The sequence below is a fragment of the Cohnella rhizoplanae genome (assembly GCF_948329515.1).
In the GTDB taxonomy this organism is placed as follows: domain Bacteria; phylum Bacillota; class Bacilli; order Paenibacillales; family Paenibacillaceae; genus Cohnella; species Cohnella rhizoplanae.
The window spans coordinates 879,349-937,019 of sequence record NZ_CAOJCN010000001.1; the positions used below are offsets into that span (position 1 = coordinate 879,349).

Here is a 57,671-nt window from a genome sequence, read left to right on the forward strand (position 1 = left end):
ACGCCGATCTATGATAGCTATAGAATCGAACGCGGCAGCGACGGCAGCCTCAAGGCCGGTCGCGGCGTCATCGAAGGCGGTCATCTCGAACCGGGAGGCGGTAAAATGAAAATGCGCAACGGGGCGATCTTGGCCCTGCTTGTCATGACGGTATTAAGCGGATGCAAAAACGGCGGGGAAAACCTGACGCCGGAGCCGACGCCCGAACCTACGGCGGAGGACGCGATCGCCGCCTACCTGGCGGAGTGGCGGCAGCTCGATTATGCGGGCATGTACGCGATGCTGACGCCCGACGCCAGGAGCAAGCTGACAGCCGAGCAGTTCGCCGAACGCTACGGGAAAATTTACGAGGGCATCAAGGCGGACAAGCTCGAGGTCGAGAACGTATCTCCGGCGCTCGCGAGCTCGCCTGCCGATGCGACGGGAACCGCTGGGCCGGTCGTGCAGAAATTCCAGTATGAGGTCGATATGGATACGGTTGCCGGACCGCTCGCGTTCAAGCACGAAGGTACGGCCAGGAAAATACAGGACGGAGAGACGCAGCAGTGGCGGATCGACTGGGACCCGTCGATGATCTTCCCCGATATGGAGGAAGGGGACAAGGTACGCGTACAGACGCTGGCCTCCGAACGGGGCGAGATCGTCGACCGCACGGGCGAAGGGCTGGCGGTCAACGGCACGGCGCCGCAGCTCGGCATCGTCCCCGGACAGCTCGGCGAGGAACCCGCGGCCGTCAAGGCCCAGGTGGCCAACAAGCTGGGCATCACCGTGGCGGACGTCGACCGCAAGCTCGGCGCGTCGTGGGTGAAGCCGGAGCTGTTCGTCCCGATCGGCATCGTGGACGAAGCCGACATGGATGCGTTTCAGAACGCGCCGGGCGTCGTCTTCCAGCAGAAGAAGCTGCGCGTCTACCCGCTCGGGGAAGCCGCGGCGCATCTGACCGGCTACGTCGGGGAGATCAATGCGGAGCAGCTCGAGCGACTCAAGGACAAGGGCTACAAGACCGGAGACATGATCGGTAAAGCCGGGCTGGAGCAGGTGCTCGAGGATAAGCTCAGAGGAACGGACGGGGTCGTCGTGGCCATCGAGGATTCGGGCGGCCAGCGCAAGGCGGTTCTGGCGGAGAGACCGGCGGTGCCGGGCACGTCATACCAGCTTACAATAGACGCAGGGTTGCAGAAGACGATCTATGAGGAGATTAAGGCCGACGCCTCCTCGGCGGCCGCGATCGAGCCCAAGACAGGCGAGGTGCTGGCGCTGCTCAGCAGTCCGTCCTACGACCCCAACGCCTTCGCGCGCGGACTGTCGAACAAGCAGTATGCGGCCTGGAACGACGATCCGCGGCATCCGTTCCTGAACCGGTTCTCCAAAGGCTACGCCCCGGGCTCCTCCTTCAAGATCGTCACGGCCGCGATCGGCGCGGACGCGGGCACCCTGCATCCGGAGGAGGCGGTGGCCATCTCGGGTTTGAAGTGGACCAAGGACGGCTCATGGGGCAGCTACTACGTGAAGCGGGTCCATGCGGTGAATCCAGTCGATCTGTCCAAGGCGCTCGTCTATTCGGACAATATCTACTTCGCCCAGGCGGCGCTCGCGCTGGGTAAGGAGAAGTTCGCCGAGGCGGCCGCGAAGTTCGGCATCGGCGAAGCGATCCCGATCGCCTACCCGCTCGCCGAGTCGCAGCTGTCGAACAAGGGCATTAAGAGCGAGATCCAGCTCGCGGATTCGGGCTACGGGCAAGGCGAGGTGAGCATGACATCGCTCCATGTGGCGCTGGCGTTCTCCGCGATCGTGAACGGCGGCGATATCGCCTATCCGCGGTTGACGCTGGAGGCAGACCCGCAGACGCCTCCGGCTTGGAAGGAAGCCGCGATGACGCCGGAGACCGCGGAGCTGCTGAAGAAGGATCTCGTGCAGGCGGTCGCAAGTCCCGAAGGCGTCGGTCACGGCGCATATATCCAGGGCGCGGCCATCGCAGGCAAGACGGGGACGGCCGAGCTCAAGGCGAGCAAGGGCGCCGAGGGCGAAGAGAACGGCTGGTTCGTCGGTTTCGACGCGAACGATCCCCGGCTGCTTTTGTCCGTCATGATCGAGAACGTCCGGGGACGCGGAGGCAGCGGGTATGTCGCGCCGAAGGTCAAACGTATTTTTCAGCAAGCGATGAGAGGCTAAGCACGAACCCTTCGCCGCGCACGTTTTCGATGGAGAGGACGGGATCCGTATTTTTGCGGATGCGGTACATAAGGGGGCCAGGTTGTGAATCGCTCAAGAATCGGGGGATACGGAAATGAAAATCATCGTGCTGGACGGTTATACGCTTAATCCGGGCGATCTGTCCTGGAGCGGATTCGAACGTCTCGGTCAGGTAGAGGTCTACGATCGGACAAAGCCCGAGCTGGCGGAGGAAAGGGCGCGCGACGCGCGCATCGTACTCACCAACAAGACGCCGGTCCGCGCGGAGCTGCTGTCAAAGCTGCCGGCGCTGGAATATATCGGGGTGCTCGCGACGGGATACGACGTGGTCGACGTGCGAGCCGCAGACGAGCGAGGCATCGCGGTCACGAACGTGCCCGGCTACGGAACCGACTCCGTCGCGCAGTCCGTGTTCGCGCTGCTGCTCGAGCTGTGCCAGCATGCCGGACTCCACGATCGTTCCGTCAAGTCCGGGGACTGGGCCAAGGGGCCGGACTTCAGCTACTGGAAAACGCCGCTGACGGAGCTGAGCGGCAAGACGATGGGCATCGTCGGCTACGGCCGGATCGGGGAAGCGGTGGCGCGCATCGCGCATGCCTTCGGCATGAAGGTCGCCGCCTACAAGCGGCATCCGGACGGGCCGCCTCCCTTCGCGGGCTTCGAATGGACGGCGCTGCCCGTGCTGCTGGAAAAGTCGGACGTCGTAAGCCTGCACTGCCCGCTCACGGAGGATACCGTGGAGCTGATTAACCAAGACAGTCTCGCGCGTATGAAGCGGTCCGCCTTCTTGATCAATACGGCGCGCGGCCGCCTCATCGCGGAGCAGGACCTCGCGGATCGCCTGAATGCCGGCGGCATCGCGGGAGCCGGGTTGGACGTACTCTCCGCTGAGCCGCCGCCCGCCGACCATCCGCTCCTGACGGCCGCCAACTGCATCATTACGCCGCATCAGGCATGGGCGACGCAAGAGGCGAGGGAGCGGCTGATGGCCGCAGCGGTCGCTAATCTGGAGGCGTACCTGGCGGGGCAAGCGATCAATCGCGTTGTTTAAAAGATACTCTAGTGCAGCCTCGGCGGATCAACATCGCGGGTACGGCTTCGATCTAGGCGACGGACGGCTTCACCGGCCTCCGTACGGCGGTAAGGGATGGGGCATCCGCCCAAGATCTGGCCGGGATACGTATAGACCGATACCGCCGCCTCGGTCCCATGTCAGCAATCGAGAAGAAACGCCGTCTTGCTCATCATGGTAGACTGAGAACGTCCGCAATGGAAACCATGAACGGAGGAAACGGTTTGAAGCTATCGCATGTACGTCTGCTGGCGCCGAATATCCATGAATGCTTTTTGTTTTACCGCGACACCCTCGGACTCGAGGTCCGATACGGGGATGAAACGACGCCGTTCGCCGAGTTCGCGACCGGCGACGTGAGCTTCGCGCTCGAGCCGCCGATGGCTGGCGACCCGGCGGAGAAGAGGCAGCAGGCGCAGCCCTTCAGCGGCCGCGATCAGGTAGCGCTGGTTTTCCGCGTGGAGGACGTCGACGCCGTCTACGAAGATCTGCGCGCGAAGGGCGTTCCGTTCGTTCAACAGCCGCGCGATACGCCGGAATGGGGACATCGGGTCGCCTATCTCCGCGATCCCGCCGGCAACGTGATCGAGCTGAACCAGGGGATTTAAATTTAATGTGGTTAATCGTAAACGAGCATGCGGACGGCTACAGCGTCCTGCATGCTCTTTTTCTTGCGCCGTCCTACAATCCTCACTTGACCAACCCGATAAAGGCATGCGCCGCGCTGGACAGCGGCATATTTCGCATCGTTAATAATCCGACATGCGAGGGAGGAAGCGGGACTTCCAGCTTCACCTCGAACAGGGATCCCTCCTCGAGCTCCTTGGACACGAACTCCCGCGTTACATAAGAGATGCCGAGACCGCGCCGCGCGAACTCGATGAGCAGGTCGACGCTGCCGACCTCGATCTCCGGCTTGATCGAATAACCGTAGCTCTGGAAGAGCTCGGCGATCGTCATCCGCGCGCGGCTGTTGCGCGAGAACAGAATGATCGGATACTGAAGGAGCGCTTCGAGAGAGAGCACCTCGTGCTTCAGCGCCGCATACCTGGCGCCGGCGACGAAGCAGTCCTGCAGCTGGAAGCTCTCCGTCACCTGGAGCTGCGGATCGACGATCGGCATGCGCACGACGCCCAGATCGATCCTGCCTTCCTTCAGAAAGGTAATGACCTCCGGCGTCGTACCGTGGTTCAGATGCAGCTTCACGCCGGGATGGCGCTCATGGAACTGCTCCAGATACGGAAGCACGTAATGCTTGAACAGGGAATCGCTGCCGCCGATCCGCAGCTCTCCGCTGTCCAGATTTTTAAGCGCGGCCATTTTCTCCTCCGCGAGCGAGATTAGAATCTGCGATTGCTCGATGTAGGAATAGAGTACAGAGCCTTCGGGCGTGAGCTCGACGCCCTTGGAGTTGCGGTAGAAAAGCGCGACGCCGAAGTTCTCCTCCAGCTGCTTGATCGCGTGACTCACGCTCGGCTGCGTTAGATACAGCGTTTTGGCCGCCTGCGTCAGACTCCCCGTTTTCGCCGCCCAATAGAACACCTTGTACAGCTCATAATTGTTACCCATAGACATGGTCTATATCTCCTGTGAAATATATTAATTACTTGTATGGCTTCATTTCGTATTATAGTGAAATTACAAAAAAGAAACCAGAGCGGATCCTCGCTCTCTGGAAGGAGAAGGAAGATGGAGCCGACTACCTTTGTATTGTTCGGGGCGACCGGAGATTTGGCCAAGCGCAAAATCTACCCCGCCTTGTATAACTTGTTCGTCCGCGGCAAGCTGCCGCAAGCCTTCTCCGTCGTAGGTCTGGGCCGAAGGGAATGGACCGACGAAGTATTCCAGGCCGCCGTCGAACGGTCGCTATACCAATTTTCCAGAACCGAGCCGGCCGACGAAGCGCAGCTGAATGCGTTTTTGGAGGCGTTCCGGTACAGCGTGCTCGATATCGGCAAGGAGGAGGACTACCGGAAGCTGCTGGCGCTCGTCGAATCGCGCGAAAAAGCGCTCGACATGCCGCCGAACAGGTTGTTCTACCTGTCCGTCGGTCCCGAGCACTTCGAGCCGATCGCCGACAACATCCGCAATAGCGGATTGGGTTCGGCCAACGGCTGGAAACGCCTCGTCATCGAAAAGCCGTTCGGACACGATCTGAAATCGGCACGCGCGCTGAACGCCAAGCTTTCCGAATCGTTCGCAGAAGAAGAGATCTTCCGCATCGACCACTACCTCGGCAAGCCGGTCGTGCAGCGCCTCGAATCGCTGCAGCAGGCCAACCCGGTCATTCAGGCGCTATGGACCAACCGCTACATCGCGAACGTGCAGATCACGGCGAGCGAATCGGTCGGCGTCGAGGAGCGGGCGGGCTATTACGATCACGTAGGCGCGATCCGCGACATGTTCCAGAACCACCTGCTGCAGCTGCTCATGATGGCTGCGATCCATCTGCCGTTCGACAGCACCTCCGAGAAGGTCCGGTTCAAGAAGAAAAAGATCATGGAGGCGCTCGTCCCCGTGCAAAGGGACGAAGTAAGCGCGCACCTGGTCCGCGGACAGTACGCTGCAGGCAGCATGGGCGGGAAGCCCGTCGCCGGTTACAAGGAGGAACCGGGCATCGCGCCTGACTCCAGGAACGATACCTTCATCGCCGCCCGATTGCGAATCGACAACGGCGACTGGCGCGGGGTTCCGTTCTACATCCGCACCGGCAAGCGCATGAACAAGAAGTCGACCCGCATCGTCGTCGAATTCAAGGAACCGCTGAAGCAGGCGTGGTCGCAGTCCGAGGACGGCGTAGCGCCGAACCTGCTCGTCATCGAGATCGGTCCCGGCGAGAGCATCACGCTGCGACTGAACAACAAAGAGCCCGGCGCGCACGGCGGCTTCAAGCCGATCCATATCGATCTCCATTCGACGCCTTCCGACTCGCCGGAAGCTTACGAGAACTTGATCGGCGACGCGCTGAAGGGCGATCCGACGTTCTTCGCGCATTGGGACGAGGTCGAGCTGTCCTGGGAATGGGTGCAGCCGGTGCTGGACGCCTTCGAGGCAGACGAGGTGCCGCTGCGCGAATACGCGGCGGGCAGCCGCGGACCCGCCGAGTCGGACGCCCTGCTGGCGGAGGACGGCTATCACTGGTGGTTCGACGACGAGAACGACGCTACGCCTAATTCCGAAGGAAAAGAAGGAGCAGATTATGCCTACAACGCAAACGCAAACCATTGAACAGCTGTCCGTCGATACGATCCGCACGCTGTCCATCGACGCTATCAACGCGGCCAACTCGGGTCACCCCGGCCTGCCGATGGGAGCGGCCCCGATGGCTTACGCCCTCTGGTCCGAACACCTGAACCACAACCCCGCGAACGCCAAATGGTTCAACCGCGACCGCTTTGTGCTGTCGGCAGGCCATGGCTCCGCCTTGCTGTACAGCCTGCTGCACCTGTTCGGTTACGGCGTGTCCATCGAGGACCTCAAGCAGTTCCGCAAGCTGAACAGCCTGACGCCGGGGCATCCCGAATACGGTCATACCGACGGCGTGGACGCGACGACCGGGCCGCTCGGACAGGGCGTGGCGATGGCGGTCGGCATGGCGATGGCCGAAGCGCATCTCGCCGCCAAGTTCAATCAGGCGGGCTTCCCGGTGGTCGACCATCATACGTACGCGCTCGTCGGAGACGGCTGCCTGATGGAAGGCATCTCGTACGAAGCGATGTCGATGGCCGGACACATGAAGCTGGGCAAGCTAATCGTGCTGTACGATTCCAACGACATCTCGCTGGACGGCGCGCTTAACCTGAGTTTCGGCGAGAACGTGCAAAAGCGGGCGGAATCCGCGAACTGGCAGTACCTGCGCGTCGAGGACGGCAACGACCTGGCAGCGATCTCCGCGGCCATCGCGGAGGCGAAGCGGCATGACGATCGGCCGACGCTGATCGAGATTCGCACGATCATCGGCTACGGCAGCAAGGCGGCCGGCACCAACAAGGTTCATGGCAATCCGCTCGGGCTGGAGGAAGCCAAAGCGACGAAGCAAGTCTACGGCTGGCATTACGAGGAAGAATTCACCGTGCCGGACGAGGTCCGCTCGCACTTCGAGCTGCTGAAGCGGCAGGGAGCGGCAAAGGAATCCGTTTGGCAGAATCTGCTGGACGCTTACGGCGAAGCGCATCCGGCGCTGGGCGCCGAGCTCGGACGCGCGATCCGTGGAGAAGCGGCGATCGAGGACGCGGACATCCTCACGTTCGAGGCGGGCAAGTCGATCTCGACGCGCGTCGCGAGCGGCGAGGCGATCAACCACTTCGTCCAAAAAGTACCTTCGATTTTCGGCGGCAGCGCGGATCTGTCCCACTCGACGATGACCGACATCAAGGGCGAGGCGACCTTCGCGATCGATTCGTATGCAGGCCGCAACGTATACTTCGGCGTCCGCGAGCATGCGATGGGCGCGGCGGGCAACGGCATGGCGCTGCATGGCGGCGTGCACGCCTTCGTCAGCACGTTCTTCGTATTCAGCGACTACCTGCGTCCGTCGATCCGGCTCGCGGCGCTGCAGAAGCTGCCTCTCGTCTACGTCTTCACGCATGACTCGATCGCGGTCGGCGAGGACGGCCCGACGCACGAGCCGGTCGAGCACCTGGCCGCGCTGCGCACGATTCCGGGTCTCACCGTCATCCGTCCTTCCGACGCCAACGAGACGGCGAGCGCCTGGGCTTACGCCTTGTCGCAGCAGGAAGGACCCGTCGCGCTCATCTTGAGCAGGCAGAACCTGCCCGTATACGAACAGACGAGCGCGAACCGCGCGCAGATCGCGAAGGGCGCCTACGTCCTGACCGAGACGAACGCGCAGCCGGACCTCGTCCTGATCGCGACCGGCTCCGAAGTATCGCTGGCCGTCGGCGCGAAGGCGGAGCTCGAGAAGGAAAACGTCTCGGTACGCGTCGTCGCGATGCCGAGCAGAGAGCTGTTCGACCGTCAACCGGAAGCCTACAAGCAATCCGTGTTGCCGGACGCGGCGTCGAAGCGAGTGACGATCGAAGCCGGCATCTCGCTTGGCTGGGACCGCTATGCCGGCCGCGACGGCAAGGTAATGGCCATTGACACGTTCGGCGCATCCGGCGCGGGCGGAGCGGTCATGGAACACTTCGGATTCTCCGTCGCGAATGTCGTGCGCGTCGCTAAGGAATTGCTCAATTAACCTAAATTCGTGAATCAATCAAAATCACCTTATGGGGGCTGAAACCATGAAATTTTTCATCGATACCGCGAACCTGTCCGACATCAGAAAAGCGTACCAGGTCGGCGTCCTGTCCGGCGTCACGACGAACCCTTCGCTAGTCGCCAAAGAAGGCGTTAAATTCGAGGACCGCATCGAGGAAATCCTGAAGGAAGTGCCGGAGGTCGAATCGGTATCCGCCGAGGTAACCCCCGACGCGCTGACGGCCGAAGAGATGATCGCCCAGGCGAACGAACTGATCAAGATCAACAATTACGACAAAAACATCACGATTAAGCTGCCGATGACGCTCGCGGGCCTCGAAGCCTGCCGCTACCTGACCAAGAAGGGCGTCAAGACGAACGTCACGCTGATCTTCACGGTCAACCAGGCGCTGCTCGCCGCCCGCGCCGGCGCGACTTACGTATCTCCGTTCCTCGGCCGCCTGGACGATATCTCCGAAGACGGCGTCCTGCTCGTATCGAAGATCGCGGAGCTGTTCCGCATTCATAACCTTGATTCTCAGATCATCGCGGCTTCCGTGCGCCATCCGGATCATGTGACCCGCGTCGCGATGGCCGGCGCGCATATCGCCACGATTCCTTTCTCCGTCATCGAACAGCTCGCCAAGCACCCGCTCACCGAGCAAGGGATGGAGAAGTTCGCTGCCGACTGGAAAAAAGCGGTCCAATAAATAGAGAGAGCATGACATTCGGGAGGATGGGGAACGATGAACAAACAACAAATCGGCGTAGTGGGCCTGGCCGTCATGGGCAAAAACCTCGCGCTGAATATCGAAAGCAAGGGCTTCTCGGTCGCGGTGTACAACCGTTCGCCGGAGAAAACGAAGGAACTGCTCGAGGAAGCGAAGGGTAAGAACTTCGTCGGCGCGTACAGCGTCGAAGAGTTCGTGCAATCGCTGGAGACGCCCCGCAAGATTCTGATCATGGTCAAGGCCGGCAAGCCGACCGACGATACGATCGAACAGCTGCTGCCTTACCTCGATCAGGGCGATATCCTGATCGACGGCGGCAATGCCTACTTCCCGGACACGCAGCGCAGGAATAAGGAGCTGCAGCAGAAGGGCTTCCGCTTCATCGGCGCCGGCGTATCGGGCGGCGAAGAGGGCGCGCTGCATGGTCCGGCGATCATGCCGGGCGGCCAGAAGGATGCGTACGCGCTCGTCGAGCCGATCCTGACCGCGATCTCCGCCAAGGTGAACGGAGATCCATGCTCCACGTACATCGGCGCGGACGGCGCGGGACACTACGTCAAGATGGTGCACAACGGCATCGAATATGGCGACATGCAGCTGATCGGGGAAGCTTACCACTTGCTCAAGGACGTGCTCGGACTTGGCGCCGGCGAGCTGCACGAGATTTTCACCGAGTGGAATCAAGGCGAGCTGGACAGCTATCTGATCGAGATCACGGCCGATATCTTCTCCAAGACCGATCCGGAGACGGGCAAGCCGATGGTGGACGTCATCCTCGACTCGGCGGGCCAGAAGGGCACGGGCAAGTGGACGAGCCAGAGCTCGCTCGACCTGGGCGTGCCGCTGTCGATCATCACCGAATCCGTCTTCGCCCGGTTCCTCTCGGCGATGAAGGAAGAGCGCGCAGTCGCCAGCCGCAAGCTGACCGGCCCGGAGGCACAGCGCTACGAAGGCGATCCTCGCGAGTTCATCGAGGCCGTCCGCCAGGCGCTCTTCGCCAGCAAGATCGCTTCTTACGCGCAAGGCTTCGCGCAGATGCGGGCCGCATCCGACGCGTACGGCTGGGATCTGAACTACGGCGGCATCGCGATGATCTTCCGCGGCGGCTGCATCATCCGCGCCGGGTTCTTGCAGAACATCAAGGACGCATACGACCGCGATCCGGCCCTGCAGAACCTGCTGCTGGACGAATACTTCGGCGGCGTCGTGCGCGACTATCAAGGCGCATGGAGAAAAGTCGTAGCGACCGCGGTGACGCGGGGTATACCTGTACCGGCCTTCGCTTCCGCGCTGGCCTACTACGACAGCTACCGAACGGAACGCCTCCCGGCGAACCTGCTGCAAGCGCAGCGCGATTACTTCGGCGCGCATACGTTCGAGCGGCTCGACCGCGAAGGCAGCTTCCACTTCCAGTGGATCGGCGGCCAGCAACAATAAACGAACAGCAAAAGGCCCGTTCCCGGTTGAAACGCCGGGAACGGGCTTTTTTGCCTTTATCCGGACAGAAGACGTTTATTCTTCGATTCCCTCGATCAGCACAAGATACTCGTTCGACCGCGCCTCGCCCGTATGCGCCCGCCCGTTCAGCTCGAACGCATAACGGGCCGTCATGTAACCTTCGAGCGACTCTTCTGCCGTATTCTCCGGCACGACCACGCGGTAGGCGACTGCGCAGCTCGCGCCAGGCGCAATGATACCGAGCGCCACCGATCCGTCCAGCACGAGCGCCGTCGGCCATCCGTCGACCCGGATACCGTAGCCCGAGAGCCTGACGCCGGCCGGGAGCAGCCCTTCCAGAATGACGGATGCCGCGGCATTGCCCGCGTTGCGCACCTCCGCACGGAAGATCACTTCGTCGCCGGGGTAGACCTCGGGAGGATCGGCTGCCACCTTGACGGCGAACAGGGGAGAGACGATGCGGGTCGCGACCGTATTCGAGGCGACCGTCGCCCGTACCGCTCGACCGTCGTTCAGGCGGAATGCGTAGGTCAGCTGCGCCTCGTTCGTATACGTCGGCAGCGACTCTCCCAATCGTGCCGGGATTAGCGCCTGTAAGACGATCAGCGCCCGGCCCTCGGGCGCGACGGTGCCCAGCGGAATGCCGGCTTCGGGCGACGCGTCCGCGATGCGGATCCCGTTCACGCTCGCGCTGCCCGGGACGAAGCGCAGGCCGGCAGGCAGAAGATCCAGCAGCGTTCCCTCGATGGCGATGCGAGAGGCGTTATAGACGATCGCCGTGTACGTGATCGTATCGCCCGGCGCCGCCTGTCCCGGGTTGGCCGACATCGACAGCGATACCGCCGGCCTGACGACCACGACGTCCGCCTCGTTCGTCGTGACGACGCCTGGCGTTCCCGCTGCCGCGTATCGGACGATCGCCTCGAGGGGCAGTACGGTGCCGTTCGGCAGGTCGCCGACCTGACCGGCGAACGCGACGACGGCGGACCCGCCGGCTGCGAGCGACCCGACCGCGATACCCGACGCGGGAGAGGCGGCGGGCGACCGCACTTCGTCGACCGTGACGCTCCCCGCCAGAAAGGTCAGCCCCTGCGGCAGCGCCGCGGAGACGGTGACGCCAGTGATCGGCTCGGAGCCTTCGTTCGTCACGACGACGTCGTAATAGACGATATCGCCCGCGAACGTCTGGCTCCATCGGGTACGGATCGCCGCCGATACCTTTACGCCGATGACCGGGATGGTCACCTCGTTGGATATCGTTTCGCCGCGGGAGATTCTCCCTTCAGGCGTCGCGAAGGCGAATGCGGCACGCGCCGAGTTCGAGATCTCGCGCGATTCGGGAATCGCGGTCACGATGAGCTGAAAGGACACCCGCGCTTCTCCGCCGGGCGCGATATCGCCGAGCGGGATCCCGGAAGGGGGATCCGCGCCCGGGAGCGGCATGCCGTCGCGCAGGACGGAGTTGGAGACGATCGACGTGCCGGCCGGCAGCGCATCGTACAAGGTCACGTCGGCGGCCGCATTGCCTGCGTTCGACACGATCAAGCGATAGACGATCGTCGAGCCGAGTTCGGCCTGCCTCGCGTCCGTCTCTTTGCGCACGGAGATTGCCGGACCGTACAGCGGTATCGATACGATGTTGGAGTAAGCGGCGGACGGATTGCGACCCGACGTGAACCGGACATGCGATTGGTTGCGCAGATACGGATCCGGCAGGAGCGGCGTCATATCGTCACGACCCTCACCTGGAAGGTAACGGTTACGGCCGCGCCGGCCGCGATCGAGCCGACCGCGATGCCCGTGTTCGGGTTAGCCCCGGGCCTCGGGCTGCCGTCGACGGTGACGGTGCCGTCCACGAATACCGTGCCGAGCGGGACGGGGTCGACGATCACGACGTTGCTCACGGTGGCGATCCCGTTGTTGGCGACTACGATCGTGTAAGTAATTACGTCGCCTACGATGGCATCGACGGCATCCGTGCTCTTCGATACGCTAACGTCGGGCGAGGAAACGGGGATGACCAGCGTATTGGATACGGCGCTTCCCGTAAGCACGCGGCCGTCCGGCGGCGAATACGTGTAAGTCGCGGAGGCCTGGTTCGACAGCTGCTGCGGCGACGGGAGCGCGTCGACGGTCACTTGGAGGGTGACGGTCACGTTGACGCTGGCGCCCGGAGCCACCAGGCCGACGGCGATGCCCCCTGCGGGATTCGCGCCAGGCTGCGGCACGCCGTTGACCAGGACGCTGTTCGGTACGAACGCGGTGCCGGCGGGGATCGTATCCGTGAGCGTCAGATCGGCTGCCAGATTGCCCGTATTGGTGATATTGATACTATAGAGAACCGTATCGCCGACGGTCGCGTTCGTCGTATCCGCGGACTTCAGCATGACGATGATCGGCTGATAGACCGGCGTGACGACGGTGTTGGAGAACGTCGTCGCGGAGAACGCGCCGGAAGTGAAGCTGACGGAAGCGCGATTGCTGAGCGAATCGGGCACCGGCAGCGAAATGACGTTGACCGTGTACGAGACGATCACCGAAGCCCCTGGCGCGATCGAACCCAGCGAGATGCCGGCTTCGGGATTGGCGGCAGGACGCGGCACGCCGTCGACGACGACGGTGCCTGCGACGAAGGTTGACCCGGCCGGCGTCGGATCGTTCAGCAGCACGTTGTTCACCGTCTCGATGCCGTTATTCTGGATCGCGACGGTATAGACGAGGTTGTCGCCCACGACGACATCGGCCGCGGATGCGATCTTCGCAACGCCGACGTTCGGCGAACTGACCGGCACGGCCAATTGGTTGGATACGAAGGAACCGCCGAAGGTCCGACCGTCGGGCAGCGTATAGACGTAGGTGGCCGATGCCTGGTTCGACAACAATTGACCGGGCGGGAGCGTGCCGATGACGACGGAAAAGACGACCGTAGCCGACGTGGCAACGCCAGGGACGAGTACGCCGGCGGAAGGATCGGCGCCCGCGACGGGTTGACCGTTGACCAGCACGCTGTTCGGCACGAGCGACGTTCCGGCGGGAATGTTGTCCGTTACCGTGATATCGGCCGGATAGTTGCCCGTATTGGAGATCGCGATCGTATAGGCGACGGTGTCGCCTACCGTGGCGTTCGCGGTGCTCGCGCTCTTGGCCGCCGACAGGATCGGGATAAATACGGGCGTCGTGACGGTGTTCGAGAAGGTGACGCCGGAGAACGCGCCGGACGTAAACGATACCGTCGATTGATTGACGAGGGTCTGTGACGACGGCAGCGAAGTTACGATCACGTCGAACGCCACCGTTGCGGTCGTGCCTGGCGCGATCGTCGCGATGCTGACGCCGGTCGCCGGATTCGCGGCGGGACGGGGGACGCCATCAACTGTCAGCGAACCGGGAACGAACGCCGTGCCGGCCGGGAAGGGATCGGTGAAAATGACGTTGCTAACGCCGGCGATGCCGTTGTTCGCGATGACGGTCGTGTACGTCACCGTATCGCCGAGCGAGGTCGTCGTCGTCGGCGTGCTCTTGAACACGGCGATATTCGGCGCGGATACCGGTATCGTCACGACGTTGGACACGACGGACCCGGTCAGCGTGCGCGTATCGGGGAGCGTGAACGAATAGGCCGCGGTCCCTTGATTGACGAGCTGCTGCGGCGACGGAAGCGTGTCGACGACGACGGAGAACGTGACCGTGCGGGTTCCGCCGGCCTCGATCGGGCCGAGCGCGATGCCGGTCCCCGGGTCGGTCCCCGGGATCGGGAAGCCGTCCACGATGACGCTGTTCGGCACGAAGACGGTACCCGCGGGCAGGGTGTCCGTCAAGGTCGTCGTCGCCGGATAGTTACCGGCGTTGGATACGGCCAGCGTATACGTCACCGTATCGCCCAGCGTTGCGTTCGCCGTGCTGGCCGACTTCGCCGCCGAGATGACAGGCTGGAAGACGGGCGTGAGGACGAGGTTGGAAAATGTCACGGCCGAGAAAGCGCCTGAGGTGAAGCTGACTGTAGCCTGGTTGCCGATCTGGGCGGGGCTCGGCACCGAGACGACGGTCACGCTGAACGCGACCGTCGCCGTGCCGCCCGGCGCGAGCGATCCGAGCTGGATGCCGCCGGACGGAGACGCGGCGGGAACGGGCACGCCGTTCACGAGGACGCTGCCCGTCACGAACGCCGTGCCGGCCGGAATCGCATCGGTAAAGAGAACGCTGGTGACCGGCGCGATGCCGCTGTTTAACACGGTCACGGTATACGCGATCGTGTCTCCGATCGCGACGGATACAGATGGCGTAGCCTTCGAGACGGCTACGTTCGGCGAGGATACGGGAAAGGTAACGGTATTCGACGTCACGTTCTCGATGATCGTGCGACCGTCCGGCGGCACATAAGTTAGGACGGCCGATGCCGTATTGGAGATCTGCTGCGGAGACGGGAGGGAGGTTACGACGACGGCGAAGGTGACGACGACGGTCTGCCCGGGCACGACGATGCCGATCGGTATCGGCGTGCTCGGGGAAGCGCCAGGCTGCGGGACGCCGTCGACGATGACGCTGTTCGGCGAGAACGTCGTGCCTGCGGGGATCGTATCTGCGACGGTCACGCTTGCGCCGAAGTTTCCCGAATTCGTTACGTTTACCGTATAGATGATCGTGTCGCCGACGGTCGCGTTGCTCGTGCTCGCGCTTTTGACGAGCGCGATCTGCGGCTGATAGACGGGCGTGACGGTCGTGTTCGAGGCCGACGTGCCCGAGAAGACGCCGGAGGTGAAGCTGACCGTCGATTGGTTCGTGATCTGAGACGGTATCGCCATCGTGATTATCACCTCGAATGTGACGGTAGCCGAGGCGCCGGGGGCCAAGGCTCCGATTGAAATGCCTGCGGACGGATTGGCCGACAGCCTCGCGGCGCCGTCCACGCGCACGCTGCCGTTCACGAATGAGACGTTGGGCGGCAAGGCGTCGCTGAATACGATATTGTTTACTGTCGCGATCCCGTTGTTCGCGACCACCGCGCCGAACGTTAGGGTGTCACCGGCGATGGCCGTGGCCGGCGCGACTGATTTGACTACGGTTACGTTAGGCGCCGAGACCGGAACGGACAGCGAATTGGACGCTGCCGAACCCGCGATCTGCCTGCCGTCCGGCAGCGCATACGTGAACGATGCGGACGCTTGATTGTCCAGTCGTTGAGTCGGCGGCAGCGCGTTGATCGTCACGACGAAGCTGACGACGACCGTCTGCCCGGGACCGACGGTCAATGGAATACCCGTGGAGGGACCGACGCCTGGCGTCGGCGTATCGTCGATCAAGACGCTGTTGGTCTGAAACGCTAGATAGGGTGGGAGAGGGTCTGTAAGGGTCGTTTGCGCCGCCGCGTTGCCGGTATTGGTCACAGTCACGAAATAAGTGAACGAGTCCCCGACGATCGTCTGCGACGCGCTCGCGCTCTTGACCAGCGTGAGCGCGGCTTGGTACACGGCGGTGACGAACGGCGGGGATGCCGACGTGCCTTGAAAAGCGCCGGACGTGAAGCCGGCGGTCGCCTGGTTGGCTAGCTGGGCCGAATTCGGCAGCGAAACCACCGTCGCTTGAAAGACCACGGTCGCCGAAGCGCCCGGGTTCAACGTGCCCAAAGGGACGCCGGCGAACGGATTGGCGGAGGGCGAGGACACGCCGCCGATCGTCAGGCTGCCCGGGACGAACGCCGCGCCGGCCGGAACCGAATCGGTGAGAACTACGTTCGTTACGGGAGAGATACCGTCATTGGCTACGACGATCGTATAGACGATCGGATCGCCGACCGCCGCGTTCGAGAGATTCGCGGACTTCGACACGGTGACGTTCGGCGCGGAAGCCCCGATCGCGACTGTATTCGAGATCGCTGCGCCGGCAAGCGAGCGCCCGCTCGGCAGCTGGTACGTATAGCTCAATGCACCTTGGTCCACCAGCGTGGGCGGAGACGGGAGCGAGCCGAGCAGCGTCTGGAAGGTAACGGTCACGGTTGCGCCGGTCGCGATCGCGCCGAGCGGGATACCCGTCTGCGGAGAGGCCGACGGCTGCGCCGCGCCGCCTACCGTGACGCTCCCGGGGACGAAGCTCGATCCTGCCGGAATATTGTCGGTCAACGTCGCCTGGGCGGCCGAAATGTTGCCTGTATTGGAGACGTTCAGCGTGTAGAGGATCGTGTCGCCGACCGTCGCGTTCGTCCGGTCCGCGCTCTTCGCGACGGTCACGATCGGCTGGTAGACCGGCGTCGTCGCCGTGTTGGACAGCGATTGTCCGTTGAATGTGCCAGAACTGTAGGACACCGAGGACTGGTTGCTTAACTGCGCCGGGTTCGGCAGCGAGACGACCTGCACCTGGAAGGTCACGGACACCTGGGCACCGGCCGCGATCGTGCCGATCGCGATGCCGCTGGCAGGCGCCGCGGTCGGTCGGGATTGCCCGGCGACGGCGACGCTGCCCGTCACGAACGTGGTCCCGGCAGGAATCGCGTCGGAGAGAATCGCGTTCGTGACCGCCTCGGTGCCGTTGTTGGTCACGACTGACGTGTAGGTCATCGTCTCGCCTACCGCGACATCCGCCAGACTCGCGCTCTTGACGACGGCGACGTTCGGCAGCGCGACGGGAACGGTGACCGTGTTGGACGCCGCGGAGCCGGATACGGTTCGCAGATCGGGCGGCTGGAACGTGTAGTTCGCCGTCGCTTGATTGACGAGCTGCGATTGGGCAGTCAGCGCGTTGACCCGTACTTGGAAGGTTACCGTGGCCGTAGCCCCGGCCGCGATCGTGCCGATCGCGACGCCCGCTGCGGGATTCGCCCCGGGGACGACGGCGCCGTTCAGACGGAAGGTGCCCGCTTCGTACGCCGTGCCCGCCGGGATATTGTCGAAGAACGTCGTCGTCGCGCCCGTATTGCCCGTATTCGAGACCGAAACCGCGTAGGTCACGAGACTGCCGACCGTCGCGTTCGCCGAGCTCGCGGACTTGGTCATCGTCAACACGGGCGAATAGACGGGAATCGTGTAAGTACTGGATGGAATGACGCCCGTAATGACCGGTCCTCCCGCTACGCTCTGGAACGTAAATGCCGCGTTCGCGATATTAGACAGCTGCTGCGGGCTCGGCAGCGACGTGACTCTTGCCTGGTAAGTTGTCGTAACCGAAGTGCCTAGCGCCAGCGAACCGAGCGATACGCCGGTCGTGATGTTTAGGGTCGGCCGCGCGACGCCGGCCACGACCACGCTGCCCGCGACGAAGGTCGCGCCGGGGGACAGGGCATCGGTCAGCACGACGCTGGCCGCGTTGGCGGTGCCGGTATTGCTGACGGTTACGGTGTACGTGACGATGTCGCCGACGATCGGTCCCGTGACGTTCGAACTCTTGGATACAGAGATCGTAGGCGCGTTGATGTTGACCTGTATGGCATTTCCGTTCACGACGTAGGCGTCGCCGGACGTCGTCAGGCTGAGCACGGCGGACGATTGGTTGTTCACGAGACGCGCCGATATATCGACGTTGGTGATATCCCAGCCTTGCCTCCCGCCGACGATATTTGTGCCCGGCGCGCCGTTAGTCTGGTTGCGGGAGCCGAACGTGCCCGTCGTGTTCAACTGTCCAAGGTCGTTGTTGATCTGCGAGGCGAAGAAGTTCGCCGCGAAGTTATTCGGTCCCGACAGCGCGACGAGCGTAGCGGCGGTCGGACCGAACAGGGCTTGGTCGCCCGTCCGGTTCGCGTCGCCTTCCTGCGCGCTGAACAGCGCCCGGCCGCCGAGCGCGCCGGTGATCGGCGTCGCGAAGCCGGTCAGCGTCGTATTCACCGGGCCCGAAGCGGCCTGGACGAGCACGGCCCCGGCGCGGAGCGACATATTGCGGAACGGAAGGTTCGGGTTCTGGTATATAACGCCGAGCGTCCATCCCGCATGGTTGGCCGTGCCGTCGCCAGGGATGACGATCGTGCCCACGACGCCTCCGGTCGCATAAGTGCCGGCACCCCCGGCCTGAACAAGCGAGGTGACGTTGTTCGACCGTACATAGGCGAACGCGCCGCTGCCCAGGTCGACGGAATTGCTCGTGGCCGCGTCGGGCGATACGCTGAACGTGCCGGCAGGCGTCGTAAAGCTGACGGGGTTATTAATGGCAGCGCTCAGATTGACGTTGCCGTTGATATAGCTGCCTGCCCAGATCAGCTCCGCATACAGCACGGAACTCCCGGCCGGCAGGACGAGGACGGCGGCTGAGCTGTTATTCAGATAATTGCTCGTCGTTCCTACCGGGTAGGTGCCGAATTGCGATGCGGCATTGGTCGAAGTAAAAGCGCCGATACTGTCCTGCGTACCCGGCACGCCCGCCGTATCGGACCGGCTTAGACCGAGCGTATTGCCGGTGAACGTGATGGCGCCCGTCGCATTGAAGGTCGCCCGGACGATAAGCGGAATCGGTAACACCTCCTCCTTGCCGTCATTCGCGCGGCACCGCTCCGCGATATGAGGCGTCGAGTTCGCATGATCTCAACTATATGAGGGAGGCGAGGAAGAATTGTTCGTCCTGCGATAATTTTATCGCTTTCCGCCGGAGGAGACGACGTAGTCGATGAACCGCTTGGCCGCGGGAGAGAGATAGGGGTCTTTTCGCCATTTCAGTCCGATCTCCCACTGCCAGTCCGAATCTTCGATCGTACGTAAATTCCGCGATCGAATTCGCGGGCAAAAAAGTATTGCACGGGCGGTACGAAGGGGATGGGACTGGCGATCGCGCAAAGGCTCAAGGCTGCTGGCGCGGACATGATGACGACGGCGCGGACGGTTCCGGACGAGCGGGACGGTTCCCACGATATAAGAGGGCATAGAGAACGGGCGGCTGCAGCTAGCGCCACCTTAGGGATGGCCTGCAGCGAATACTTGTTGGAGATAACGGACGGATGCTGTCTCCGCTTCGCTCCGCAGCACGATCTCCGGATAGAACCCGCGCAGACGCCGGTAGATGCGTATACTTGCCATAAGCGCCAGATAACAGCTCCGAGCATCATATTCAGGCACGGTCTGTATCAATTCCTCCGATTCCGCATTCGCCGCAAATTCGATCTTCCTCACGCCCCTGGGCGGGTACCCGCTCGCTTTTAGAATCAGGGGACCCAGCACGGCGCCTCTCAAAAAAGTAATCGTATCGATGGTCTCGTAGAGCTCTCCCCGACCTAGCTTAGCGGCACTGTAGTGAATCCATACCCAGAAGCGGTCCTCGATCCACTGTATATCCGCTTCGGGGCGAACGGGTGCGGTTCCGGTTAATATTTGGGATATTTCCTCTTCCCTTTCCCATAGCACGATCGGATCTTCGATCCGGTCCTCCAACTCGGACGGCATTAAGAACTTCAAGTCTACATGCAGCAGCGGATCGTCGTACAAGCAGATGACGAGTCGGGGCTCTCCGACATGTTCTCCCGTAAATCCGGATAATAGATGGCCGAGCCCGGAGGCGATATGGATTCGTCCGGTCATGACGTCGTCCCGATAGTCAGGATCGTAAACCAAGATCAGATCCAGGTCGCTGTATTCGTCCATGGTGCCGTCCAGCATCGATCCTCCAGACAGCAGCCCGAGCATGCGTTTGTCTCCCGATAATGTCTTTATCACGCCATCGATGAATGGATCGTATACGGAAATCCCCATCCTATTCGCCCCTTCCGGAATCGCCTCATAAAAATGGGCATTACGCCAAGATATCACTTCTTTACATCAAATTCAACGATTGATTCAATCTCCGCGAAAGTGAATATAGCTGAATTTCCCGATTTTCGATTATAATCGAGTAGTTATGACAATATTTGCATACGGTCCAGGAAATAAGTCCCGGTCGCGTCGCGTATATCAAAGGAGTGGGACCATGTTTCGCAAGTGGGGAATATTCGCGCTTGTATTTTTTCTGATCGCGGTGCCGGTATCGGCATCGTTCGGCGGCATCGCGAACGCGGCCGTATCGTCGCGCATCGCCGTCATTAAGGTGCTGAGCGGCGACGTTAACGTTCAGAAGGCGGGCGGCGCCAAGACGTTCAAGGCGTTCGCGAAATTAAGCCTGAACCAGGGGGATAAGCTCATGACCGGGAGCGACGGGACCGCCGAGCTCCAGTTCGCCAACGGTACGTCGGAGGATGACCTGTTCAGCGTGGGGAACAACGCGACGCTCGCCTTTTCCAAGCTATCGGACAAGAAGGGGACGGTCACGCGGGTCAGCATGCTTAAGGGAACGGCCTGGGTGGACGTAAAGTCGATCAAGAGCAAGGAGGACGACTTCCGCCTGGAGACGCCGACCGCGATCATGGGCGTACGCGGTACGGCTTTTTATGCCGCGGTCAACCCGGCGTCCGGCTCGACTACGACGGCCGTCCTGTCGGGCGTCGTTCAATTCGCCAAGACCGGAAATGCTGCCTTCGGCGGAACGCCGCTGAATCTGTATCCCACGCAGGAGATCACGGCGCAGCAAGACGGCATGCCGGTCTCGTCCGAGCAGGTACGGCTGGTGAACATCGGCGAGCTCGTGCAAGGGATGCAGCCCGAGGTCGTCGCTTCGCTGCTCCGAAGCAAGCAGAAGATCGACAGCGAGAACCGGGAGATGCTGGCGCGCTACGAGCGGGACAAGCTGCCGTCGTCGCTCGGCGCAACCGCGGATGACTTGGCCCGGTTCAGGCGCAATACGAGCGATCTCGTCGGCGTCTTCGCGAAGCAGGCCGTGGCGCAGAATAAGCTCGATCTCGATCGGCTCAAGCAGATCGAGATCGAGCTTCAGGCGGCATTCAATCTGGACAAGGCCGAGCTGCAACTGACCGAAGCGGACAAGCTGAAGCAGGAAGCGGCCAAGCAGCGGGAGTCCGAGGCGGTTCAGAAACAAACCGACGATCATGCGGCTAGGCTGAAGGCGCTGCAGGACATGCTGCCCGATCAGCTGAGGGCGATCGAGGCCGCGAAGCAGGCGCAGTTGGACGCCAATCAAAAGGCGGCGGCGGAAGCCCGGGCGAAGGCGGAAGCCGAGCTGCTGTCGCAGCTGAACGAAGCGCAGAAGGCGCAGTTCCAGGCAGACAAAACGGCGAATGCAACGCCGACCTCGACACCTGCGCCGGCAACGACCATGCCGTCTTCGTCCGAGAGCAGGCTGGCGGCGCTCGAGTTGTCAGGCGCGACGCTGAGTCCGGCTTTCTCGCGGGATCGGCTCGCTTATACGGCGTCCGTCGGCAGCGGCACCGCCCGCGTCGAGGTCCGGCCGGTGCAGCTCGAAGCGGGCGCGACGCTCGCCGTGAACGGGGAGGCGCTCGCGGACGGCAAAAAAATGGTGGCGTTGGAATATGGCGCAAACAGCATCGACATCCAAATCGTCCCGCCGGACCGGTCGCTCATCCGCCATTATATCGTCTCGATCACGCGCGAACTGCTCGGCGTCGCCGACATCGGCATAGGCGCAAGCAGCTTGCAGCTAGATTTCGCTAGCGGCAACCCGGCGACGCCGATCGACGTACCCGCCGATGTCCAGGCGCTGGATCTGAAGCTGAATGCGCCCGAGGCGCCGGAGATCAAGGTCAACGGCACGGACGTCCCCGCTATGCCATCGATCGCCGGTTCGCAGACGACGGATGCTGCGGACACGGCCTGGCATTTCAGCATACCGCTCCAGACCGGCACGAACGCGATAAATATCAAGGCGAAGGCCGGAGGCAAGACCAAAACCTATACGCTGTACGCACACCGGTTGTCGCTCAATACCGGCCTGTCCAGTCTGATGATTAAAAGCGCCGACGGCCAGCGCAAGTTCTGGGCGAGCCCCGTTCAGAACGAGATCGGCAAGTTCAAGGTGATCGTACCCGCCGCGATGACGGAGGGTCTGCTCGACTTCTGGCCCGGAGACAGCCGCTCCACGCTCGAGTTGAACGGGAATGCCTATCGTTTCGGACAGTCCGCGCCGGTATCGCTGACATCCGACGTCAGCCAGCTGACCCTGTCCATCCGCTCCGAGAGCGGAACGACGGCCACGTATGAGCTGGTGCTGGATCGGATCCCGTTGGGCAGCGGCGGCAGCGCGGCGCTTGGCGGCGTCCGGTTGATGGAGAACGGTTCGACCGGCGCGCTCCTGACGCCCGATCCCAATCTGCGGATGTTCTCGGACGCACCCGTCACGCAGACCGGCGTCACCTTCACGATTTCGTTCCCGGACAACGATCCTTACTGGCGGTACTTGTCGGTGCATCGCATGGACACGGACGAGGATGTCTATCCCAACCCGAGCAACGGCTGGTATACAATACCGCTGAGCGCAACGGGCGATACGACGATCGAATTCCGGCTCCGATCAGCCGACCAGACCGCATCGAACACGTACGTCTGGATCATTAAGAAAGTCATTATGGCCGAGCCGTCAGGCTGGGAAGTCGTCGCAGGTCAACCATTGGCCGGCCAGCTGGCAGGCAGCGATCCCGCAGGATTGCCGCTCACCTATGCATTGGTCCCGGGAAGCGGACCTGCGTTCGGGTCGCTATCGCTGAACGCCGACGGCTCGTTCGACTACCAGGCTGCGTCCGGCGCTGTGGGGGCCGTCCGCTTCGACTATACCGTCTCCAACGGTGCGGACGTATCCCAGCCGGCGACCGTGACGATATTCGTCAAGCGTCCGGAACCGGCGCTGACCGGACTGACGCAGTGGCGCTTGTCCGCGAACGGTACCCAGGCGAATCCGTATTACATGGGTCAGTCGACAGACCCGCAAGAGGACGGGGCCTTCGTATATGCCAGGTACATCGATACGCTGCCTGCGCCCCTCGACTTAACGTTCCAGCTCGACAGTTCTGTCACGGAAGCCAGCTTGTCGTATGACGACAGTCAGAATGCGCATCGTACCGTCGACATGATGAACGCTTCCGGGAGCATCGTCTTGACGAATCTCAAGTACGGGCTAAACAAGGTCCTTATCGATTATCTCCGCGACAATGGCGACGGAACGACCACGCGTTACAAACTTTTATTGAAGCTTTATATGAATACGTTATCCCTGTACGTTCCACAGGCGCATGCGAACGGGGCGACGGTGCCGATGTTCTCTGCAGGCATTAAAGCGTACACCGCCATCGTACCCGCCGGTACAGGCGAGATTCGTCTGCAAGCCGAAGCCGCAGATCCATACAGCAGCTACCAGATCTTATCCAACGGAACGCCGGTCAGCATAGACGGCAGCGAGTATCCGATCGGGCTGTCCGACGGCTGGAACCGAATCGCCATCCGTTTGAGCCGGTTAGGGCTCGGCCTCGACGTTGACGAGTACACGATCGATATCTATCAAGGCGATGAAGAGCCCTCCGGCTATTCGCTTAGCGTATCGGGTACCGCCGTCCCTGACGGCTCCGCAGTCGGTTTTACGCAAGACGCTGACCTATTCACGCATTGGCATGGCCAGGCGCCATCCGGATCGACCGCAGTCATGCTGGAGCCGGCGGCGGATATGGCTAACACCTATATCGGCGGTGTATACCTGGTCAAAAACGGCGCTTGGGAGTGGGTGAATCCCACTCAGCCGGGGTCCGGCATTTTCCCAATCCCGCTTGAGAGCGGCAATGCCCGCCTGTACGTGTTGTTGAACATGTATGGGAGACCGCCGCTCGTATACGAGATCGAGGTCTCAAATTAAGCAGAACCTTATAGCCGTCTAGCCACAGCCGCCGCTTCCTTCAGTCAGGAAGGGCGGCTGTCTGCCGTCGAGGCGCGAGGATAAATCGTTGTCGTTTTGGATAAATTACCTCCGTTATCCAGGAGGTTGATCCCGATGGCTTTGTCTTCCGATACCAGCGTCCGCTTTACGAGTATCATAGCGCTGTTGCTGCTCTCGACCGGGATGATGTCCCATGTCATCGTCATGCCGATCCTGCTGGAAACCGGAGGGCGCGACGCTTGGATCACCGCGCTGATCGGCGGCGCGGCCATCACGCTGCTCGTACCCGCTCTTGCCTACATTATGAAGACGGCAAACAGGGAACCTATTCCGACCTGGCTCGCGCGCCATGTCGGCGGTTGGACGGCACCGCTGCTTCGGATTGGCGTATTCGCATACTGCTGGGCGCTTTGCGCCGTCACCTTCGTGGATACGATCGCTTGGATCAAATCGGTCGTGCTCCTTCAGACCCCAGTTTGGTTTCTTTGCTTATTGCTGATCATCCCCTGCGCCTGGGCCGCGCTCAGTCCCTTGCATGTGCTGCTACGCGCTTCGGCGCTGCTGCTGCCGCCGGTCGTTTTATTCGGTTTTTTCGTCGGCGTCGCCAACATGCCCCGCAAGAACTATTCCCGTCTAACGCCGCTGCTCGAGCACGGAGCCCTGCCCGTCGTGCACGGATTGCCGTACGTACTGAGCGGATTGTCGGAGATCGTTCTCGTCCTGTTCATCGCCCACCATCTACGCCGACAACCGGGAGGGGCCGGCTTGCTGCTCATATCCTGGGTTCTTGTCGGCTTGACCGTCGGTCCGTTGCTCGGCGCCATTTCCGAGTTCGGTCCCGAAGAATCCGCCATGCAGCGGTTTCCGGCTTACGAGCAGTGGTCGCTTGTGCGAATCGGCGATTACGTGGAGCACGTCGATGTCCTGTCCATTTTTCAGTGGATGGCCGGCGCCTTCGCGCGCATTTCCTTTACGTTGTCGATCATCGGTTCGATCGGGTTCCGTCAGCCTTCGGCCAAAAAGGTCCGAGCAGCCGTGATCGCCGCCTCGATCACGCTATGCGCAGCGGCCATGATCCCCTACAACGATGCCATCTTCTTAGATATATTAAGATTTGTTTATTTTCCATTCACGCTTACGATGGCGGCTACGTTCGTCTTCGGTCTGACGATCGTCGCTGCGGTCGCGCGCAGGAGGCAGAGGAGGCGGGGAGACGTATGAACGAGGAGCGATTGCCGCTGGACGAGCAGATGCGAAGACTAAGCGGTTGCAACGCGGATCTGACCGCCGAACGGCATGAGATCGATGGCAAAAAAATCGAGATCTACTACCAGCAGGCGATGGTCGACAAGCTGCTCCTTCGCAGAGCAGCCGAGTGTCTTGTGTCGAGTTGCGCAGAGGGTAGGCAGCAGCTCGACGGCTTTCAAACCGCAACGGGCGCATCTTCCGTTCCGACAGACCCTACGGCCGCTGAGTTATCGCGATTGCTCTTTTCCGGACAAACGTTGTTCTATCTGCCTTGGGTCCCGGCGGCTTATGCCGTCGGCACGGCCAACCCGCCGCAGCGTTCGCCGGAGGATTCGTCGCTCGACCCCGCCATACGCGGCGCAAGGGACGGCTTCGTCGAAGAGCTCGAGACGAACGTCGCGCTTCTCCGTAAGCGGTTGCCTATGGATCGCTTGCGCGTCGAATACTTCGCCATGGGAGAGACGGGAAACCGGATCGCGCTTGTCTACGTGGCGGATCGCTTGCGGGAGGAGACGCTGCGGCTGGTCCGCACGAAGCTGGAAGATCTGCGCCATACGACGATCGAAGGGGGCAGCGCTAGATTCGAGGATCTGCTGTTCGGCCGCTCGTATTCCATATTTCCGCTCGCGGACACCACGGGTCGCTCGGACTTCGCGACCGAGAAGTTGCTGAGAGGCCGTTTCGCGCTCTTGATGGACGGCACGCCGACCGCGACGATCGGACCGATCACGCTCACCGAGCTGGCGATCAGTCCGGAGGATGCCTACTATCCTTATTTCGTCGCGACCGCAGGGCGCTGGACGCGTTACGTGGGGTACTGGTTATCGATTTTGCTGCCCGGTTTTTACGACGGTCTGCTCATGTACCATCAGGAGCAAATTCCATTCCGGCTGCTCGCGACCATCGGCCTCGCGCGGACCGGCATCCCGATTCCCGCCGTGATCGAGATGCTGATCGTCCTGTTCCTGCTCGACCTCCTCCGGGAGGCGGGCTCAAGGCTGCCGCAGGCGGTCGGCAATACGATCACGGTGGTGGGAGGCATCATAATCGGTCAAGCGGCGCTTCAGTCGGGCGTGCTGACGCCCTCCATGATGGTTATCGCGTCGTTGTCGTTCGTTGCGGGATCAACGCTCGTCAATCCGAGCCTGCAGGGCACGGTCCGGATCGCGCGTCTCTTCGTGCTTCTGATGTCCTCATTGGCCGGTATGATCGGTTTTATGGCCGGGCTGCTCCTGTTCCTCGTCTACCAGATGCGCCTGGATTCGTTCGGCGAGTTGTATGCGGGTTCCGTGGCAGACTCCCGTTTCAAGGTCAATCTAGGCGTCTTCTGGAGGGCGCCCTTCCGGCGGACCGGTCTCGCGTCCCGGCAGGGACAGGGGGAGGATGATGTATGAAGGCGACCGCGGTACGGCGCCGATTCGCCATCTTGATCGGACTCCTCCTGCCTGGCTTACTGGCCGGCTGTTGGGATGCGGAGGAGGTTCAGACGCTGAACTACATCAGCTCGCTTGGCGTCGATTATAAGGATGGCCAATACGATGTTTACGGGCAAATGCTGGATTTCGGCAGCATCGCTAAGGTCGAGGGACCGCCGTCGAAGGCGCAATCATGGGTCGGTCATGCCCGATCCTTCTCGGTTGCCGACGCAGGACGGATGATCTCTGAGACTTCGCAGCGGAAGCTGTATCTCGGTCATATCGTCTCCGTTGTTATGACCGAGGAGGCGCTGCGATCGGGCAAGCTGCCCCATATCTTGGATGCGATGCTTCGGCGAACGGATACGAGATACACCAAGTGGTTTTTCGCTACGAAGCAGCCGCTGGACAAAATTCTTTCGGCCAAAGCGTTTTTTAACAGAAGCTCGCTTGAAACGACCCTGAACGAACCGATCCGGAGCTACAACCAATTTTCCGTCACGAACCCGATCTATATGAACGATCTGGTCGCCGACCTGCGCGAATCGAACTCGGTCGTATTCGTGCCCGAGATCTCCCTGGACGAGTCGATCTGGGCGCAGGACGACAAGCCCTTCGACACGCTCGTGCGCAAGGGGGCGTTCGTGCTCGAAGGAAATGCGTACCGCGGCTATCTCGACCATAAGACGATGATGCGCGGGAGGTGGACGGAACCGTCGTACAAGCAGTCCCAATTGGCGATCGGCAGCGCGGAGGGCGGTATGGCTACGTTGCTGCTGGCCCGGCAAAAAATAGCGTATAAAATTGACGAGGCAGGAGGTCGGCCGAGTTTCACGCTCCGGATCCGGCTTGCCGGCCGAATCCTGAACATGGAGCAAGAACAAGCTGCCGACAAGCTGGAGCGCCTGGCCGAGGAGCGGGTGAAGGCGGACATTCTGTCTTTCTACGACAGCGGTCTTCGGATTCATGCCGACGTGCTCGGGCTCGGCCATCGTTATTACAAGAACGACCCCCACAAATGGAAAAAGGCCGCGGTGGGCGGCCGTCTTCCCATCCTCAAGCCGACGCTGTCCGGCGTCGAGGTGACATGCGAGCTGCGCGATACGGGCAGCTATAAGATGAGGAAGTCGTAGAGATCCGATTGTACAATCCGTCATCCCGTATTCGCAGCATTCCTTGCCGGATTAAGCGACGGTCTGCACGAACGTCTCGATCCGCGCCTTGATAGCGTCACGTACCGTGCGGAACTGCGCCAGGATCTCTTCCTCCGTGCCGGTCGCCTTGGCCGGGTCGTCGAAGCCCCAGTGCCACTTGACGACATCCTCGTTCGAGATGACGGGGCAGTGCTCGTCCGCATGGCCGCACAGCGTGATCACATAGGTCGCCCGGTTCAAGAGCGCCGGATCGATCACGTCGGAGCGATTGCCGCCGATGTCGATGCCGGCTTCCGCCATGACCCGCACGGCGCGGGGATTGAGTCCGTGCGCCTCGAGACCGGCGCTCCTCACCTCGTAACGGTCGCCGCCGAGCGCCGTCAGGAACCCGTCCGCGATCTGGCTGCGGCAGGAGTTGCCGGTGCAGAGGAAGTAGACTAACGGTTTGTCGTTCATATTCGATCGCTCCTTACAGATGAGATAGGGCCGTTCGTTATGCGATGATTCTAAGCCAGAGATAGAGGCCCGCGAGCGTAATGAACAAGACGGGCACGGTGAGTACGATACCGGCCTTGAAGTAAGCGCCCCAGGTGATCTTCACGCCTTTGCCCGAAAGCACGTGAAGCCATAGCAGCGTAGCGAGCGATCCGATCGGCGTGATCTTCGGACCGAGATCCGACCCGATGACGTTCGCATAGATGAAGGCCTCCCGCACGATGCCCGTCGGCTGGGCTTCCTGGATCGCGAGCGCATTGATCATGACCGTCGGCAGGTTATTCATGACCGAAGAGAGGAGAGCCGCGATAAAGCCCGAGCCGACAGCGGCAGCGAACAAGCCCCGTTCGCCGACCCACGCGAAAACGTCGCCAAGCTCGTCGGTCAATCCGACGTTGCGAAGGCCGTAAACGACGACGTACATGCCGATGGAGAAAAAGACGATGGCCCAAGGGGCGTCCTTGACGAGCTTCCAAGTTTCAACCTCGCGGCTCTGTCTGGCCATCAGCACGAAGATCAGGGCGGCTGCGCCGGCAATCGCCGATACGGGCACGCCGATGTACTCGCTGCTCAAGTAGGCGACGAGAAGCACCGCCAGGACGGCCCAGGAAACTTTGAACATGCGCAGGTCCTTGATCGCCTCGGCCGGCTTCCTCGCCTGGCTCCGGTCGTAGGTCTTCGGAATGCCGCGTCTGTAATACAGATACAGCACGAGCAAGCTGGCCCCCACGGAGAAAAAGGTGGGCACGATCATGCGGCCCGCATACTCCGCGAATCCGACGCCGAAAAAGTCGGAGGAGACGATGTTCACCAGGTTGCTGATGACCAGCGGCAGCGATGCCGTATCGGAGATGAACCCGCTCGCCATCACGAACGGCAGGATCATGCGCTCGTCAAACTTGAGCGCCCGTACCATCGCGAGGACGATCGGGGTGAGGATGAGCGCCGCTCCGTCGTTCGCGAAAAAGATCGAGACCGCAGCGCCAAGCAGGACGACGTAGACGAACATCACATTGCCGTTGCCGCCAGCCGCCCGGGCCATATGAAGCGCGGCCCATTCGAAAAAGCCGATCTCGTCCAGCACGAGCGAGATCAGGATGATCGCCACGAAGGTCAGCGTCGCGTTCCAGACCATCCGGGTCACGTCGCCGACGTCCGCGAAGTCGACGACGCCGCAAGCGAGGGCGATCAGCGCGCCGCCGCAGGCGGACCACCCGATGCCTAGTCCTCTTGGCTGCCAGATGACGAATAAGAGCGTAATCAAAAAAACGATCAGTGCGAGCGCCAGCATAAATCCTCCTAGGTTACGTACATGCTTGCGGTTTTGCGGCATCGATCTGCTTTTTCATGGAAGGCAGCTGATCGATGACCGGCTTTAAGTACGGCTTGTCTTCCACGTCCAGCGAATAATAGATCCATTGGCTTCGGCGCGTCTCGCGGACCAGGCCGCCGCTCTTCAATTTTCTCAAGTGCTGGCTGACGTTGGGCTGCGTCGTCGCGAGAATCCCGACGATATCGCAGACGCACATTTCCTTGTGCTTCAGCAGCGCCAGGATCGTGAGACGGCTCTTATCGGAGAGAAGCTTAAGCGCATCGGACATTTCCTCGATGGACGGCACGGGCGCGACCTCCTTTCCGGCATTCGCCTGCAAAGCGAGCGATATATGCTTACGTCGATATTATATATGCGATCCATTATATAAGTAAACGATTATATGTAATGGAGTCAGACGATTTTGGCGCCAAAAGAACGAGCCAGCAGTACCGCCTGTTCCCGGTCAAGCTTCATGCCGGCGATCGGAAAGGACATGAAATTCACGCCGTCCATCGCCGCGCCTCTGAAGTCGGCGCCCGCCACCTTCGCGTTCGCGAGCAGCGCCATCGTCAGGTCGCCGTCCCGCAGGTCGGCCTTCTCCAGATCGGCGCCCGACAGGTCCGCTTCGTAAAAGCGGATGCCTCGCAAGTCCTGCTTGGCCAATCTGGCATTTCGGAGGTTCGTGTAAGACCAATCGCCTTGAACGATCGTGATGCCGTCCAGAGACGCGTTCGAGAAGTCCGAACCCATCATTTTGCAAGCATCGAACTTCGACACGAACAGATTGGCTCCGCCGAATCGGCAGTTCTCGAACGCGGATTCCTTGTGGACGGAGCCGTTAAGCGCTGCGCCGCGGAAGTCGCAGTCCATGAACCTGCAGCGGACGGACGTCAGTTCCTCGAGCGAGCCGTTCGCGAACGAGCAGCGGCTGAACGTGCAGCCGACGAGTTCCCCGTAGCGGAGATCCTGGGAGCCGAAGCCGATGTCCGCGTATTCTTGATTGCTGTATTGAAACATGATGTATCCTCCGCTTCAGACGATTCGCCTATGTAATCGGTACATGACCGAGACGCAAAACCTCTATAAAATATATCATATGGCTGTCAAGAACCCGGGTCTGCGCGGCGGAAAGTCAAGTCATTTATTTTGCGCCGGCGCGATTCCGGGAAAACCCGCCGTTTCTTATAGCTTCCATCAAAAATCCTTATATTCGGATGTATCCTCTTGGTGCGGCACATGTGGTATAGTTTTCAAAAGGATCATGACGGCCGGCGCGGTCTTCGGCGGGTCCGAAGCCGTCATTAAGTCATTTGAATTATCGTGAGGTGGAGAACGTTGCAATTGCTGGCAACCAACAGTCCGTTCAGCCAGGAGCAGGCCGATCTTCTCAATCGGCTGCTGCCCGGTCTGACCGACGCGCAGAAAATCTGGCTCAGCGGATATCTCGTCGCGACCGCGTCCGCTTCGGGACAGGGAACGGCGCCCGTCGCCGTCGCGCCTGAAGCGCTGCCCGGCGCGGCGCCCGCGGCGAGCAAGGAGATTACAATCCTGTACGGCTCGCAGACCGGCAACTCGCACAACATCGCCAAGAGAGCGGCCAAAATGTTCGAGGAGAAGGGCTTCCAGGTCACCGTCTCCTCGATGAGCGACTTCAAGACGAATCAGCTGAAAAAGGTGCAGCAGATGCTGATCGTCGTCAGCACGCACGGCGAGGGCGAGCCGCCGGACAACGCGATCTCGTTCCATGAGTTCATGCACAGCAAGCGGGCGCCGCGCCTGGAAGGGATGAAGTTCTCGGTGCTGTCGCTCGGCGACAGCTCGTACGAGCTCTACTGCCAGACGGGCAAGGACTTCGATACCCGTCTTGAAGCGCTCGGCGCCACGCGCATCCACGATCGCGTCGACTGCGACGTCGACTTCGAAGAGCCGACGAAGGCTTGGCTTGCCGGCGTGGTCGCGCGCCTGACCGAAGAGCAGGGCGGCAGCGGCGCCGAGGCCGTTCCGTCGGAAGCGTCTGCGGGCGCGCCGGCCGTCCCCGCGGAGTCCGCATACTCCCGCACGAACCCGTTCGCGGCCGAAGTGCTGACCAATATCAATCTGAACGGCCGCGGCTCGAACAAGGAGACGCGCCATCTCGAGCTGTCGCTCGAAGGCTCGGGCCTCGTCTACGAGCCCGGCGACGCGCTGGGCATCTATCCGCACAACGATCCCGAGCTGGTCGATCTGCTGCTCGCCGAGACCAAGTGGGATCCGCAGGCCGCCGTCGTCATCAACAAACAGGGCGACGCCCGTCCGCTGCGCGAGGCCCTGATCGAGCACTTGGAGATCACCGTCATGACGAAGTCGCTGCTGGAGAAGCTGGCGCCGCTGGCGACGAATCCGGATCTTGCCCAGCTGCTCGCGCCCGGCAACGAAGCGGCCGTCAAGACGTACGTCAAGGGACGGGACCTGCTGGATTTCATTCGCGACTACGGCCCGCTGCAGGGCAGCGCCCAGGACGCGGTATCCCATCTGCGCAAGATCCCGGTGCGGCTGTACTCGATCGCGAGCTCGCTGGCCGCCAACCCGGAGGAGGTGCACCTCACGATCGGCGCGGTGCGCTACGAAGCGTTCGGCCGCGCGCGCAAGGGCGTCTGCTCCACGCAGACCGCCGAGCGCCTGGAGGCGGGCGACAAGATCGCGGTATACGTGCAGCCTAACAAGCACTTCAAGCTGCCGGAAGACCCGAGCACGCCGATCATCATGGTGGGTCCTGGCACGGGCATCGCGCCGTTCCGATCCTTCATGCAGGAGCGCGAAGAGACGGGAGCGGCAGGCCCGTCGTGGCTGTTCTTCGGCGACCAGCACTTCACGAGCGACTTCCTGTACCAGACCGAATGGCAGCGCTGGATCAAGGACGGCGTGCTGACGCGCATGGACGTCGCGTTCTCTCGCGACACGGACGAGAAGGTGTACGTGCAGCACCGCATGAGCCAGCATGCGAAGGAGTTGTACGAATGGCTGGAGAAGGGCGCGGTCTTCTACGTGTGCGGCGACATGAAAAACATGGCGAAGGACGTGCACAAGGCGCTGGCGGAGATCATCTCCGCGGAGAGCGGCCGCAGCCTCGAGCAGGCGGAGGAATACCTCGCGGAAATGAAAAAGAACCACCGATATCAACGGGACGTGTATTGACCGCAGACAGAGAGGAGTACCGTTAAGCATGGCTAATACGAAATTAAGCGCGCCTGCGGGGAATCCCAGCGACGTCGAACGCATCAAACGCGAGAGCAATTACCTACGCGGTACGCTGGCCGCATCGATGCTGGAGCCGCTCAGCGCCGGCATCTCGGACGACGACAACCGCCTGATGAAGTTCCACGGCAGCTACCTGCAGGACGACCGGGATCAGCGCAACGAACGGCAGAAGCAGAAGCTCGAGCCGGCTTACCAGTTCATGCTGCGCGTCCGCATGCCGGGCGGCGTCGCCCAGCCGGGGCAGTGGCTCGTCATGGACGAGCTCGCCCGGAAGTACGGGAACGGCACCCTTAAGCTCACGACCCGCCAGACGTTCCAGATGCACGGCATTCTCAAGTGGAACATGAAAAAGACGATCCAGGCGATTCACCAGTCGCTGCTGGACACGATCGCCGCGTGCGGCGACGTCAACCGCAACGTCATGTGCAACCCGAATCCGTACCAGTCCGACATTCATGCCGAAGTATACGAATGGTCCAAGCGGCTCAGCAACGATCTGCTGCCGCGGACGCGGGCGTATCACGAGCTGTGGCTGGACGAGGAGATGGTCGCCTCCACGCCGGAGCAGGAAACGTCCGAGCCGATGTACGGGCCGCTGTATCTGCCGCGGAAGTTCAAGATCGGCATCGCGGTGCCGCCATCCAACGATATCGACGTATTCTCGCAGGACCTCGGCTTCATCGCGATCGTAGAGGACGGCAAGCTCGCCGGCTTCAACGTGGCGATCGGCGGCGGGATGGGCATGTCGCACGGCGACAAGGAGACGTACCCGCAGGTAGCCAAGGTCATCGGCTATTGCAAGCCCGAACAGATCTACGACGTCGCCGAGAAGATCATTACCATTCAGCGCGACTACGGCAATCGTTCGCAGCGCAAGAACGCGCGCTTCAAGTACACGGTCGACCGGCTCGGGCTGGAGACGGTCAAGGCGGAGCTGGAGACGCGGCTGGGCTGGTCGCTCGAGGCGGCCAAGCCGTATCACTTCAACGATAACGGCGACCGTTACGGCTGGGTGCAGGGCGTGGGCGACAAATGGCACTTCACGATGTTCGTGGAGGGCGGGCGCATCGCGGACTACGACGGCTTCCCGCTGATGACGGGGCTGCGCGAGATCGCCAAGATCCACACCGGCGACTTCCGCCTCACCGCCAACCAGAACCTGATCGTCGCGGACGTCACGCCGCAGAAAAAAGAAGAGATTACCGAGTTGCTCGGGCGTTACGGCCTGATCGACGTCCAGCAATATTCCGGGCTGCGCCGCAGCTCCATGGCTTGCGTCGCGCTGCCGACTTGCGGCCTGGCGATGGCCGAGGCGGAGCGTTACCTGCCCGTGCTCGTCGACAAGATCGAGGGCATCCTGGACGCGAACGGCCTGCGCAACGAAGAGATCACGATCCGGATGACCGGCTGTCCGAACGGCTGCGCGCGCCATGCGCTGGCCGAGATCGGCTTCATCGGAAAAGGGCCGGGCAAGTACAATATGTACCTGGGCGCCGCCTTCGACGGCAGCCGCCTGAGCAAGATGTACCGCGAGAACATCGGCGAGGACGAGATTCTGCGCGAGCTCGGCGCATTGATCCCGCGTTACGCGGCGGAGCGCGTGAACGGGGAGCACTTCGGCGACTTCGTCATTCGCGCCGGCGTCATCGCCGCGACGACCGACGGCATGAATTTCCACGACTAAGTCTCACTTGCATCAGCTCCTATCTTTATCTATAGACTCGCGAGGACGGATCGCTTCGGGCGACAGTTCTCGCGAGTCTATTTTTTTACGGCTGTAGGTATGCGAAATAGGAGTACAAATGTACGATTCCCGGGTAATAGACTTTTGCGGATACACATTATCTCAGGAGGCGAACTTGGATGGCCACACAACTGCCTGCATTCAAATCACAACAAGAAACCGCAACGCCCGCACCGCAAAAAAACCTCCATTTGGTCCAGCTCATGCCGGCTGTGCCCAAGCCTTTCGAGATCCGGGACTGGAAGGAAAAAGCGAAGGCATTCGACCGGTACGTATTCGACTTCAATCTCAAGGGGGAATATCTCCCGGTGATCTGGCGGGATAGAACCCATTACAATATGGACGAAGATACGATCGGCATCATGTCTTACGTCGGCAAGGAGGATCAAGGCGGCAACGGCTCCCAGGAAGCGATCACGGTTATGGGAGCCGTGCTCGGCGCTACGCTGGTCGGCATCGACAAGAGCGACCAGGACGGCAACGATTACGTGAAAATGCTGCAGACGTTCTTCCGAAAAGACGAGGGCGTGTTCGTCTGGTATCCTTGCATCCCGAGCGGCGATACGTTCTGGTACGAGATTCAGGCCAATATCCTGTATGCCATGATCGCTCACTTCTATCCGAACCAGCCGGAAATGGAGACGCTCGTCCGCAAATCGGCGGATCGTTGGGTAGAAGCCGTTAAGGTGATGACGGATGACGAAGGCCGGATTCATTTTAAATACACTTCGTTCGACTTCAAGAACATGGAGCCCATCGACAATGGCCAGTGGAAAGAGCCTGATGCCGCTTCGGGCGTGGCCATGCTCATGTATCTGGCGTACCTGCGCTTCGGAGACCAAGTCTACTTGGATACGGCGGATGCCTGTCTGGACTTTCTTGACCGCCAGGAGGACAATCCTTATTACGAGCTGCTAATGTACTATTCACCCTATCTGGCCGCCCGTATGGAGGTCGAACACGGGACTAGCCATGATATCACGAAATATATCAACTGGATCTTCGACGGCGGCATCGAGACGCGCCCGGATTGGGGCATGTGCACGGAGCGCTGGGGGAACTACGACATGCACGGATTGGTCGGGAACCTCAAGGATTTCGGCGGTTACATCTTCGTCATGAACGGATTTTTCCTGTTCAGCACGCTGGCGCCTTTTCTGCGCTACGATTCGCGGTATGCGCGCGCGGTCGGCAAGTGGATGCTCAACGTCGCCAACCAGTCCCGCTTGTTCTACGCGGACGGCCTGCCTGCGGACAAGCAGTCCGGCGCGGCGTGGGAGGGCGACCCGGACAACGTGCTCCCTTATGAAGGCATCCGCAAGGAGTACGAAGAGAAAACGCCGTACGCGAGCGGCGACGCCACGGTCATCGGATGGGGACCGCTCGATTTCTCGATCTACAGCGGCAGCCATGTCGGCTTCATGGGCGCGCTGATCGAGAAGACGAACGTAGAGGGCATTCTTAAGATCGATTGCCTTAAGACGGATTATTATCATAAAGAGGCTTATCCGACTTTCCTGTACTACAATCCGTTCGGCTCCGAGCAGACGGTCGAGATCGACGAGCTCGGCAAGGATGCGGTCGATCTGTACGATACGGTAAGCGGCCGGTTCCTGGCGAAGTCGGTGAGCGGAAAAGCGACGTTCGCCGTGCCAGCGGAGGACTCGGTCATACTGGTCGTCACGCCGGCCGGCGGCCGTCAGGAACGCAAGAACGGGCAGCTGTGGATCGATGGCGTCTATGTCGCGCCGGCTCCCAAGACTGCCGTCAACATGCGCGGAATCCAGGACCGTCAAAAGGTGAAAAACGTGATCAAGATCGATGTCGACGCCGGCGTGCCTGCAGGAGAGTCGATCAAGCGGTTCACCTTCCGATTCGGCAATACGGTCCTGTACGAAGGGGCCGCGATCCCCGAGCCGCTGTATCTCGATACGGGCCGTTTCCACAATGGCTTCTATCATCTCCGGGTCGAGCTGGAATCCACCGGGGGCAGCATCGACTTCTGCGAGATCGGCGTCATCGTCGAGAATCCGAGCAATCCGCTGTCGGCGCCGAACTGAGCCGGCCATGAACACGCAGCGCCGCCGTTCCCAACGGCGGCGTTTTTATGCTATGGTTGAACACTACGAGACTGTCCGTTCGAACCGCTCTATTATTCATTGACTTTGCATGATCACTCAAGGAGGTGTCGCAGCGTGAATTCCCCTGCGCTAGGCCGCATTCCGTTCCCTCATGGCTTTTGGGCCGGTATTCGCCGCTTGGGACTAGGCGCGGCCGATATCGTCCGCAAGGCGGGACTGCCTCCCGATCTTATCGACGAACCTGCAGTGACAGCCGCCCAATATATCGCGATCTGGCAGGCTTATTCCGATCTGATCGGAGACACGGCCGAGGGCATCGTCAAGCTGGCGACGGCATTCGAGACGGCGAAGTACCCGCCTGCCGTGATGGCGGTATACCACGCCCGGGATTATCGCGACGCGCTTGGCCGGATGGCTCGGTACAAGCAAATGTGTCCGCCCGAAAGCCTGCTCGTCCGCGAGGAGGGGGATGCTTGCGTTGTCGAGCTGGCATGGACGCATGCCGGACCGTCGGGACCGCCGCTCCTGGTCGGGATCACGCTTGCCTTCTTGCTGGAACTCGGGCGCAGGGGCACGGGCTTGCCTCTGACCGCCGCGCGCGTTGAATTCTCGCAAGCCATGGGCGATTCCAAGACGCTCGAAGCTTACTTCGGCTGCGAGGTTCGGATCGGTACGGCATATAATCGTCTGACGCTGCGAAGGGAAGATCTGGACCGCCCGTTCATCTCCGATAACGAGGAGCTGGTCGCGATTCTGGCGCCCGTACTGGACCGTTCGCTGGATGCGAGGCAGCGCGGTCTCTCCACAAGCGAGACGGTCGTCGCGCTCATAAAACGACGCCTCGCCGGAGGGAGAATCGATATTCAAGCCATCGCGAAGGAGCTGGGCATGAGCGAACGCACCCTGCAGCGCCGCCTCGCGGAGGAACAGTCGAGCTTCAAGCAGCTGCTGATGCAAGCTAGACATGAGCAGGCTCGCGCCTACTTGGCGGATACGACCCTCGATATTAAAGAAGTGGCCTTCTTGATCGGCTATGAGGACCAGAATTCGTTCTATCGCGCCTTCCGGCTATGGGAGGGCGATACGCCTGCCCAGTGGCGCATGGCGAATATGGCGCGCGCTGCAAGATGATTGACGCATCAAGCTAGTTACCGCTAGCTTTCCGCAAGTTAAGATTATCCCTGTCCGCAGCTTTAGACTGCGAGAGAGGGGAACAGGAACATGGATATGGGCTTGCATCATAAATCGGCATTGGTAACGGGGTCGACGAAAGGGATCGGCAGAGCGATCGCGATCGAGCTGGCGAGAGAAGGCGCGAATGTCCTCGTCAACGGGCGAGACCGGGAGGAAGTAGAACGAACCGTCATCGAGCTCAAATCGATGTTCCCATCGACCGATCCGGTAGCTGCGGCAGCGGATCTGGCGGATCGGGAGCAAAGAGAGGCCTTGTTCGCCCGACATCCGCATGTCGATATGCTAGTTAACAACATGGGCATATACGAAATGCTGTCCTATGAGGACACGAACGATGAACAGTGGGAAACATACTTCCGTACGAACGTTCTTGCCGCCAACGCGATGTGCCGGGTTTATCTGCCGAATATGCTTGAACGGGACTTCGGCCGCATCCTTTTTATCGCCAGCGAGGAAGCGATGATGCCCTCCGGACAGATGCCCGCATACGCCATGACCAAGTCCATGCTGCTATCCCTGTCCAAGAGCTTGTCCAAGTTAACGAGGGGGAGCGAAGTGACGGTGAATACGATCCTGCCCGGTCCGACGCTCACCGAGAATGTGCGCGAGATCATCGACAGCCTGTATCCGGGAGAAGCACTGACTTTCGAGGATAAAGAGAAACGCTTCATGGCGGCCAACTTGACCCAATCCGAACTCCAGCGGTTCATCGCGCCGGCGGAGATCGGCAGGCTCGCGGCATTCCTGTGCAGTCCCTGCGCGTCCGCGTTCAAAGGTTCCCCCATCAGGATGGACGGGGGAATGATACCGACTATTTTTTAATCCGCATTCTCTTTGTCCGTCGCCCGGTGGAAGGGGCAGCCGGCTAAGGAAGTATCGTCGTCCCTCAGAAAATATTGCTTATACTCGAGATTGCCTTGCGATCCGTAAGGCTTCAATTCGGGATGCGCCGGCGCTTCGTCATATGCGGCCAACCGGGAGCGGATCCGGGGAACGATCGCCGCCGCCTTGCGGGGATGACGGTGCCACTCGTCCAATACCCAGCGCGGCGTCAATGCCAGCATAAAGTAGGGGAAGTGACGGCTTCGACGGTACGTATGCGCCGGCGTGGCGCAGTAAACGAAATAGCGTTCGCCTTCATAGCAATATTCCCACGTCGCCTGTTCCGTATCTTCCGGTATATCGGACGGCCACGGTACCTTGTCCGATCGGCTGACCTTACTTAATAATTCCCAGAATACGGCTTCGTACGCCGACACCGATTTATCTGCTTCGTCCGTATTAAAAAAGACGATCAACGACGAGTATTCGCCGAACGAGCGCGATGATCCGCCATACTCGGCCATGATGTCGCCCAGCTCGCGGCCGGCGGACGCATGCCATGGGCTGGAAACATAGCCATAACGGAGATGCCGCCGGGCAAAAGCTTGCGTAGCGGGTATGCAAGGAAAAAGCGCTACGCGGTCGCTCATCTTGGAGGCGAATGTCCTGTAGGCATCCTTCTTCCATTGCTCCAAACCAAGCGCTTCATTTTCGATCTCAGAATCCTGCAGCAAAAGCGGCATGAAAAGCCCTCCTTTTTGCTACAGCATATTGCCTAGACGCAATAAGGTGACTGTAGGCATACGACATGAGAAAGCCTCGCCCTTATCACAGAGCGAGGCTTATTCATAGGGCGAATTGTCCCTCGTCCAGCCTGTCGAGCTCTTCGGGATCCAGGATAATCGTCCCTGCGCCTAGGCTCTCCTCGAGCTGAGACGCATGGGAAGCCCCCACGACGGCAAATGCAGCAAAAGGTCGCGAGACGATATAGGAGAGAGCAATCCGTAAGGTCGTCGTGGATCGTTCCCGGGCGATCCGCCGCGCTTGTTCGAAGCGCCGGACGTTCCGGGGCGAGCCGTATAGAGGAGGTGCCTCGAACGCCGTTCCGGCCACGGCCGCCGCTTCCATCTTGGCGAACAGTCCCTTGGCTTGCGAAGAATAGGCGAAGAGCGGCATCTCCGTCTCCGCATGGTAGCGGTACATCGCCTCGTCCAGTACGACGACGGTCGGGTCTTCGATATGCGCCGGGTCAAGCCTCGCCAGACTCCACCATGCCTGATTGGCGGCCATAGGGGGCAAGCCGTGCGACGCCGCCCATCGATTCGCTTGGTCGATCCGGTCCGTCTCCCAGTTGGAGCAGCCGAAGCTGCGGATGAGGCCATCGTCGACCAGCTTGCCGAGCGGTCCGAGCAGCTCGGAGACCGGGATGGAACGGTCGTCGCGGTGCAGCCAGTACAGGTCGATGACATCGGTCTGCAGCCGGCGCAGGCTGCCTTCGGCATCGGATCTGATGTCCGCCGCACGCAGCCTGGACACGTTCATCGACGCCAGGTCCGGATGCCCGCCTTTCGTCGTCACGATCATGCGGTCGCGGTTGCCGCGCGACTTCATCCATTTGCCGATCGCGATCTCGCTGGCATTCGTCTTGCCCGGAACCCAGTTGCCGTATACTTCGGCCGTATCGACCATATTGCCGCCGGCATCGGCATACAGATCCAGGAGCCGGAACGACTGATCCTCGTCCAGACGGGTGCCGATATGCACGCCGCCCATGACGATGACCGAACACTCTCTACCGATACCCGGTATCATGCGCGTGCGCAAGCTCATCCTTATGCCAGCCTCCTATCTCCGCTCATTTAGCAGGATTCAACGCTCTACCCATTCGAGTATAGCTGCTCCTATGGATAAAAACATCCATCCGCCCGTTATAGCGTCTGAGATACGCCCGCTTCCCGGCGTCTCCGGCTCATGAAGACCAAGGACACGGCTACCGCAGCGAGGATTAGGCCGACCGTGCGCATACCTGCTGTGCTGAACCGGTCTCCCATAACGACCCCGATCAATAGGGAAGAGAGTATGGTGCCAAAATAACGCGACGTACTAAATAGCCCCGAGGCGATGCCGACCATATCCTTCGGCGCGCTATTGAACATGTCGGCCTGCATGGCGACGCCGTTCAGCCCATTACTGAAGCCGAATGCGGTGAGCGCCAGACAGAAGGAGGCTACCGGAGAATGTGCGTTCAAAGTGGCGAGCCATAAGGAACCGAACGTCATCAGCATCGCGGATAAGAGCTTGGCGGGCCGCGGCCCCGCCCGATCGACCCAACGTCCGGCGATAGGAGACGCGATGAGCGAGCACAAGCCCAGGCTGAGCATGAGCATGCCCGTATCGAACTCGTTGACGTGGCGCACCGTCTGCAAGTAGGACGGCAGGCCGAAAAAAAGCGAGTAAAACAGCAGGTTCGCGAGCATGAATTCAAGGTTCACCCAAGTCATCGAAGGATAGCGGGCAAAGGTCCGTAACGGTATAAATGGCGAAGGCGCGCGTAGTTCCAACCAGACGAAAGCCGACAGCAGCAGGAGACCGATCAGGACGAGGGCGATATTTCCCGCTGAGAGATGTCCCGCTGATTTGGCCGACAACAGTCCCAAGAGCAGCGAGATCAGACCTGCGGCGAAGAGGAGTATGCCGGGCAGGTCTATTTTGACCACCCATTTACGCAGGGTCATGCCGCCGCCTGCGCCGGCTGATGACCTTTCCCATTCATCCTGTGGAATCGATCTCCAGGCCATGACAAAGCTAGCCGCCGCGAACGGGATATTGACGTAAAAAATCGCATGCCAGTCCCACTGCTGCACCAGGACGCCGCCGACGAAGGGGCCGACGGCCGCCGCTCCCGACAGGAATATGGACATGACCGACAGCGCCGTCGCTTGTTTCTCGGTAACATGGATGCGCACGATCGCCATGCCGACCGCTACCATCATGCTCGTCCCGATCGATTGCAAGATCCGATACGCGATCAGCCATCCGAAGCTCGGCGACAACGGCGCGAGGACGGATGCCGCGAAGGCGACGATTAAGCCAGCTAAAAAGATCCTTCTGCGGCCGAAAATGTCGCTTGCTCTTCCCATGACGGGCTGCGCGATCGCGCTCGAGATGTAAAAGGAGAAAATGATCCAGGATACCACCGTATAGTCTAGGCGATAGTCCTCCTGCAGCCTCGTTATGGCCACGGATACCATAGACGAATTGAGCGGGTTCAACAATACGCCCAGCCCCACGGCGGTCAACAACCCTCTGCTTTGCGCATTCATTGCTAGTCCCCCAAGATCGTATTGAAGCCATCGTAATCGATATCGATTATTTATTCCAACGCATTTTATGTTATATTTTCATTGACTAGAGGGAATGAGCGGAGAGGGATGGAGATGTGGAACTGCTGCAGCTGCAATACTTTCTGGCCGTGGCGCGAGCGGAGCATGTGACGGAAGCTGCGCGGGCGCTGCACGTCACGCAGTCGTCGCTGAGCAAGACCATTCAGCGGCTGGAGGAGGATCTTGGCGTCCCGCTGTTCGACCGGATCGGGCGCAGGCTGCGGCTGAGCGAATCCGGCGACAGATTCCTGCGCCGGGCGGAAAGAGCGCTCTTCGAGCTCGAACAGGGGAGGCAGGAGCTGAACGATCTCTCCGGCCCGGTGCGAGGCACGCTTGAGCTGGCTGTCAATACCGCGAGCATGCTGCCTCAGATTCTTCGGGAATTCCGAAAAAAGCAGCCGTTGATCCATTTTCATGTTCAGATGCTGGCCACGCAGGAAATGTCCGCGCATCTGCGCCGGGGGGAGGTCGATTATGGCCTGTCCTCGCCGCCGCTCGAAGGGGACGACATTGAACGCATGATCCTGTACGTCGATCCGATCTTGGTTGCCGTACCCCAGAACCATCGGCTCGCGGACCGAACCGGCGTGTCCCTGGCGGAGCTGAAGGAAGAATGGTTCGTAGGCGTAAAGAAAGGCTACGGCACGCGCGATCTTGTCGATTCCGCGTGCAGGACGATCGGTTTCGAGCCGCGCTACGTTTACGAGGGGGATGAGCCCGCGAGGATCGCGGCGTTGGTGGAAGCCGCGATCGGCATCGCGTTCATACCAGGCACGGCAGCCTATCCGCGCGATGAGCTTCGATATCTATCGATCGAGAATCGAGAATTAGTGCGGGAGATCGCGCTGATCTGGCAGAAGGGACGATATCTGTCTCGTGCTGCGCTTGAATTCAGGGAGGTCGTGGTCGCATATTTTAAGGAGATCGGCAATCAAGGGATTCAACAAAAAAACAGCGATAGTGAGGGAGGTTAACGCTCCCTCACTGTCGCTGTTTGAAATTTCAAGTGAAGGCTTGGTTAAGGCACGCTCTGCAGCCTCAAGGTACCGGTCGGATTAGGCAGCACGACCTTGGCCGTCCACCCCAGCAGGAGCTGTTCGCCGACCTTCGCCGGTCCGACGGTCTCGAAGACGAGACCCGGCGGCGTCTCGAGCACGTTATAAGTCTTTTTATTGATCGTAAACGATCCCCAGGCCGCCGTGCCGCCGTCGCCGTCGCCGTAAGCGGAGAGCGTCACCGTGGACGGCGTGCCGTCGATGACGACGGAGAGCGTGACCGAAGGCTTCGGAGCAGGGGCCGCGACATTGCTCAGGCGAAGGTGATGCTGCCCCGGCTCGACGTTAAACGTCAGCGTGCTGCCCGAGGCCGTCCAGTGAACGCCGCGCGCTTGAACGGCAGTAGCCACAGTGCCTCCCTGCGGAATCGAGCGGTAGGCTTCGTCGAGCACGGTCGACACGCCGGACTTGTTTACCGTAACTTGGTTGTCTAGCGTTCCGGTCATGGACAATTCGTCGCCCGATAACGAAACGGTCGCAGGCTGCGCGCTGCTAATGAGCGTTACGCCGTTTTTGATCAGCTGCGTGCCGCCGACGAGCAGTACGGAACTGCCTTTGACGACCGCTGCGATGCCATTGAACTGGATGTTGTCCGCCGTGACCGTGACGGAGCCGCTCAGCGCCTTGCGGATATAAACATCGGTGCCGTTCGCAAAGTGCAGCTTGCGGTATGCCGCGTTATCCGTCGCGACGACGGTCTCGGGCGTCGAGCCGACCTTGTAAGGAACGTAGGTGGACACGATCGTCGCCTCGTTGGTCGCCGGAGTCGAAAATCCGCCGTGCTGCCGCGTACGTCCCAAGAACCTGCCGCTTGTGCTCGAATGAGTTCCCGGCGTTTGGACGTTGCCGGCGGCATCGATGGCTTGATTGGTGACCGGAATCGCAGTCAGGCCCGGGTAGTAGAGCTGCACCTTCATAGCAGCCTGGTTCTGCACGATCGTCGCGTTGCTATTCGCGCCGTCCAGCGTCAGATTCGTATCCGCGTGCAGCCAATACTCGAAGCTCGACCCGCCGGACTGCCGCGCCTTCAAGTTGTCGACGACGACGAATGCGCCAGGCTTCACATAGATGACGCTTCGCTGCGCCTGATCCAATCCGATATGGGCCGGATCGGTGTTGTAGGCTGCCGTGGCATCGCCGACGGCGGCGTCGAAGTCCTTGTTCGTCGCGAATCCCGTAATTTTCCCCGTTGCTTTGAGATCGAAAATTTTCTGACCCTTCTTGCCGTCGTAGGTAATCGCGTTTTTAGCGAAGGTTTGCTTCGTATACAGCTGATTGTAAGGACTCTCGAAGGAATCGTAAAATCCGCCGTCTACGGTCAACTCCTCGCCGAAGGCATTGATGATCAAGGCATTCTGATCGGCGTGGCTATGATTCAAGCTGCCATATGGACTGGATTTGAAATAGGCGGAAATGCGCTTCGAGTCGTACAGGCTCGAATGCATCGCGACCAACCCGATGTAATCGAAGTATTTGGCGGTCGGCATCTCGACGGGCGGACGCGCCGCTAAGGCGTTGTCTTCGTACAAGTAACTGTGCACGTCGGTCGTCGCGTACGGAACCGTCTTCGCGTACCATTGCATCACCTGATTTTGGTACATTTGCGAATTCCTCGTAATGCTCGTATTCACGACGTCTCTCGACATGGCATTGATATCGTCGCCGAATACGCCGCTCTTCTGACCGACCGGGAACACATAGAGCGGGAACCAAGATTCGTTGCGCGGGAACGCCTTTTGATAAATATTAAAGCCCGTCGCCGTGTAGACGATATCCATCAGCCATTTGTCGCTGATCGCGGACCATTGCCAGTAACCGACGCCGTTGCCCCAAGCGCCGTCTTCGCCGCCCCATGGCGGCATTAAGTTGATATAGGCGGGAATCACCTTGCTGAACCAGCTCTGCGCATCTTGGGAAACGTTGGAGCCGTTAGCCGTAAAGTTGTCATGCAACAGCGCGGTAGAGATAATCCCCAGGTAGGCGAACACGGACCAACCGTGCGAGTCGAGCGGTTTCGTCGAGATCGGCGTATTGTTCAAAACGTCGTCGGCGATCGTTTTGGCCCGATCGTGGATCATCGTGACCGCTGTCGACCTTTCCGTCGGGGTCAGCTTGTCGTATATCCAATCGTAGGTCATGGCGCTTTTGCGCGCGATATCGCGGTGCACCTGATCGTTGGACGCATAGGAGGTAGGACCGGTCTGGGTGTTCCAGGTCGCGAGATTAAGCAGCCTGTCGCGCGCGTAGTCGGCGTATTTCACTTCGCCCGTGAGCAGATAAATAAAGGCGGCATAGTGCATTTTGTTCGTTTCGGCCGTCGTTTTGTTCAGCACGTCGGTCGTCGGTTCGGGCGGCGGCGCGTTGGTTACGGGGTCGTTTTGGTACGCGAGCAGCGCGGCGTCGGCCAGCGACAGGATTTTCTGATACGTAGCTAAGCCCGCACCGGTTTTTCTCGCGCGGAACGCGGTCAAGTCGCTCGCGCTCGTCAGAATGCGCGGATGCGTCGTAGGCACGCTGCTCATCAGCGTAGATACCGGCGGCACCGCGAACGGAACGGCGTCCGGATCGATGCGGAACTGCCGGGTATCGCTCCATACCGACCAGCCCGATGCATTGTGGAACCGCACGCGCCAGAAGTAGGATTGCCCGTCCGTGAACGTATTCGGGAAGTTGTAATAATTGATGGCGATATCGTTCTTTTGGTAGGCGATGTTGCCGAAGGCGCTGTCGGTGGCGACCTGCAGCTCATACACGTCTGTTCCGGCAACGGCCGGCCAGCCGAAATCCGGCGGATTCTGGGTCGTTACCAGATGATCCTGCGGTTGGTATTTTCTCATATCGGCAGGGTTCGGTACGGTCGGCCATACGTCGGCTGCCGTCAAGGACGCTTGATCGAAATAGACGTCGGCCGTCCCGTTCGCCGGCGTCGACAGCTCGACTTGGACGCCGGTCGTTCCGGTAGGCGGCACGCCCGATACGGTCAACGTTTGCCAGCTGCCCGTGACGGATGAAGGCGCTTGCAAAGGTTGTCCGGAGGAACCTACAAAACGTAGAATCAGACTTCCGGTTCCCGTCGCCGCATTGGCTTTAACGGAAGCGGTGTATGATTTTCCGGAGACGACAGGGATGGACGGACTCTTTACACTGTACGCATTCGTAGCGGAGCTGTCGGTCAGGCGCACGGACTTTTTGCCATGCGCATACACGGAAGTGGATGCCGATATACTGGCGGATTGACCGTTATCGGTCGCGGTCCATTCCGTCGGCCTCGCGCTCGCGACCGTCTCGAAGCTAGCATTGGGAAGCAGCTCGCTTGTTTTCAGCGATACCTCGTCGAAATAGGCGGTACCGGTGCCGGCAGCGCTCGGGATGAAGAGGAGAATCTTCATATTGACCGTATCCGGCGGCGCGATACCGGTCAACTCGATCGTCTGCCAGCCGGGGGAGACGGACTTAAGCGCGACATTCTGCGTAGCGCTCACGTTGTTGGCATCGTAATACCTAACGATCATTCCGGCTTGGCCGGCCTCGACTTTGACTTTGACGCTTGCTTGGTAGGTCGTCCCGGGCGAGTAAGGCATATAGGGCGTAGAGACGTCGGCCGCTGCGGCAGTCGAGTTGTCGGTGATTTTGATGCTTTGCGTTCCGTTCGTAAATGGACTGGTGACCAGTTCATACGATAAGCCAGTTGCGGCAGATGGGAACCAATTCGAAGGGAGCGTCCCGGTCACTTGCTCAAAGCTTGGGTTGGCGACCAGCTCCGGTCCGGTGGCCGGAAGTCCGAGCGCTTTGACGATCGGCGGGGAGTAGAGGAAGAGGTTAATAACCAGGTTCATGCATAAGACGAAAACGATGAAAACGGACATTTTGCGCTTCCATGAATGATGAATCAATGAAATCGCCTCCTGTTTAATCTGATTCCGTTGCCTAGCAAGTGTTGTCGTCGATCACCTCCGATTGGGATACGAATGTTTAGATTGTCATATCGTGATGTATGCCTATTGTAAAACGGCGCCTCCTCCTGAGACATTCACATTCGGCGCTGAAATTGACTTTTTTTACCGGAATATTTTTTGGGGGCAGCCGCACAAAGAAGGGAAGCGATATGATCGCTCCCCGACTTCATCATTTCAAGTTACGCTTTGATCTCTTGTTGGGACAATTAAGGAACGAGTTGCAGGTTCAAGGTGCCTGTCTGGTTGGGCGCAATGATCTTGGCAGCCGCTCCCAACTGGATTTGTTTGCCTGTAATCGCGGGGCCGACACCGTCGAACACGAGTCCGGGCGGCGTTCCGACAACCTGGTAGGTGCCCGCCGCGTTCGTCAATGCCCCCCAAGCCGCCGTACCGCCGTATGGGTCGCCGTAAGCGGACAGCGTCACGTTCGACGAGGCGCCGTTCACGACGACCGGCAGCGTCACCGAAGTTTTCGGCCCGGGCGCCGGAACATTAGCGAGTCGTAGCTGGTGTTGACCTGGCTCGACATTGACGGTCAACGTGCTGCCCGATTGCGCCCAATGCACGCCGCGCGCGTTAACGGCCGTAGCGATGACGCCGCCTTGCGGGACCTGGCGGTATGCCTCGTCAAGCACGGTCGTCACGCCGGACTTGTTGAGCGCGACTTGGGTATCCAGCGTGCTCGTGATGGACAGCTCGTCGCCGGACAGCGAGACGGTCGCAGGCTGCGCGCTGGAGATGAGCGTCACGCCGTTCTTGATCAGCTGGGTGCCGCCGACGAGCAGCACCGAGCTGCCTTTGACGACGGCGGCGATGCCGTCGAATTGAACGCCGTCGGCCGAGACCGTGACGGAGCCGCTTTGCGCCAAGCGCACGTACACGTCCGTCCCGTTCGCGAAGTGAAACTTGCGATAGGAGAGCGTCTCCGAGGCTGCGACGGTCTCGGGCGTCGTTCCGACTTGATAGGGGACATAGGTAGATACGATCGTCGTATAGTCGGCGGCGGCCGTCGAGAATCCGCCGTGCTGCCGGATACGCCCAAGAAACCTGCCATCGGTGGTCGAGTGCGTTCCCGGCGTTTGCACGGTGCCGCTGGCATCGACGGCTTGATTCGTGACGGGAATGGCCGTCAATGACTTCGCGTAGAGCTTAACTTTTAAAGCCGCCTGGTTTTGAACGATCGTCGCTTCCTTATTCGTGTTGTCCAGCGACAGGCTCGTATCGGCGTGCAACCAGTATTCGAAGCTGGAGCCGCCGGATTGCCGCGCATCCAGATTGTCGATGACGACGAACGCGCCCGGCTTGACGTAGATGACGCTGCGCTGCGCCTGGTCCAGTCCGATATGGATCGACGGATTGGTGTTGTAGGCAGCCGTCGCGTCGCCGACGACCGCGTCGAAGTCTTTATTCGTGGCGAAGCCCGTAATTTTTCCCACGGCCGTCATATCGTCCGTCTTTTGGCCCTTTTTGCCGTCGTACGTAATCGCGTTTTTGGCGAAGGTCTGCTTCGTATACTGCGTGTAATAAGGGCTCGTATAAGAATCGTAAAATCCGCCGTCCACGGTCAACTCCTCGCCGAACGCGGTGACGATCAAGGCATTTTGATCCGCATGGCTGTGATTGAAGCTGCCGAACGGACCGGATTTGAAGTAAGCGGAGATGCGCTTGGGGTCGTATAGATTGGAGTGCATCGCCACCAGTCCGATGCTGTCGAAATATTTAGCCGTCGGCATCTCCACCGGAGGACGCGCCGCCAATGCCGTATCTTCGTACAGGTAGCTGTGCACGTCGTTCTTTTCGTACGGCGCCGTCTTGGCATACCACTGCATGACCTGATTTTGGTACATTTGCGCGTTTCTCGTGATGTTCGTATTCAAAAAGCTCCGGGACATGGCATTAATGTCATTGCCGAATTCGCCGCTCTTTTGCCCGACTGGGAATACGTAGAGCGGGAACCAGGATTCTTGGCGAGGAAACGCTTTTTGATAAATATTAAAGCCCGTCGCCTTCAAAATGACGTCCATCAGCCATTTGTCGCTGGCGGAGGACCACTGCCAATAGCCCACGCCGTTGCCCCAGCCGCCGTCTTCTCCGCCCCAGGGCGGCATGAGGTTAATATAAGCGGGAATCACCTTGCCGAACCAGCTCTGCGCGTCCTGGGAGACGACGTTCCCGTTAACCGTAAAGTTGTCATGAAGGAGCGCGGTCGCGATAATGCCCAGGTGAGCGTAAACGGTCCAATCGTGCGAATCCAACGGCTGCGTAGTAATGGGAATATGGGTAAGAACGTCATCGGCGATCGATGTCGCCCGATTGTAAATCATCGTGACGGCGGTTTGTCTTTCCTGCGCGGTAAGCGCGCCATAGATCCAATCGTAGGTCATCGCGCTTTTGCGCGCGATATCCCGATGCACCTGATCGTTGGACGCATAGGAGGTCGGGCCGGATTGCCAATTCCATGTCGCAAGATTGAGCAGTCGATCGCGCGCATATTGGGCGTAGCCGACATTGTCCGTGATCAAATAAATAAAAGCGGCGGTAAGCATCCGGTTTGTCTCGGCTTGCGTTATTTGGGATACGTTAGCCGTCGTAAGAGGCTCCGCCGGAAGGGCGGTCGGGGCCGCTAATTCGCTGTCCGCCCGCGTCTTGAACAGATTGTAAGTCCCTTGGCCGGCGCCCGTCTTTCTCGCGCGGAAGGCGGTCAGGTCGCTCGCGTTCGTCAGGATGCGCGGGTGCGTCGTCGATACGCTGCTCAGCAGCGTAGATACGGCGGGGACGACGAACGGTACGGCGTCCGGGTCGATGCGGAATTGGCGGGTATCGCTCCACACGGACCAGCCCGAGGCATTGTGGAAGCGGACGCGCCAGAAGTACGATTGCCCATCCGTGAACGTATTGGGAACGCTGAGATAGTTGATGGCGATGTCGCTCTTCTGGTAAGCGATATTGCCGAAGGCACTGTCCGCAGCGACTTGCAGCTCATAGACGTCCGTACCCGCAACGGCCGGCCAGCCGAAGTCGGGCGGATTCTGGATCGTCACCTGTCGGTGTTTAGGTTCGAAATCTCTGATCGCCGCCGGATTCGCGAAGACCGGCCATACGTCGGCTGCCGTCAGTGAAGCTTGATCGAAATAAACGTCTGCCGTGCCGGCGGCCGGCGTCGTCAGCTCGACCTGAACATTCGTCGCACCTGCAGGCGGAACCGCCGACAAGGTTAACGTTTGCCAGCTTCCCGTCGCGTTTGAAGACGCTTGCAACGTTTGTCCCGAGCCGCCGATAAAGCGGAGGATCAGCGTGCAGCTGCCTGAGGCCGCATTGACCTTCGCGGACGCGGTATAGGATTTGCCGGCAACGACGGGAAGGGTCGGACTCTTCACGCTATAAGCGCTGGCGGTTGAGCTATCGGTCAGGCGCACCGACTTTTTGCCGTGGGCATAGACGGTCGTCGACGTCGCGATGCTGGTCGCGAGACCGTTGTCGGTCGCCGTCCAATCCGTCGGCCGCGTGCCGGACACCGTCTCGAAGCTGGCGTTCGGGAGCAGCTCGCTTGTCTTCAGCGATACGTCGTCGAAATAGGCGGTGCCGGTGCCGATCGCGCTCGGAATAGCCAGGAATATCCTCAAGCTTACCGTATTGTCGGGGGGGATTGCCGTAAGCTCGATCGTCTGCCAGTCCGGGCCGACTGATTTGGCGAGACCGTATTGCGTCGTGCTCGCATCGTTGGCGTCGTAATACCGGACGATCATACTGGCCTCGCCGGATGCGACTTTGACTTTGACGCTTGCGCGATAAGTAGTACCGGGGGAGTAGGGGATCAGAGGCGTATAAATGTTCGCCGAAACGGTCGGCGATGGATCCATGTCCGTAAGCTTGATGCTTCGGGCGCCGTTCGTATGCTGGGTCGTATCAAGGTCGTAGGACAAGTTTGGTCCGGTAAAAGGCGTCCAACTCGTAGGGAGCGTGCCGGTCGCCTGCTCGAAGCCGGGATTAACGACCAGCTCCGGTCCCGTGGCCGGAAGGCCGAGCGCTTTGGTGGACGGCGGCGTATCAAGGCCGTAGAAAAGATTCAGTCCCAGTACGAAAACGATGAGTGCCGAAACGCTGCGCTTCCAAGATCGATAAATCAATGCAATCGCCTCCTGTTTATTTAGTCTTTGCTGACTTGCTTACGAAGTCGTGCATCACCTCCTATAAGGAATTATGTTCCAGCGATTGTTTTGATGTATTATAATGGACCAAAAGGCCAATATATTGCACAAGATTTTGACGGGAGCGAAGCATATATGAAGGGAAAAATTCTGGATCATGTCTATGAAGCGATCGGCCAGACGCCGATCGTGCGGTTAAGCCGGATGACCCATGCGTTGGAAGGGGAAATTTACGCCAAGCTGGAATACCTGAATCCGGGCTTTAGCAAAAAAGACCGGGCGGCGCGCGCGATCATCGAAGAAGCCGAAGAAGCCGGTCTATTGAAGCCGGGGCAGAACGTCATTGAATTGACCAGCGGCAACATGGGAACGGGGCTGGCCATCGTCTGCGCAGCCAAGGGATATCCGTTCGTGGCCGTCATGTCCAGGGGCAATTCGGTCGAGCGGGCGCGCATGATGAAGGCGCTGGGTGCGGAAGTCGTTCTGGTCGATCAGGCCCCGGGCTCGCAGGAAGGCCAGGTGTCGGGCGAGGATCTTCGATTGGTCGAGCTTGTGACAGAGCGAATTAAGCGCGAGCGCAGCGCGTTCCGCGCCGATCAGTTCAATCGGCAGGGCAGCGTGCATGCGCATCAATACGGCACGGCGCAAGAAGCCTGGGAGCAAACGGACGGGAAAATCGATGCGTTCGTGGATTTTGTCGGAAGCGGAGGCACGTTCGGCGGGTGCGCCCGCGCGTTGAAAGGCTTCAATCCGGACATTCGCTGCTATGTAGCGGAGCCTTTTGCCGCGCCTTTTCTGGCCGGACGCGAGGTGACCCATCCGAATCATCGCATTCAGGGCGGGGGATACGGCATGACGCTCGCTTTCTTGGACGAGCCGTCACTCGTGGAGGACTACGTTCAGGTGACGGATGAAGAAGCCATTCGGGTCGCGCGTTCGTTGGCCGCCCGAGAAGGCATATTCGCGGGCTTCTCCTCGGGCGCCAACGTGGCCGCGGCGCTCCAGCTGCTCCAGGGCAGGGAACGCGGCCGGAATATATTAATCACGATCAATGACTCGGGACTGAAATACTTGTCGACGGATCTGTACGCGTCGGAAGTGTAGACGTCTCGCCGATCTTCGCATATACGCGCGGCACGCGCTTGCCTATGAGACAGACCGTCTCATAGGGGATCGTATGCATAAGCGACGCGACCTCGTTGATGGACAGGCGCTCGCCCGCGGATTCGCCGAACACGGTCACTTCCTCGCCGATGCGCGCATCGGGAATCGAGGATACGTCGACCATGGTCTGATCCATGCAGATTCTGCCGACGATCGGCACTCTTTTTCCACGGATCAGCACCCAGCCTTGATTGGATAATTGGCGGGATAGGCCGTCGGCATAACCGATGGGGAGGGTCGCGATCAGACTCTCCTTTTTCGTCGTATACGTTAACCCATAGCTGACGGGCGTATGAGGCGGAACGGTTTTCAGATGCGAGACGGCGGTCTTTAACTGCATGGCCTCCCGCAATGGAAAGGAGGGGGACGCTTCCCCCTGCAGCGGGGATAGTCCGTACATCGCGATGCCGATCCGCGCCATATCCATGCGCATCTCCGGGTAACGCATAGCGGCGGCGCTGTTGCAGCAGTGCTTGACCGGAATATGGATGCCGTGATCGGCCAGGCGCGATACGAGCGCGGCGAACGCCGCGTATTGACCGCGCGTGAAAGTCGGATCGGGACGATCCGCATCGGCGAAATGCGTAAAGATGCCCTCCAGGATCACGGGCTCCCGCGATCGGCCCAGACATGCGGGCAATACTTCTTCCGGGGTGAAGCCTAATCGCGCCATGCCCGTATCCACCTTCAGGTGAATACGGGCCGGTATGCCGACCCGTCGGGCCGCTCGCGCCGCATCGTCCCAGAGTTGAAGGGATGAGACTGCGATCGTAACGCGATGCCGGATGGCGGCTTCGAGCGCGTGCCCCGGCGTATGACCGAGGACCAGGATCGGATGCTCCACCCCGGCATCGCGAAGCTGCAGGGCTTCGTCCAAGAATGCAACGCCGAGCTGATCCGCTCCGGCCTGTATCGCCGCCCCGGCCGTTTCTACGGCCCCGTGCCCGTACCCGTCCGCTTTGACGACGGCCATCAGGCGGGCGCTTTTTCCTAGATGTTGCTTGAAAACTCCCACATTGTGCGCAATCGCGCCCAGCGATACCTCCGCCCACGTGTCCCGATAACTCAGGCGGGTCATACGGGATTCGTGCCTCGCACCGCCTGCTCGACGGGGACATATTCGTATCCCAGCTCGCGCGCCACCGTTTCGTACGTCACGTGACCGCTGGCCGTGTTCACGCCGAGACGCAGCGCCGGGTTGTCCGCGACGGCTTGCCGAAGCCCTTGATTGGCCATTTGCAAGGCATAGGGGACGGTCACGTTCGTGAGCGCCATCGTCGAGGTGCGCGGGACGGCGCCGGGCATATTGGCGACGGCATAGTGAATGACGCCGTGCTTCTCGAACGTCGGGTTGTCATGGGTCGTGACGCGGTCGATCGTCTCGAAGATACCGCCTTGGTCCACCGCGACGTCGACGACGACCGAACCGGCTTGCATGCTGCGGATCATGTCCGCGGTCACGAGCTTCGGCGCTCTCGCCCCTGGGATCAGCACCGCGCCGATGCACAGGTCCGCGTCGGATACCGCCTCGGCAATATGAGAAGGGCTCGACATCAACGTCGTCACGCCGGCGCCGAACAGGTCGTCCAGCTGACGCAGGCGTTCCGCGTCCTTATCCAATATCGTCACTCGCGCCCCCAGACCCACCGCGATCTTGGCGGCATTCGTGCCGACGACGCCTCCGCCGATGATCGCCACATGGCCGCGCCTTACCCCCGGTACGCCGCCGAGCAGGATTCCTTTGCCTCCATGGGGTTTCTCCAACAGCGCGGCACCGATCTGCACGGACATCCGTCCCGCGATCTCGCTCATCGGGGTGAGCAGCGGCAGCGCGCGCTGGACCGCGACGGTCTCGTAGGCTACGGCCGACATGCCCGACTGGACCAATGCTTGGACCAATTCGGGGTTCGCCGCCAGATGGAGGTAGGTGAACAGGAGGAGATCCTTGCGGAAATAAGCATATTCTTCGGGGACCGGTTCTTTGACCTTTAAGATCATATCCGCCGACTGCCAGACTTCGGATGCCTGATTCGCGATCCGCGCGCCCGCAGCCGCAAACGCCTCGTTCCCGAAGCCGCTCCCGATGCCCGCATCTTTTTCGACGACGACCTGATGGCCGGCCAGCGCGAACGAAGCGACGCCTCCGGGGGTAAGCGCAATCCGGTTTTCGTTGTTTTTGATTTCCTTCGGCACTCCGATGATCATGTCGACGACTCCCTTATCGTTCTTTTTACCAATAGTATAAGGGAGCATGGCCGGCGCCGGTTTGTTGGAAAAAGAGAATCGGCGGAGGAGGCTTTGTGGTTTTTAACGAAGACGCCTGGCTTTGAGCTCCAGGTAGCAGGTGACCTTGTCGTCCATGCGGTCCAGGTCGATGCCTCCGATATGCGAGATCCGCTTCAGACGGTAGCTTAGCGTATTTTCGTGGATGTGCAGCGCTTCCGCCGACGCCTTCAGGTTGCTGTCCTGGCAGAGGTAGACCTCCAGCGTGCGCAGGAGCTCGCCGTTATGCTCAAGGTCGTAGTTCTCGAGCAGACGCAGGCTCTCATTGACGTAGGGATGCGCCAGACGATGGTGCTCTACGGCCGGCAGCAGGCGGTAAAAGCCCAGATCCGTATAGTACTGGACCTTCTTCAGCTCGACGGGAAAACGCTGCCTAAGCCGGATGACGGCCACCGCTTCCTCGCAGCTTGCCGATACCCGCGAATAGTCGTCGTAGACGGAGCCGATGCCTCCCGCGAGCGGGGCGCTTTCGAAGCGCTGCGTCATTTGCTCGGTTAACCGCGTCAGCGCCGGGATGGACGGCCCCTTCGTCAGACGGGCGGGGAGGGCCTCGAGCAGGATCAGCCGGTCGCGATCGATCGCATGCAGCGCGATCTGTCCCTGGAGCGTCGTCGTGATAAGGTACTGGATCTGCTGCTGCTGCTTGTCGGCGATCTCCGCGGGGAACGGCAGCACGTTCACGCAGAAATAAGCGGGCAGGGAGAGCCCCAGCTCGTCGGCCCGCCGCCGGACATCGGCATCGGATCCCACGTCGCCGGAGAGAAGCTGCCGGAAAAACTCCTGCTGGCTCTGCTCCGCCCTGCGGTGCGTCATATGAAGCTGCAGCAGCTTGGTCTTCGCCGCCTGGGCCGCCTGGACCAATTGACCGAAAAGGAAGGCTTGCGGCAGCGGGTCCTCTCCGGTCACGATCCATATATATCCCAATATTTGATTTTCCTTGCGGATGGCGATCGCGATCCGGTCGCCGAGACCGATCTCGCCGATCGAGGCGATCCGGAGAGGTCCTTCGCTCTTCATCAGTCTCGGAATCGCGCCCTCCCGCCATAAAGCCTGAATGACCTTGTCGGGCACCCGCTTGCCGATAATGGTAGAGATGCGTGCCGGGTCCGTCTCGGCGTGGTGGGAGCTATATGCGATCAATTTATGATTGGCGTCCTCGATCGTGACGGAGCATTGCAATTCTTCGCTGATCGTGTCGGCCAGCTGCTCCAGACTGTCGAAGCTTCGCTCGAAGGGCTCTTTGTCGTTCCTCATGCGCTTAACTCCCCAAACGAAATGAATGCGGTCAACTTTCTTTTTAACATATTCGCCGAGACTGCACCATGTCCATCGCGCTTTTGTGCGGATTGCACGTCAAAAAGTTAAATTCGGCTTATGATTTTCGTACAAAACTGACATAGTCGAAGGAACCGAAAAAAAGCTATGGTTAATGCAGAACGACGTGCATGGTAACAGGCACCGCTGAAAAGAGGCGAAATCAAAGCATGCTGCATTCATCCCGGCGGGTCGAGCAGATCCCGCCTTACGTGTTCGCGGAGATGAACAGGAAGAAGGAGCAAATGATCAAAGCCGGGGTCGATGTCATCGATCTGGGCATCGGCGATCCGGATTTGCCCACGCCGCGTCCGATCGTCGACAAGCTGATCGAGGAGATGCAGGATCCGGCCAACCTGAAATACCCCAGCTTTATCGGCTGCGCGGAATTCCGGAGCGCTGTTGCGGATTTCTACCGGCGTACGTATAACGTCGAGCTCGACCCCGACACCGAAGTGCTCGCGCTGATCGGGTCCAAGGAAGGGATCGCCCATCTCATCCCCGCGCTCGTAGACCCCGGCGATATCGTGCTCGTGCCCGATCCGAGCTACCCCGTCTATCGCATGGCGACGGAGATCGCGGGCGGGCTGCCCTACAGCATGCCGCTGACCGCGGATAACGGCTTCGTGCCCAGGTTCGAGGACATTCCCGGCGATGCGGCGCAACGGGCCAAGCTGATGTTCCTCAACTATCCGGGCAACCCGACCTCGGCGACGGTAGACCTCGACTGCTTCGAGCGCGCCGTCTCTTACGCCCGCGCGCACGGGATCGCGATCGCGCACGATTCCGCGTACGGCATGGTCACATTCGGCGGCTATAAGGCCCCGAGCATCCTGCAGGCGCGAGGAGCGAAGGAGATCGCGATCGAGTTCGGCTCCTTGTCCAAAACCTACAATATGACGGGATGGCGCATCGGCTACGCGGTGGGAAATAAAAAGCTCATCAAGTCGTTGTCCGTGATCAAGAGCAATATGGACTCCGGTCCGTTCACGCCGATCCAGAAGGCGGCCGCGTTCGCTCTGCGCGGCGATACAAGCGATATCGTCGCGCGCAACCGGATCTACCGGGAGCGGATGGACGTCGTCATCGAAGGTCTCGCCGCGATCGGCGTCAAGGTCGATCCGCCCCGAGGCAGCTTCTTCGTCTGGGCGCCTGTCCCTGCCGGATATACGTCGGCGGCGTTCGTCACCCGCGTCATGGAGCAGACCGGGGTCATGCTCACGCCGGGTCCGGCATTCGGTCCCGCCGGAGAAGGCTACTTCAGAATTTCCGTATCCGTGCCGAGCGACCGGCTGTCAGAGGCCATGAACCGCATCCGGCTAAAATTAAAAAT

The 57,671-nt window shown here is 60.5% G+C and carries 35 protein-coding genes (1 of these 35 running past the window's edge); 19 read left to right on the forward strand and 16 right to left on the reverse strand.

The features are described 5' to 3' along the window. The first annotated feature begins 105 nt into the window (after positions 1 to 105). The 3 genes from PQG80_RS04000 (at position 106) to PQG80_RS04010 (ending at position 3,873) form a co-directional block, all read left to right on the forward strand. The gene (locus tag PQG80_RS04000; protein ID WP_271749832.1) at positions 106 to 2,172 is read left to right on the forward strand and encodes a penicillin-binding transpeptidase domain-containing protein; all 2,067 of its coding nucleotides are present in this window, start codon (positions 106 to 108) and stop codon (positions 2,170 to 2,172) included. A 115-nt stretch (positions 2,173 to 2,287) separates the two neighbouring features. Continuing rightward, positions 2,288 to 3,244 (forward strand): D-2-hydroxyacid dehydrogenase, encoded by a 957-nt coding sequence (locus PQG80_RS04005; RefSeq protein ID WP_271749833.1) that lies wholly within the window; start codon positions 2,288 to 2,290, stop codon positions 3,242 to 3,244. Positions 3,245 to 3,489: 245 nt separating this feature from the next. After that, complete coding sequence (locus tag PQG80_RS04010) at positions 3,490 to 3,873, forward strand: VOC family protein (protein WP_271749834.1); 384 nt, start codon at positions 3,490 to 3,492, stop codon at positions 3,871 to 3,873. 82 nt (positions 3,874 to 3,955) lie between these two features. On the opposite strand, the gene PQG80_RS04015 is transcribed toward PQG80_RS04010, so the two are convergent. Beyond that, positions 3,956 to 4,834 carry a LysR family transcriptional regulator gene (locus PQG80_RS04015; RefSeq protein WP_271749938.1) on the reverse strand — a complete coding sequence of 293 codons (879 nt, stop codon included), beginning with the start codon at positions 4,832 to 4,834 and terminating at the stop codon, positions 3,956 to 3,958. Positions 4,835 to 4,954: 120 nt separating this feature from the next. Between PQG80_RS04015 and zwf the strand changes: the two genes are divergently transcribed. From zwf to gndA, 4 genes are read left to right on the forward strand one after another with little or no spacing between them, the layout of a single operon-like run. Next, positions 4,955 to 6,493: a glucose-6-phosphate dehydrogenase gene (gene zwf / locus PQG80_RS04020; RefSeq protein WP_271749835.1), complete on the forward strand. Its 1,539-nt coding sequence runs from the start codon at positions 4,955 to 4,957 to the stop codon at positions 6,491 to 6,493. Then, complete coding sequence (gene tkt, locus PQG80_RS04025) at positions 6,465 to 8,465, forward strand: transketolase (protein ID WP_271749836.1); 2,001 nt, start codon at positions 6,465 to 6,467, stop codon at positions 8,463 to 8,465. The genes zwf and tkt overlap by 29 nt, the downstream gene beginning before the upstream one ends. A 46-nt stretch (positions 8,466 to 8,511) precedes the next feature. After that, positions 8,512 to 9,177, forward strand: a complete 666-nt coding sequence (gene fsa / locus PQG80_RS04030) for a fructose-6-phosphate aldolase (RefSeq protein ID WP_271749837.1) — start codon at positions 8,512 to 8,514, stop codon at positions 9,175 to 9,177. Positions 9,178 to 9,213: 36 nt separating this feature from the next. Further along, positions 9,214 to 10,635, forward strand: coding sequence for an NADP-dependent phosphogluconate dehydrogenase (gene gndA, locus PQG80_RS04035; protein ID WP_271749838.1), 1,422 nt, complete (start codon positions 9,214 to 9,216; stop codon positions 10,633 to 10,635). Between the two features lie 75 nt (positions 10,636 to 10,710). Here the strand turns inward: gndA and PQG80_RS04040 are convergent, their stop codons facing one another. The 3 genes from PQG80_RS04040 to PQG80_RS04050 all read right to left on the reverse strand — a co-directional run bounded on the left by PQG80_RS04040 (position 10,711) and on the right by PQG80_RS04050 (position 20,249). After that, the gene (locus PQG80_RS04040; RefSeq protein WP_271749839.1) at positions 10,711 to 12,384 is read right to left on the reverse strand and encodes a COG1361 family protein; all 1,674 of its coding nucleotides are present in this window, start codon (positions 12,382 to 12,384) and stop codon (positions 10,711 to 10,713) included. Beyond that, positions 12,381 to 19,094: a DUF7507 domain-containing protein gene (locus PQG80_RS04045; RefSeq protein ID WP_271749840.1), complete on the reverse strand. Its 6,714-nt coding sequence runs from the start codon at positions 19,092 to 19,094 to the stop codon at positions 12,381 to 12,383. The genes PQG80_RS04040 and PQG80_RS04045 overlap by 4 nt, the downstream gene beginning before the upstream one ends. 429 nt (positions 19,095 to 19,523) lie before the next feature. Beyond that, complete coding sequence (locus PQG80_RS04050) at positions 19,524 to 20,249, reverse strand: oxalate:formate antiporter (RefSeq protein ID WP_334219803.1); 726 nt, start codon at positions 20,247 to 20,249, stop codon at positions 19,524 to 19,526. Between the two features lie 280 nt (positions 20,250 to 20,529). Between PQG80_RS04050 and PQG80_RS04055 the strand changes: the two genes are divergently transcribed. The 4 genes from PQG80_RS04055 (at position 20,530) to PQG80_RS04070 (ending at position 28,126) form a co-directional block, all read left to right on the forward strand. Then, positions 20,530 to 24,309, forward strand: coding sequence for a cadherin-like beta sandwich domain-containing protein (locus PQG80_RS04055; protein ID WP_271749842.1), 3,780 nt, complete (start codon positions 20,530 to 20,532; stop codon positions 24,307 to 24,309). 135 nt (positions 24,310 to 24,444) lie between these two features. Beyond that, a complete protein-coding gene (locus tag PQG80_RS04060; protein ID WP_271749843.1) occupies positions 24,445 to 25,551 on the forward strand; it encodes a GerAB/ArcD/ProY family transporter in 1,107 nt (368 codons plus the stop codon). Then, complete coding sequence (locus PQG80_RS04065; protein ID WP_271749844.1) at positions 25,548 to 26,972, forward strand: spore germination protein; 1,425 nt, start codon at positions 25,548 to 25,550, stop codon at positions 26,970 to 26,972. Before PQG80_RS04060 ends, PQG80_RS04065 begins: the two co-directional genes overlap by 4 nt. After that, positions 26,969 to 28,126 (forward strand): Ger(x)C family spore germination protein, encoded by a 1,158-nt coding sequence (locus PQG80_RS04070; RefSeq protein WP_271749845.1) that lies wholly within the window; start codon positions 26,969 to 26,971, stop codon positions 28,124 to 28,126. Before PQG80_RS04065 ends, PQG80_RS04070 begins: the two co-directional genes overlap by 4 nt. Positions 28,127 to 28,177: 51 nt before the next feature. Here PQG80_RS04070 and arsC read toward each other — a convergent pair whose 3' ends face one another. From arsC to PQG80_RS04090, 4 genes are all read right to left on the reverse strand, one after another. Then, positions 28,178 to 28,603: an arsenate reductase (thioredoxin) gene (gene arsC / locus PQG80_RS04075; RefSeq protein WP_271749846.1), complete on the reverse strand. Its 426-nt coding sequence runs from the start codon at positions 28,601 to 28,603 to the stop codon at positions 28,178 to 28,180. 37 nt (positions 28,604 to 28,640) lie between these two features. After that, on the reverse strand, positions 28,641 to 29,933 hold the full coding sequence (locus PQG80_RS04080; RefSeq protein WP_271749847.1) for an arsenic transporter: 1,293 nt from the start codon (positions 29,931 to 29,933) through the stop codon (positions 28,641 to 28,643). Between the two features lie 13 nt (positions 29,934 to 29,946). Further along, the gene (locus tag PQG80_RS04085) at positions 29,947 to 30,261 is read right to left on the reverse strand and encodes an ArsR/SmtB family transcription factor (RefSeq protein WP_271749848.1); all 315 of its coding nucleotides are present in this window, start codon (positions 30,259 to 30,261) and stop codon (positions 29,947 to 29,949) included. A 107-nt stretch (positions 30,262 to 30,368) separates the two neighbouring features. Then, positions 30,369 to 30,974 (reverse strand): pentapeptide repeat-containing protein, encoded by a 606-nt coding sequence (locus PQG80_RS04090; protein ID WP_271749849.1) that lies wholly within the window; start codon positions 30,972 to 30,974, stop codon positions 30,369 to 30,371. Between the two features lie 318 nt (positions 30,975 to 31,292). Between PQG80_RS04090 and PQG80_RS04095 the strand changes: the two genes are divergently transcribed. The 5 genes from PQG80_RS04095 to PQG80_RS04115 all read left to right on the forward strand — a co-directional run bounded on the left by PQG80_RS04095 (position 31,293) and on the right by PQG80_RS04115 (position 39,035). Further along, the gene (locus PQG80_RS04095) at positions 31,293 to 33,131 is read left to right on the forward strand and encodes an assimilatory sulfite reductase (NADPH) flavoprotein subunit (protein WP_271749850.1); all 1,839 of its coding nucleotides are present in this window, start codon (positions 31,293 to 31,295) and stop codon (positions 33,129 to 33,131) included. A gap of 28 nt (positions 33,132 to 33,159) precedes the next feature. Next, positions 33,160 to 34,878, forward strand: coding sequence for an assimilatory sulfite reductase (NADPH) hemoprotein subunit (gene cysI, locus PQG80_RS04100; RefSeq protein WP_271749852.1), 1,719 nt, complete (start codon positions 33,160 to 33,162; stop codon positions 34,876 to 34,878). Between the two features lie 179 nt (positions 34,879 to 35,057). After that, positions 35,058 to 36,998, forward strand: a complete 1,941-nt coding sequence (locus tag PQG80_RS04105; RefSeq protein WP_271749853.1) for a hypothetical protein — start codon at positions 35,058 to 35,060, stop codon at positions 36,996 to 36,998. Positions 36,999 to 37,133: 135 nt separating this feature from the next. Further along, on the forward strand, positions 37,134 to 38,150 hold the full coding sequence (locus PQG80_RS04110; RefSeq protein WP_271749854.1) for a helix-turn-helix transcriptional regulator: 1,017 nt from the start codon (positions 37,134 to 37,136) through the stop codon (positions 38,148 to 38,150). Positions 38,151 to 38,240: 90 nt separating this feature from the next. Then, positions 38,241 to 39,035, forward strand: a complete 795-nt coding sequence (locus PQG80_RS04115; RefSeq protein WP_271749855.1) for an SDR family NAD(P)-dependent oxidoreductase — start codon at positions 38,241 to 38,243, stop codon at positions 39,033 to 39,035. On the opposite strand, the gene PQG80_RS04120 is transcribed toward PQG80_RS04115, so the two are convergent. From PQG80_RS04120 to PQG80_RS04130, 3 genes are all read right to left on the reverse strand, one after another. Next, a complete protein-coding gene (locus PQG80_RS04120; protein WP_271749856.1) occupies positions 39,032 to 39,778 on the reverse strand; it encodes a YqcI/YcgG family protein in 747 nt (248 codons plus the stop codon). The genes PQG80_RS04115 and PQG80_RS04120 overlap by 4 nt on opposite strands. Before the next feature lie 103 nt (positions 39,779 to 39,881). After that, entirely contained in the window at positions 39,882 to 40,865 is a 984-nt protein-coding gene (locus PQG80_RS04125; RefSeq protein ID WP_271749857.1) for an aldo/keto reductase, read from the reverse strand. A 98-nt stretch (positions 40,866 to 40,963) separates the two neighbouring features. After that, positions 40,964 to 42,358, reverse strand: coding sequence for an MFS transporter (locus tag PQG80_RS04130; RefSeq protein ID WP_271749858.1), 1,395 nt, complete (start codon positions 42,356 to 42,358; stop codon positions 40,964 to 40,966). A 116-nt stretch (positions 42,359 to 42,474) separates the two neighbouring features. Between PQG80_RS04130 and PQG80_RS04135 the strand changes: the two genes are divergently transcribed. Next, positions 42,475 to 43,392 carry a LysR family transcriptional regulator gene (locus PQG80_RS04135; protein WP_271749859.1) on the forward strand — a complete coding sequence of 306 codons (918 nt, stop codon included), beginning with the start codon at positions 42,475 to 42,477 and terminating at the stop codon, positions 43,390 to 43,392. Between the two features lie 44 nt (positions 43,393 to 43,436). On the opposite strand, the gene PQG80_RS04140 is transcribed toward PQG80_RS04135, so the two are convergent. Beyond that, positions 43,437 to 47,366, reverse strand: coding sequence for a DUF4962 domain-containing protein (locus PQG80_RS04140; protein ID WP_271749860.1), 3,930 nt, complete (start codon positions 47,364 to 47,366; stop codon positions 43,437 to 43,439). Between the two features lie 269 nt (positions 47,367 to 47,635). Further along, on the reverse strand, positions 47,636 to 51,556 hold the full coding sequence (locus PQG80_RS04145; RefSeq protein WP_271749861.1) for a carbohydrate binding domain-containing protein: 3,921 nt from the start codon (positions 51,554 to 51,556) through the stop codon (positions 47,636 to 47,638). Positions 51,557 to 51,712: 156 nt separating this feature from the next. Here PQG80_RS04145 and PQG80_RS04150 point away from each other — a divergent pair, with 156 nt between their 5' ends. Further along, positions 51,713 to 52,681 carry a PLP-dependent cysteine synthase family protein gene (locus PQG80_RS04150; protein WP_271749862.1) on the forward strand — a complete coding sequence of 323 codons (969 nt, stop codon included), beginning with the start codon at positions 51,713 to 51,715 and terminating at the stop codon, positions 52,679 to 52,681. On the opposite strand, the gene alr is transcribed toward PQG80_RS04150, so the two are convergent. The 3 genes from alr to PQG80_RS04165 form a co-directional block, all read right to left on the reverse strand. Beyond that, entirely contained in the window at positions 52,626 to 53,819 is a 1,194-nt protein-coding gene (gene alr / locus PQG80_RS04155; protein ID WP_271749863.1) for an alanine racemase, read from the reverse strand. The two genes, PQG80_RS04150 and alr, sit on opposite strands and share 56 nt — an antisense overlap. Beyond that, the gene (gene ald / locus PQG80_RS04160) at positions 53,816 to 54,946 is read right to left on the reverse strand and encodes an alanine dehydrogenase (protein ID WP_271749864.1); all 1,131 of its coding nucleotides are present in this window, start codon (positions 54,944 to 54,946) and stop codon (positions 53,816 to 53,818) included. The genes alr and ald overlap by 4 nt, the downstream gene beginning before the upstream one ends. Positions 54,947 to 55,048: 102 nt before the next feature. Continuing rightward, positions 55,049 to 56,278, reverse strand: coding sequence for a PucR family transcriptional regulator (locus PQG80_RS04165; RefSeq protein WP_271749865.1), 1,230 nt, complete (start codon positions 56,276 to 56,278; stop codon positions 55,049 to 55,051). A 230-nt stretch (positions 56,279 to 56,508) separates the two neighbouring features. On the opposite strand from PQG80_RS04165, the gene PQG80_RS04170 reads away from it, so the two are divergent. Next, on the forward strand, positions 56,509 to 57,671 hold the 5' portion of the coding sequence (locus tag PQG80_RS04170) for an LL-diaminopimelate aminotransferase (RefSeq protein ID WP_271749866.1). 19 nt of this gene lie beyond the right edge of the window; the window shows 1,163 of its 1,182 coding nt (coding positions 1-1,163); the start codon lies at positions 56,509 to 56,511; the stop codon falls past the right edge of the window.

What these genes read in the sequence shown, in the direction of transcription:
- alr (WP_271749863.1), bottom strand. Translation starts at nt 53,819, where the DNA reads ATGACCCGCCTGAGTTATCGGGACACGTGGGCGGAGGTATCGCTGGGC.
- PQG80_RS04165 (WP_271749865.1), bottom strand. Translation starts at nt 56,278, where the DNA reads ATGAGGAACGACAAAGAGCCCTTCGAGCGAAGCTTCGACAGTCTGGAG.
- gndA (WP_271749838.1), top strand. Translation starts at nt 9,214, where the DNA reads ATGAACAAACAACAAATCGGCGTAGTGGGCCTGGCCGTCATGGGCAAA.
- PQG80_RS04070 (WP_271749845.1), top strand. Translation starts at nt 26,969, where the DNA reads ATGAAGGCGACCGCGGTACGGCGCCGATTCGCCATCTTGATCGGACTC.
- PQG80_RS04150 (WP_271749862.1), top strand. Translation starts at nt 51,713, where the DNA reads ATGAAGGGAAAAATTCTGGATCATGTCTATGAAGCGATCGGCCAGACG.
- PQG80_RS04060 (WP_271749843.1), top strand. Translation starts at nt 24,445, where the DNA reads ATGGCTTTGTCTTCCGATACCAGCGTCCGCTTTACGAGTATCATAGCG.
- zwf (WP_271749835.1), top strand. Translation starts at nt 4,955, where the DNA reads ATGGAGCCGACTACCTTTGTATTGTTCGGGGCGACCGGAGATTTGGCC.
- PQG80_RS04115 (WP_271749855.1), top strand. Translation starts at nt 38,241, where the DNA reads ATGGATATGGGCTTGCATCATAAATCGGCATTGGTAACGGGGTCGACG.
- fsa (WP_271749837.1), top strand. Translation starts at nt 8,512, where the DNA reads ATGAAATTTTTCATCGATACCGCGAACCTGTCCGACATCAGAAAAGCG.
- PQG80_RS04050 (WP_334219803.1), bottom strand. Translation starts at nt 20,249, where the DNA reads ATGCTCGGGCTGCTGTCTGGAGGATCGATGCTGGACGGCACCATGGAC.
- PQG80_RS04015 (WP_271749938.1), bottom strand. Translation starts at nt 4,834, where the DNA reads ATGGGTAACAATTATGAGCTGTACAAGGTGTTCTATTGGGCGGCGAAA.
- tkt (WP_271749836.1), top strand. Translation starts at nt 6,465, where the DNA reads ATGCCTACAACGCAAACGCAAACCATTGAACAGCTGTCCGTCGATACG.
- PQG80_RS04080 (WP_271749847.1), bottom strand. Translation starts at nt 29,933, where the DNA reads ATGCTGGCGCTCGCACTGATCGTTTTTTTGATTACGCTCTTATTCGTC.
- PQG80_RS04105 (WP_271749853.1), top strand. Translation starts at nt 35,058, where the DNA reads ATGGCCACACAACTGCCTGCATTCAAATCACAACAAGAAACCGCAACG.
- cysI (WP_271749852.1), top strand. Translation starts at nt 33,160, where the DNA reads ATGGCTAATACGAAATTAAGCGCGCCTGCGGGGAATCCCAGCGACGTC.
- PQG80_RS04065 (WP_271749844.1), top strand. Translation starts at nt 25,548, where the DNA reads ATGAACGAGGAGCGATTGCCGCTGGACGAGCAGATGCGAAGACTAAGC.
- PQG80_RS04000 (WP_271749832.1), top strand. Translation starts at nt 106, where the DNA reads ATGAAAATGCGCAACGGGGCGATCTTGGCCCTGCTTGTCATGACGGTA.
- ald (WP_271749864.1), bottom strand. Translation starts at nt 54,946, where the DNA reads ATGATCATCGGAGTGCCGAAGGAAATCAAAAACAACGAAAACCGGATT.
- PQG80_RS04120 (WP_271749856.1), bottom strand. Translation starts at nt 39,778, where the DNA reads ATGCCGCTTTTGCTGCAGGATTCTGAGATCGAAAATGAAGCGCTTGGT.
- PQG80_RS04125 (WP_271749857.1), bottom strand. Translation starts at nt 40,865, where the DNA reads ATGAGCTTGCGCACGCGCATGATACCGGGTATCGGTAGAGAGTGTTCG.
- PQG80_RS04040 (WP_271749839.1), bottom strand. Translation starts at nt 12,384, where the DNA reads ATGACGCCGCTCCTGCCGGATCCGTATCTGCGCAACCAATCGCATGTC.
- arsC (WP_271749846.1), bottom strand. Translation starts at nt 28,603, where the DNA reads ATGAACGACAAACCGTTAGTCTACTTCCTCTGCACCGGCAACTCCTGC.
- PQG80_RS04090 (WP_271749849.1), bottom strand. Translation starts at nt 30,974, where the DNA reads ATGTTTCAATACAGCAATCAAGAATACGCGGACATCGGCTTCGGCTCC.
- PQG80_RS04055 (WP_271749842.1), top strand. Translation starts at nt 20,530, where the DNA reads ATGTTTCGCAAGTGGGGAATATTCGCGCTTGTATTTTTTCTGATCGCG.
- PQG80_RS04005 (WP_271749833.1), top strand. Translation starts at nt 2,288, where the DNA reads ATGAAAATCATCGTGCTGGACGGTTATACGCTTAATCCGGGCGATCTG.
- PQG80_RS04130 (WP_271749858.1), bottom strand. Translation starts at nt 42,358, where the DNA reads ATGAATGCGCAAAGCAGAGGGTTGTTGACCGCCGTGGGGCTGGGCGTA.